The sequence below is a fragment of the Nocardia sp. NPDC004151 genome (genome assembly GCF_042874235.1).
Taxonomy (GTDB): domain Bacteria; phylum Actinomycetota; class Actinomycetes; order Mycobacteriales; family Mycobacteriaceae; genus Nocardia.
Genome location: NZ_JBIAMR010000023.1, coordinates 57,472 through 100,588 on the forward strand (window position 1 = coordinate 57,472; position 43,117 = coordinate 100,588).

At 65.4% G+C, this 43,117-nt stretch carries 35 protein-coding genes, 4 pseudogenes and 1 CRISPR repeat array; of the genes and pseudogenes, 24 read left to right on the forward strand and 15 right to left on the reverse strand.

The features are described from left to right. Both ACFYTS_RS34155 and ACFYTS_RS34160 read right to left on the reverse strand, forming a co-directional pair. Positions 1 to 2,124: beta strand repeat-containing protein (locus tag ACFYTS_RS34155; protein WP_387309428.1), on the reverse strand; the 2,124-nt coding region annotated here is incomplete at its 3' end. Positions 2,125 to 2,749: 625 nt separating this feature from the next. Further along, positions 2,750 to 2,893, reverse strand: coding sequence for an integrase core domain-containing protein (locus ACFYTS_RS34160; protein ID WP_387309456.1), 144 nt, complete (start codon positions 2,891 to 2,893; stop codon positions 2,750 to 2,752). Positions 2,894 to 3,410: 517 nt separating this feature from the next. Between ACFYTS_RS34160 and ACFYTS_RS34165 the strand changes: the two are divergent. After that, positions 3,411 to 3,593 (forward strand): annotated as a pseudogene (locus tag ACFYTS_RS34165) (DUF4158 domain-containing protein); the annotation flags it as partial. Positions 3,594 to 4,053: 460 nt separating this feature from the next. Here ACFYTS_RS34165 and ACFYTS_RS34170 read toward each other — a convergent pair. After that, complete coding sequence (locus ACFYTS_RS34170) at positions 4,054 to 5,211, reverse strand: serine hydrolase domain-containing protein (protein ID WP_387309429.1); 1,158 nt, start codon at positions 5,209 to 5,211, stop codon at positions 4,054 to 4,056. A 373-nt stretch (positions 5,212 to 5,584) separates the two neighbouring features. On the opposite strand from ACFYTS_RS34170, the gene ACFYTS_RS34175 reads away from it, so the two are divergent. Further along, positions 5,585 to 6,241, forward strand: a complete 657-nt coding sequence (locus ACFYTS_RS34175; protein ID WP_387309430.1) for a GNAT family N-acetyltransferase — start codon at positions 5,585 to 5,587, stop codon at positions 6,239 to 6,241. Between the two features lie 380 nt (positions 6,242 to 6,621). Here ACFYTS_RS34175 and ACFYTS_RS34180 read toward each other — a convergent pair whose 3' ends face one another. Next, positions 6,622 to 7,908, reverse strand: a complete 1,287-nt coding sequence (locus tag ACFYTS_RS34180; RefSeq protein WP_387309431.1) for a YncE family protein — start codon at positions 7,906 to 7,908, stop codon at positions 6,622 to 6,624. A gap of 401 nt (positions 7,909 to 8,309) precedes the next feature. Between ACFYTS_RS34180 and ACFYTS_RS34185 the strand changes: the two genes are divergently transcribed. Together ACFYTS_RS34185 and ACFYTS_RS34190 are read left to right on the forward strand one after the other, a co-directional pair. Continuing rightward, positions 8,310 to 9,164: a hypothetical protein gene (locus ACFYTS_RS34185; RefSeq protein ID WP_387309432.1), complete on the forward strand. Its 855-nt coding sequence runs from the start codon at positions 8,310 to 8,312 to the stop codon at positions 9,162 to 9,164. 1,232 nt (positions 9,165 to 10,396) lie between these two features. Then, on the forward strand, positions 10,397 to 11,011 hold the full coding sequence (locus ACFYTS_RS34190) for an MspA family porin (RefSeq protein ID WP_387309457.1): 615 nt from the start codon (positions 10,397 to 10,399) through the stop codon (positions 11,009 to 11,011). 389 nt (positions 11,012 to 11,400) lie between these two features. Here the strand turns inward: ACFYTS_RS34190 and ACFYTS_RS34195 are convergent, their stop codons facing one another. Genes ACFYTS_RS34195 through ACFYTS_RS34205 form a run of 3 tightly spaced genes read right to left on the reverse strand, consistent with a single transcriptional unit; the run spans position 11,401 to position 14,293 of the window. Next, positions 11,401 to 12,672 (reverse strand): cytochrome P450, encoded by a 1,272-nt coding sequence (locus tag ACFYTS_RS34195; protein ID WP_357278108.1) that lies wholly within the window; start codon positions 12,670 to 12,672, stop codon positions 11,401 to 11,403. 14 nt (positions 12,673 to 12,686) lie between these two features. Then, a complete protein-coding gene (locus ACFYTS_RS34200) occupies positions 12,687 to 14,078 on the reverse strand; it encodes an NAD(P)/FAD-dependent oxidoreductase (RefSeq protein ID WP_387309433.1) in 1,392 nt (463 codons plus the stop codon). Next, positions 14,075 to 14,293, reverse strand: coding sequence for a ferredoxin (locus tag ACFYTS_RS34205; protein WP_387309434.1), 219 nt, complete (start codon positions 14,291 to 14,293; stop codon positions 14,075 to 14,077). The genes ACFYTS_RS34200 and ACFYTS_RS34205 overlap by 4 nt, the downstream gene beginning before the upstream one ends. 1,252 nt (positions 14,294 to 15,545) lie before the next feature. Between ACFYTS_RS34205 and ACFYTS_RS34210 the strand changes: the two genes are divergently transcribed. Both ACFYTS_RS34210 and ACFYTS_RS34215 read left to right on the forward strand, forming a co-directional pair. Beyond that, a complete protein-coding gene (locus ACFYTS_RS34210; RefSeq protein ID WP_387309435.1) occupies positions 15,546 to 15,773 on the forward strand; it encodes a hypothetical protein in 228 nt (75 codons plus the stop codon). A 191-nt stretch (positions 15,774 to 15,964) separates the two neighbouring features. Then, on the forward strand, positions 15,965 to 16,540 hold the full coding sequence (locus ACFYTS_RS34215; protein WP_387309458.1) for a tyrosine-type recombinase/integrase: 576 nt from the start codon (positions 15,965 to 15,967) through the stop codon (positions 16,538 to 16,540). A 563-nt stretch (positions 16,541 to 17,103) separates the two neighbouring features. On the opposite strand, the pseudogene ACFYTS_RS34220 reads toward ACFYTS_RS34215, so the two are convergent. After that, positions 17,104 to 17,319 (reverse strand): annotated as a pseudogene (locus ACFYTS_RS34220) (integrase core domain-containing protein); the annotation flags it as partial. 276 nt (positions 17,320 to 17,595) lie between these two features. Between ACFYTS_RS34220 and ACFYTS_RS34225 the strand changes: the two are divergent. Beyond that, positions 17,596 to 17,877, forward strand: coding sequence for a SelT/SelW/SelH family protein (locus tag ACFYTS_RS34225; protein ID WP_387309459.1), 282 nt, complete (start codon positions 17,596 to 17,598; stop codon positions 17,875 to 17,877). On the opposite strand, the gene ACFYTS_RS34230 is transcribed toward ACFYTS_RS34225, so the two are convergent. From ACFYTS_RS34230 to ACFYTS_RS34240, 3 genes are all read right to left on the reverse strand, one after another. After that, entirely contained in the window at positions 17,874 to 19,163 is a 1,290-nt protein-coding gene (locus tag ACFYTS_RS34230) for an FAD-dependent monooxygenase (RefSeq protein WP_387309436.1), read from the reverse strand. The genes ACFYTS_RS34225 and ACFYTS_RS34230 overlap by 4 nt on opposite strands. A gap of 30 nt (positions 19,164 to 19,193) precedes the next feature. Continuing rightward, positions 19,194 to 19,574, reverse strand: coding sequence for a hypothetical protein (locus ACFYTS_RS34235; RefSeq protein ID WP_387309437.1), 381 nt, complete (start codon positions 19,572 to 19,574; stop codon positions 19,194 to 19,196). 415 nt (positions 19,575 to 19,989) lie between these two features. Beyond that, positions 19,990 to 20,901 (reverse strand): TolB family protein, encoded by a 912-nt coding sequence (locus tag ACFYTS_RS34240; RefSeq protein ID WP_387309438.1) that lies wholly within the window; start codon positions 20,899 to 20,901, stop codon positions 19,990 to 19,992. Between the two features lie 738 nt (positions 20,902 to 21,639). Between ACFYTS_RS34240 and ACFYTS_RS34245 the strand changes: the two are divergent. Continuing rightward, positions 21,640 to 22,143: pseudogene (locus ACFYTS_RS34245) on the forward strand (phosphotransferase); the annotation flags it as partial. Positions 22,144 to 22,375: 232 nt separating this feature from the next. Here ACFYTS_RS34245 and ACFYTS_RS34250 read toward each other — a convergent pair. Beyond that, positions 22,376 to 22,747 (reverse strand): tyrosine-type recombinase/integrase, encoded by a 372-nt coding sequence (locus tag ACFYTS_RS34250; protein ID WP_387309460.1) that lies wholly within the window; start codon positions 22,745 to 22,747, stop codon positions 22,376 to 22,378. 674 nt (positions 22,748 to 23,421) lie between these two features. Here ACFYTS_RS34250 and ACFYTS_RS34255 point away from each other — a divergent pair. The 8 genes from ACFYTS_RS34255 to ACFYTS_RS34290 all read left to right on the forward strand — a co-directional run bounded on the left by ACFYTS_RS34255 (position 23,422) and on the right by ACFYTS_RS34290 (position 31,037). After that, entirely contained in the window at positions 23,422 to 23,805 is a 384-nt protein-coding gene (locus tag ACFYTS_RS34255) for a hypothetical protein (protein WP_357278052.1), read from the forward strand. Positions 23,806 to 24,395: 590 nt separating this feature from the next. Next, positions 24,396 to 24,788: a tyrosine-type recombinase/integrase gene (locus tag ACFYTS_RS34260; RefSeq protein ID WP_387309439.1), complete on the forward strand. Its 393-nt coding sequence runs from the start codon at positions 24,396 to 24,398 to the stop codon at positions 24,786 to 24,788. Positions 24,789 to 25,121: 333 nt separating this feature from the next. Then, positions 25,122 to 26,058: direct repeats of the CRISPR family, unit length 24 nt; unit sequence TGCTCCCCGCGCGTGCGGGGATGA. 45 nt (positions 26,059 to 26,103) lie between these two features. Beyond that, a complete protein-coding gene (locus ACFYTS_RS34265; protein ID WP_387309440.1) occupies positions 26,104 to 26,340 on the forward strand; it encodes a hypothetical protein in 237 nt (78 codons plus the stop codon). Between the two features lie 215 nt (positions 26,341 to 26,555). Then, positions 26,556 to 27,095: a helix-turn-helix domain-containing protein gene (locus tag ACFYTS_RS34270; RefSeq protein ID WP_387309441.1), complete on the forward strand. Its 540-nt coding sequence runs from the start codon at positions 26,556 to 26,558 to the stop codon at positions 27,093 to 27,095. 1,071 nt (positions 27,096 to 28,166) lie between these two features. Then, positions 28,167 to 28,358, forward strand: a complete 192-nt coding sequence (locus tag ACFYTS_RS34275; RefSeq protein ID WP_387309442.1) for a hypothetical protein — start codon at positions 28,167 to 28,169, stop codon at positions 28,356 to 28,358. 709 nt (positions 28,359 to 29,067) lie between these two features. Beyond that, positions 29,068 to 29,751 carry a hypothetical protein gene (locus tag ACFYTS_RS34280; RefSeq protein ID WP_387309443.1) on the forward strand — a complete coding sequence of 228 codons (684 nt, stop codon included), beginning with the start codon at positions 29,068 to 29,070 and terminating at the stop codon, positions 29,749 to 29,751. A gap of 534 nt (positions 29,752 to 30,285) precedes the next feature. Beyond that, entirely contained in the window at positions 30,286 to 30,687 is a 402-nt protein-coding gene (locus ACFYTS_RS34285; protein WP_387309444.1) for a MerR family transcriptional regulator, read from the forward strand. Further along, a complete protein-coding gene (locus tag ACFYTS_RS34290; RefSeq protein WP_387309445.1) occupies positions 30,684 to 31,037 on the forward strand; it encodes a hypothetical protein in 354 nt (117 codons plus the stop codon). The genes ACFYTS_RS34285 and ACFYTS_RS34290 overlap by 4 nt, the downstream gene beginning before the upstream one ends. Here the strand turns inward: ACFYTS_RS34290 and ACFYTS_RS34295 are convergent. Beyond that, a complete protein-coding gene (locus tag ACFYTS_RS34295; protein ID WP_387309446.1) occupies positions 31,012 to 31,353 on the reverse strand; it encodes a hypothetical protein in 342 nt (113 codons plus the stop codon). The genes ACFYTS_RS34290 and ACFYTS_RS34295 overlap by 26 nt on opposite strands. 429 nt (positions 31,354 to 31,782) lie before the next feature. Between ACFYTS_RS34295 and ACFYTS_RS34300 the strand changes: the two genes are divergently transcribed. Together ACFYTS_RS34300 and ACFYTS_RS34305 are read left to right on the forward strand one after the other, a co-directional pair. Further along, complete coding sequence (locus ACFYTS_RS34300; RefSeq protein WP_387309447.1) at positions 31,783 to 32,040, forward strand: hypothetical protein; 258 nt, start codon at positions 31,783 to 31,785, stop codon at positions 32,038 to 32,040. Positions 32,041 to 32,284: 244 nt separating this feature from the next. After that, positions 32,285 to 32,506 (forward strand): hypothetical protein, encoded by a 222-nt coding sequence (locus tag ACFYTS_RS34305; RefSeq protein ID WP_387309448.1) that lies wholly within the window; start codon positions 32,285 to 32,287, stop codon positions 32,504 to 32,506. A gap of 159 nt (positions 32,507 to 32,665) precedes the next feature. Here the strand turns inward: ACFYTS_RS34305 and ACFYTS_RS34310 are convergent, their stop codons facing one another. Continuing rightward, complete coding sequence (locus ACFYTS_RS34310) at positions 32,666 to 33,199, reverse strand: dihydrofolate reductase family protein (RefSeq protein WP_387309449.1); 534 nt, start codon at positions 33,197 to 33,199, stop codon at positions 32,666 to 32,668. A gap of 1 nt (position 33,200) precedes the next feature. Then, the gene (locus ACFYTS_RS34315; RefSeq protein ID WP_387309450.1) at positions 33,201 to 34,124 is read right to left on the reverse strand and encodes a helix-turn-helix domain-containing protein; all 924 of its coding nucleotides are present in this window, start codon (positions 34,122 to 34,124) and stop codon (positions 33,201 to 33,203) included. Between the two features lie 1,028 nt (positions 34,125 to 35,152). Between ACFYTS_RS34315 and ACFYTS_RS34320 the strand changes: the two genes are divergently transcribed. The 6 genes and pseudogenes from ACFYTS_RS34320 to ACFYTS_RS34345 all read left to right on the forward strand — a co-directional run. Beyond that, positions 35,153 to 35,353 carry a hypothetical protein gene (locus ACFYTS_RS34320; RefSeq protein ID WP_387309451.1) on the forward strand — a complete coding sequence of 67 codons (201 nt, stop codon included), beginning with the start codon at positions 35,153 to 35,155 and terminating at the stop codon, positions 35,351 to 35,353. A gap of 177 nt (positions 35,354 to 35,530) precedes the next feature. Then, the gene (locus ACFYTS_RS34325) at positions 35,531 to 35,701 is read left to right on the forward strand and encodes a hypothetical protein (RefSeq protein ID WP_387309452.1); all 171 of its coding nucleotides are present in this window, start codon (positions 35,531 to 35,533) and stop codon (positions 35,699 to 35,701) included. 872 nt (positions 35,702 to 36,573) lie between these two features. Next, positions 36,574 to 37,944 carry a S1 family peptidase gene (locus ACFYTS_RS34330; RefSeq protein WP_387309453.1) on the forward strand — a complete coding sequence of 457 codons (1,371 nt, stop codon included), beginning with the start codon at positions 36,574 to 36,576 and terminating at the stop codon, positions 37,942 to 37,944. An 867-nt stretch (positions 37,945 to 38,811) separates the two neighbouring features. Further along, entirely contained in the window at positions 38,812 to 42,099 is a 3,288-nt protein-coding gene (locus ACFYTS_RS34335) for a protein kinase (protein WP_387309454.1), read from the forward strand. 220 nt (positions 42,100 to 42,319) lie between these two features. Next, positions 42,320 to 42,628: a transposase gene (locus tag ACFYTS_RS34340; RefSeq protein ID WP_387309455.1), complete on the forward strand. Its 309-nt coding sequence runs from the start codon at positions 42,320 to 42,322 to the stop codon at positions 42,626 to 42,628. Beyond that, a pseudogene (locus ACFYTS_RS34345) lies at positions 42,625 to 43,117 on the forward strand (hypothetical protein); the annotation flags it as partial. The gene ACFYTS_RS34340 and the pseudogene ACFYTS_RS34345, both read left to right, overlap by 4 nt.

Consider the following 43,117-nt stretch of genomic DNA (forward strand, 5'->3'; position numbering starts at 1 on the left):
GGAATCAACGGTGAACGAGGTCGCTGGTGTCCCACCGAAACTCACCGCCGTCGCGCCGGTCAGGTTCGTGCCGGTCAGCACGACCGTCGTCCCGCCGGCCACCGAACCGGCACTCGGCACCACCGTGGTCAGCGTGGGTACCGCGACGTAGGTATAGGAGACGCCGTTGCTGGTTCCGCCCGCGGTGGTGACGGTGACTTGCACCGTCCCGACCGCGTGGGCGGGGGCGACCGCGGTGATCTGGGTGGCGGAGTTGACGGTGAACGAGGTCGCTGGTGTGCCACCGAAACTCACCGCAGTCGCGCCGGTCAGGTTCGTCCCGGTGAGCACGACGGTGGTTCCGCCCGTCACCGAACCGAGGTTCGGTATCACCGTGGTCAGTGTGGGTACCGCGACGTAGGTGTAGGAGACGCCGTTGCTGGTTCCGCCCGCGGTGGTGACGGTGACCTGCACCGTCCCGACCGCGTGGGCGGGGGCGACCGCGGTGATCTGGGTGGCGGAATCAACGGTGAACGAAGTCGCCGGTGTGCCACCGAAACTCACCGCAGTCGCACCGGTCAGGTTCGTCCCGGTGAGCACGACCGTGGTTCCGCCCGTCACCGAACCGGCACTCGGCACCACCGTGGTCAATGTGGGTACCGCGACGTAGGTGTAGGCGACACCGTTGCTGGTTCCGCCCGCGGTGGTGACGGTGACCTGCACCGTCCCGACCGCGTGGGCCGGGGCGACCGCGGTGATCTGGGTAGCGGAATCAACGGTGAACGAAGTCGCCGGTGTCCCACCGAAACTCACCGCCGTCGCACCGGTCAGAGCGGTGCCGGTCAGCACAACCGTCGTCCCGCCCGTCACCGAACCGGCACTCGGCACCACCGTGGTCAACGTCGGTACCGCGACGTAGGTGTAGGCGACACCGTTACTGGTTCCGCCCGCGGTCGTGACGGTGACCTGCACCGTCCCCGCCGAACCCGCGGGGGCGACGGCGGTGATCTGGGTGGCGGAGTTGACGGTGAACGAGGTCGCTGGTGTCCCACCGAAACTCACCGCAGTCGCGCCGATCAGGTTCGTCCCGGTGAGCACGACGGTGGTTCCGCCCGTCACCGAACCGAGGTTCGGTACCACCGTGGTCAGCGTGGGTACCGCGACATAGGTGTAGGAGACACCGTTACTGGTACCGCCCGCGGTCGTGACGGTGACCTGCACCGTCCCGACCGCGTGGGCGGGGGCGACCGCGGTGATCTGGGTAGCGGAGTTGACGGTGAACGAGGTCGCTGGTGTCCCACCGAAACTCACCGAGGTCGCGCCGGTCAGGTTCGTCCCGGTGAGCACGACGGTGGTTCCGCCCGTCACCGATCCTGAAACGGGGGCGATACTGGTCAGGGTCGGCACCGCGGCATAGGTGTAGGAGACACCGTTACTGGCTCCGCCCGACCCGGTGACAGTCACCTGCACCGTCCCGGCCGTATGGGCGGGGGCGATGGCGGTGATCTGGGTGGCGGAGTTCACGGTGAATATCGTTGCGGTCGAACCGAATCGGACGGTCAACAGGCCGATGAACCCGGTACCCGTGATCGTCACGTTGTTCCCGCCCGCAGTCGGTCCGGCGGTCGGGGAGATGGAGGTGATGGTCGGAACCACGACGTAGACGTAGACAACCGGATTGCTGGTGCCGCCCGGTCCGGTGACGGTGACAGACACGATCCCGGTGCCCGCGGGGGTGACGGCGGTGATCTGGGTATTGGAGTTGACGGTGAACGAGGTCGCCGGTGCCCCACCGAAACTCACCGAAGTAACGCCGGTGAGACCCGACCCCGTGAGTGTCACTGTCGTCCCGCCCGCGGTCGTTCCTTGGCTGGGACTGATGCTGATCAACGCGGGCACCGCGAGATAGGTGTAGGACACCCCGTTGCTGGTGCCCGCCGAAGTGGTGACGGTGACCTGGACGGTACCGACCGAGCCGGCGGGGGCGATCGCGGTGATCTGCGTCGGAGAATCCAGGGTGAAAGTCGTTGCGGTAGTGCCGAACCGCACAGTGGTCGGCCCGGTGAACCCGGTACCGGTGATCGTGACGCTGGTTCCCCCTGTCACGGGCCCGGACGTCGGAGAGAGAGACGTGATGGTAGGCATGATGGTCGCCTCCTTAATACTTGTGGCAATTCCTCCGTTGGACCCGAGCGTGGTTTGCCCGAGTTCCCCTGGCGGCCCGCTACTTCCAGTATCAACACACCGCCGACCGACCTGAAGAGTTCGCTTTAATTCGTTATCGGATTCGCACACCGGTCGGTATCTCAAGGATTCCGGTCGGTATTCAACCACTGCCCGTTCCTACGCCCGAGCGCCTCACTATGATGGTTCGGTACGGCATTCCGCATGACAGTGACTCGATCACGCAGCCAATTAGGAGGTATCTGTGACCTTCCGTGCCTGGGCACTCTCAATTCGTGCCACCGGAACGGTATTCGGAACGCTTCAGCACAGAAACTCAGTACTATGCGGGGCTGGTGATCTGATCGTGTAGCGTGGCGGGGATCCAGTTGCGGTTATCCCGTTGGCCGGTCCCGATAACGGGACCATCCGGTTTTTGAGTCCGGGTTGTTTCCGATCCAGTTTCATGTGATTGGGCAGGCCACGGGGTGATAGGCGTGGCCGCAGCGGGCTGCGTACTCGGCCGAGGTCAGGCAGCCCCGCGCCGAGTGGCGGTGCCGCAGATCATTTTCGGTCTTGAAGTCGCCGATGACCGCTCGGGCTTCGATCAGGCTCGTCCGGTGACTACGGTTGAGGCATCGCGCAGCCGCCGGTCGAACGATTCGATATAGCCGTTGTTCCACGGCCTTTCCGGTCGAATGGAGGAGATTCCGACTCGGCCGCCGCAGCACTGTTGCAGCGCTTGGGAAATCGATGTCCATGCGCAGCCAGCGTGACTTTCGTGTCACTGGTCCAACTGCCGCCAATTGCAGCGGATACGAACACGCGACTGTCCCCCCACCGGCCGTGATTTGGGGGGGCGAAGGTGCTCGGGGGTAGTAATTGGTAAGGGCTCGTATTCAAGTGTTCTGAATTGGTCTGGTGGATGAGCGCGAAAACCGCTGAGAGCAACGGGCGCCGCAACTTGCCGCGCCCGTCCATCCTGTCGAGGGTGCCCCTTCAGAAGAAGTAGCTGCCGGATTGCCCCGCAGCTGCATTAGGGCGTCGAACGGAGTCGATGCCCGCCGTGTGTCCACGGGCGCCGGCGGTGGCGGGCCCGGAACCACCGCACCGAGCTTGGCGAAGTCCCGGTCGTAACCGGACGAAAAACAACGACAATGGCTTGACCAGCTGAGATGGCGCAACCCTCGTTTGTCCTGCGGTGCACCGTGATTGGTGCTTGGCTTGGCTGCCGATGAGGTTGGTCGGCGTGCTGGAGGTCGGGTTTCGTGGCGATGAAGGTGTTCGCGGCCGAGGAGTTGGCGCGGCTGCGTGAGTTCCCGGATATCAGCCGTGAGGAGTTGTTCCGGCACTGCACTCTCACTCCGGCTGACATCGCCTTTCTGACACCTGGTCGCGGGCGCGGCCCGGCGGAGCGGCTGGGTTTGTCGGTGGCGTTGTGCGCGCTGCCGCGGAGCTTCGGGCGCATGGGGGCGCCCCCGTGCCGGCCTCACCACTACACGGGCGTGTGCGACGGCGACGATCTCACCCAACGCCATGATCATCACCGGGGAATACCGCACATACCGAATAGCGGCACTCCACCGAGGGAGCATCTCACCGGGCACCTGAACCAGGTCCTGGCCGGGACCCGGTCCTGACACCAGCCTTAAGTAGCCGCGTACCGCGCTGACCGAACCGGCCAGGTCTCACGGAGGCCGGATACCGAGTTCGAGCCGCATCGGTGGCGGCACTGGTCGTCGATGTCGATGCCCCTGAGCCCGTGAGGTCCAGATCCGCGAACTGCATCGCGCGTAGATCACCAGCGGCACCCCGCGGGTGATCGAGCTGCGGTAGCTCGCACCAAGGTGATTCGGCTGCCGGGATCGTGCGGCTCGTCACGGTGCCGGACGAATCCACATGCCGGCCGGATCAGGCGATAGCACAGCCGACGGCGGCGGCCGCTGCGGAGAACTGATCGGTGGTCTGCGAGGTGTTGACGCTCAGCGTCGCCGCGGTCCCGTGCGGCGTGGCGATGGCCAGGGTGCTGAATCCGGGGATACCGCCGGCATGCCCCCAGACGTCCTTCATGTCCTTGCCGTCCTGTCCACAGGGCAGGCGCAGCCGGATCAGGCCGAGCCCGTAATTCATTTCTCCGGACTGCTCCATCGCGACGGTCTGCTGCATCTGCGTGAGTTGTGCTGCGGGAAGCAGCTTTCCGGCGACCAGGGCAAGGAAGAACCGGTTCAGATCGGCGCCGGTGGAGATGAGGGCGCCGGCGGCGCCCGCCCACGCCGCCTCGGTGTCGGTGGCATCGACCCAGTTGACGTCGACCTTGCGATAGCCCAGCGGATGCGGATCCCGGATGGTGGTGTCGCCGGCCGCGGGGAAGTAGGTGTCGCGCAGCGCGAGGGGTTCGAGGATGCGACTGCCGATCTCGACGGCGAGGGTTCGCCCGGTGAGCTTCTCGATCATCATGCCCAGCAGCACGTAATTGGTGTTCGTGTACTCGAACCGCGCCCCCGGCTCGAACTGTGGTGGCATGCTCATCGCGATCCCCACCAGATCCGCCGGTGCGAGATCCCGATACGCCTTGCCGTCACTGGTCTGATCGAGCTGCTGCGGCAACTTGTTCGAGGGATCCTCGGGCGCGAAGTCCGCCAGTCCGCTCATGTGCTGCAGCAGCTGCCGCACACTGATGCGGTCGCCGTCATTGCCGTTGCCCCGCACCACGCCCGGTAGATAGCGTGAGATAGGCGCATCGAGGTCAACCTTGTTCTCGGCGGCGAGCTGCAACACCACTGTGGCCACGAAAGTCTTGGTGACACTGCCGATCCGGAAATGTGCGCCCTCCGTGTAGGGCACTCCGGTGGCCACGTCTCCCGCCCCCGCGGTCACGACCTGCCGCCCGCCGGGACCTTCGAGAACCACTTGTGCCCCGGGCATCCCGGAACGCACCGCCGCTGTCACCGCATCGGACACCTGCTCGACCGCCGGCGACCGACCCACGGTTTCCCCCGCCCCACTCCCGCACCCGGCCACCACCACCGCCGCGACCACCAAGCCACACCGGAACCCATTCGCACCCATGCGTCCACTCTAAGGACGACCCTTCTCCCACCCATCCGGTAAAACCCGGAATCCTGTACTCGGGGTGTGAGGTCCAGGTCCGCGAAAAGTCACGCCAAGCCCCCGGGGCCGTCTTGCGGCTGGTGACTCGTTCCTCAACGACCGGTGCCGCCCTGGGATCTTCGATGAACTCTGTTGTGGCACATGGGTATAGCGGAGCCGATCCTCATCGTTGAGCGATGGGCACGCCGAGCGGGGACTGGTAACGACCCGTATTCAACCGGTCTGTATTCCCCTGATCGCCTCTCTTGGTCGCGACCGGTTTTCCTGGCGGGGTCCGCCGCTGGCGAAACCCCGTGGCCCCGAATGTCGTCCGGCGGCGATGATGGCGGGCATGAGCCTGATGGAGTACTGGCCCTTGGCCGGATTGCGGGTGCGGACACCGCGTCTGGAACTGAGAATGCCTGGTTTGGAGGACCTGGGCGCGCTTGCTGGGCTGGCCGTAGCGGGAGTACATGATCCGGCGGTGCAGCCGTTCACTGCGGAGTGGACCGATGCGGAACCGGACGAACGTGCGCAGCGGGTACTGCGGTGGCACTGGCGATGCTGGGCCGACTGGCAGGTCGATGCGTGGGCACTGAATCTCGTCGTGCTCCGAGAGGGGGAGTTGGTTGGAACCCAAACGATCAGTGCGAAGGACTTCGCGGTCTGCTGCGAGGTGAACACCGGATCCTGGCTCGGCCGAACCCATCACGGGCAAGGCATTGGAACCGAGATGCGAGCCGCGGTGCTGGAGTTGGCCTTCGCTCATCTCGGGGCCGAGTCGGCGGTATCGGGCGCGTTCGTAGACAACCTGGGCTCACACGGAGTCTCACGCAAACTCGGATACGAGCCCGACGGGCTCGAGGTGCATGCAGTGCGGGGAAAACCGGCGGTGATACGCCGGTTGCGGCTGACCCGTGAAAGATGGGAAGCGCATCGGAGCATGCCGGTGGAAGTGACCGGGCTAGCGGAGTGCCTGCCACTATTCGGAGCCCGAATCAAACCGTGACGGCGACGAGCAAACCACTTTGACCTGCCGGTTCGGTGTCAGAACTGGCAAGGACCCGTATTCAACTCATCGGTAGTCCTCGCCTCGCTGGGATTGACTGGGCGGGTATCGGGGCTGCGGCGGATGCCACGCGAGCACCTGCTGGCGGTGCTGGTCGCGACCGTGTTCACGCTGCGGGCCGGCGCCGCCGATGACGTGCTCGAGTTGTTCGACCAGGTGATGGTCAACGACCACTCGCCGCTGCCGAGCCATTCTCAGGGCATTGCAGCCGATTTCGCGCCGTCGCCGCGCGGGAAGCGAGGAGCCCTGCCCGGTACTCCTGTGCCCCGCCGCCCTGACCGATCTGCCGAATTTCGCTCAGGGCGGCGGATAACGACGAGCTACGAGCCGCTGGATCCGCTGCCGCTGGACGGGAATCCGCTTCCGCTCGAGGTGGATCCACCGGACGGGGCTTTCCAGCCGGTGGGCAGATCGCCGATCCGAACGCGCTGCGGATGGTCGCCCACCGGAATGGAGACGATCTTGGATCCGGTGGCGAAGTCGATGGCTGTCACCTGGTCGGCGGCGCTTTCGGAGATGACGCACGCCTTGCCGTCACCGCTGACGGTGGCCCAGTAGGGCTTGGACGCCGGGACGAGCTGCCCCGGGCTCAGGTCGGTGAGATCGACGATCGTGGCGTAATCGTCCATGGTGCCGGCGATGCACAGTCGTTTGCCGGTGGGGTCCATGGACATTCCGTGGTGCCGTGAGTCATTGACCCAGGTGCGCCGATCCGGGTTGGTGGCGGGGTTTTTGGGCAGTTCCTTGGCGCGCAGGATGCGATCGGAGGCCACGTCGTATTCGAGGAATCCATTGAAGAACGACACCTGGAAGTACAGCTTGCTCTCGTCGGGACTGAAGGCCACCGGGCGCACCGCGTCCGAAAGATCGTTGCGGCCGAACGCGTTCAGGCGATCACGCATATCGATGACCCTGATCGGCTGATAGGTGGCGGCATCGACAATGGTGATCTTCCGATCGCCCTTGCTGGAATCCTGTTCCGGGGAGTCCTGATCGGAGTTCACCTCACCGATCGCCATGTTCCACAGTTTTCCGTCCGAGGTGAAGACGTTCTCGTGTGGTTTGTCGCCGGTGCCGAACCGGCCGAGCTCGGCCCCGGTCCGAATATTGAGCACGTGCACGGTATTGCTGGTCGAGGCGGACACCGCGACCCGGTTGCCGTCCGGTGATACCGCCATATGGTCGGCCCGGAACCCGGAGACGGGAAACCGCCACTTCACCTTGCCGGTCGCGGTGTCGATCGAGGCCACGTCGGCGAAACTCGGCCGCGACACGACGATCGCGGACCCGTCCGGGGTGGTGTACATATCGTCGATGTACTGGTCGTGGCCTTCGCCGACGGTCTGACGAATGCCGAGGAAGAACGCGAGTCGCACCGGATTGAGGTAGATCTCCCGGAGACGGTCGTCCTTGTCCGGAATCAGGTTGATCCGGCCGATCTTGGCGAAATCGCCGGTCGAGCCGATGACGTCGGCGACCCCTTCCCAATTGTTTCCGACCAGCATCACCTCCCGCAGCCCCGGCTCCGCGACCGCCTGACCGGCCCCGAAAGCCGACGTGCCGACGAGCATGGCCGCGGCCGCCGCCGATGCGGTACCGTGCCACACCCTTGCGAGTCGACGGGCTGGGCGTGAGACATGCATGAGTTCCTCCGAGCAAGCAATTGAAATGAATAAGTTTCAAATTGGTTACCGGATCGTAGGTACTGGCCGACCGAACCACAAGGTGGTGCCCGTGCCGGACCCTATGTTCCGTGCTGGGCGGAAGAGATTGAAGCGCTTGGCAATCCGGGACCGAGTGACAGCGATCCGGGGTTGCCGGGGTTCTGGTAGCATCCGCCGAAAGTCGGGCGGATATCAGCGCGGTCACCATAGGTTCTGGTCAGCGGAACGAATTTGAGTGGCCGTCGCGTCGCCTCGCTGTGCACCGGAAGTGCGGTGCCTTACCGGCCTCACGCCTGTCCGATTCTTCAAAGACGCCACGCTCACCGCCGCCTAGCCTCCGGTTCATGAGTATCGACCTGGAAGCTGCCCGACAGTTCATCGAATCCGGCGCCCGTGTTCTGGAACGCCACCGGCTCGCCGTCCTTCTCGACAACGGGCCTGTCGAGCCCGTGCTGACCGCGCTCGCGGCGTATCAGAACCGTGACGGTGGGTTCGGCCATGCCCTCGAGCCCGACGTGCGGTGCCCTGGCAGCCAACCGGCCGCGGCAGTGGTGGCCCTCGACGTCCTCGCCGACATCAACGCCACCCGCGCCCCCATGGTGACCGAGATCGCCGACTGGATCGCCACCATCGCCCACCCCGACGGCGGTATCCCCACCGTGCTGCCCTCGGCAGACGGCCACCCCCGCACACCCTGGATGACACCGAGCCCGGAAGCGGGCTTCCTCACCTACGCCCTCGCGGCCGGATTGTGGCGACTCGGCGCACAGCATTCGTGGCTCGACACCGCGACGACCTGGTGCTGGAACCAGATCGAGGCGATCGACGAACCGGTCGGCTACACCGTCAAATTCGCCTTGCAGTTTCTCGACGCAGTCCCCGACCCCACCCGCGCCGCCGCGGCCATCGAGCTGCTACGTCCGGCGATCCGCGAGGACGGCACGGTGCCCGTCGAAGGCGGAATCGAGAACGAGCACATCAAACCTCTCGACCTTTCGCCCCGACCCGACACACCGAGCCGGGCCCTGTTCGACGACTCCACGATGACCGCCGAACTGCAGCGACTCGAACACGAACAACTCGATGACGGCGGCTGGGACTTCGACTTCCTGCACTACTTTTCCGGCCAGACCGTGGAATGGCGCGGCCTGACCACCCTGGCCGCCATCCGAACCCTGCGCGAGCACCGACGGATCTGACCCGCACGGAAAAAGCTGATTCGACATCTGCAACATCGAGGACCACGACGCCCGAGGACGTCGTCAGCCGTTGCTTTCCGAACGTCCACCGGGCACGCCTGCTCGGTCCTGACTATCGAAGCCGATGCCGCCCGACTGTCGAGTTCGGTAGGGCGGGAAGTACATCGGTGGGTGCATCCAGCGCGAGGTGCAGGCGGGTGCAGAAGGCGTCGATGCTGTCGTAGCGAGTGAGAACCTCTTCGAGTAGCCGGTGACCGGCTGTCGCTTCGATCGTGTAGCTCACTTCTGTCCCCTCTCGGAAGTGCTGCCGCGGGTCTGGACTGGCGTTGTCCGGCATTCTGCACGCTGTCCTCGCCCCCGGGGCAGCTTCTCCGCAGCTATCTATGACTTTTTGTGCCGATAGCACTCTCGATTCGTGTCAGCAGGCGAGGAATCGACCTGCTCGGATCTCGGCGGCCAGTACCGTCCGACGAAGGGCGGGATGGTCGGGACACATGGTGGCCGCTCGGGTTCGGTTACTCCGCCGCGACCGTTTCGCCTCGCCCGCCGGGTGGATCGCTCAGACTCCCGATCCACCCGGCCCCGCCCCGCCATCACCGGTGAAAGACCGGCACGGGAGTTCGCCTGCCCGGGCTTGTTCGCCGACAGGCATCCTGCGCGAGCCAGCCCGGGTAGAGATTCACCAAGAGGTTGCCGAGTCTCGGGCTTCTGGCACGAAAGGTCATACCTCTCAGCACTGTTGCGCCGTCCTTCCCATCTACAGTGGTCGTTGTCTCCGGGTGCTGGGGGTTCGCCCGGAGATGATGGGTAGGTGTCTCGACTCTGCCGGTCCCAAGCGCACATCCCAGCGTTCGGCGATCGAGACCCCTACTCCCGGCCCAGATTCCTCGCGTGCAGGCGACACCACTCGGCGCACTCCCCATTTTGGTGCGAATCGGGGACCTGGACGCCGATCGGATTCCTGCACCGGAACCGGGCGGTCGATCGTTCTCGAACGCAAGCATGGTCTCGGTGAACCAAGACAGGAGGCGGCTTCGGTGTCGATCCCCGTCGGTGTCGATGCGGTGTGGTGGACACGCCTTGCTGTGACACCGCCTGGACGGTGGCGCGGTCTAGGCTTGCCAAGCGGTATCCCTCCGTGTGGGTTTGCCCCATGTGTTGTCGAGTTGCCCATCGTCGCGAACCGGAAGGCTCCAGGCATGCGACGTTCGTTCACTGGCGCCGTGGTCGCTATGGTCGCGGCGAATCTGGCCGGGGTGGGTTTGTGGGCCGGTGGCGCCGGTCTCGGTCGCGCTCAGCCGCCCGGCGCGGATGCCTCCGGTGGGGGAGTCCATGTGACGGCGTCGGTCGACAGCATCGAGGCGAGCCCGCCCGGTGACCGGACACCGAACGTCCTCATGACGTTCTCGCATGCCGCGCAGATATCCGGCGCTTACTCGGTCAGCGTGGACGGCGGCCCGATCACCTCGGGTGAGGCGGTCGCGGGATTCATCCTCGGCTGCGGGATCAGTGTGGACGGCGGCTTCGACGCCGATCTCGGCGCCTATCAACAGCTGGGCGCGAGTACTCCCGGTCAGGTCATCAGTCCCGCTGTCATCGGGAATCTGGGTGTGGCCGAAGGCGTGTTCGCGAACTTGGGACCCGGCCAGGTCACTGTCGCGAGAACGGAGACGGCCCGCCTGGGTGCCACCACGACGTTCCCGCTTCACATCGCGTTCGACAATGCCGCGCTCAATATCGCCCAATGCGCCTCGCCGGTGGCGGCCGTCCCGTTCGTCACCACCACGGTGAGCACCGCTGAGAGGCTGGTGCAGACCACCGCCTACGGTGACCAGTTCACCTTCTGAAGCGGTGGCCCGGTTGGAGTTGTAATCCTTGCGCGCCGCAAAGTGTCTCGTTGAAGGGTGTGGGGCCCAGTGGCGCGAAGGGGCGCGCTAGGCCAGACCGGGCGGTTTTGGGTCCCTGATTCGGCTGATCGGTGAGCGTCGTTGCCCTGAGCTCATGGCAAGGCTGTCGCGGTTGACGAACGGATTCTCGAACACCGCCACCGTTGAACCCGAAGCGCTCGAAGCCGGGATCGTCAGCGTTCGGCCGAGGATCGTTTTGCCGGACCAGGTTGCCTAGCCGGAAGCGCCTGTGCCCCAACCATATCCAGTGCCGCTCGTCGATTTTCGAAGTCCCCCTTTCTGATTTCGAAGGATTCGGCGAGTGCGGATGCTTCGATGGTGTGTGCTGCTCAGTCGGTGATGTGGTCGAAGTCGATGAGCAGGTGTTGGGGGCCGCGGAAGATTTGGCTTCGCCGATAGGGTGGCGGGTCGGCGAGCAGGCGGGGTGTGGCGACGCGGCGTAGGAAGGTTTCCAGCGCCAGGTTGACTTCCAGTCGTGCGAGCGGACCGCCGAGGCAGGTGTGGATGCCGCTGCCCCAGCCGAAGTGTTCGTTGTCGGGGCGGTGCAGGTCGAAGCGGTTCGGGTTGGCGAAGCGGTGCGGGTCGCGGTTGGCGGCGGCGTAGACCAGGTGTACCGCGGCCCCCTCCGGGATGACGGTGCCGGCGATGTCGATATCGGCGGTGGCGCTGCGGCTGGGGAAGAACTGCACCGCCGCCTGCAGCCGCTGAACCTCCTCGATCGCGCGCGGGAGCAACTCCGGTCGGCTGCGGACCTGGTCGTAGGACCCGGGGTTGCGCAGCAGCGTCATCACACAGTTGGCGATGGTGTTGACCGTCGAGTCATGACCGGCGACCAACAGCAGCACCGCATTGGACAACACCTGTTCGGCCGGCATCGGACCATCGGGGCCGTCGTCGTGAATCAGTTTGGACAGCAATCCCGGCCCGGGCTCGCGTTGGAGTTGCTCGATCAAGCCGGCCAGATAGCGCATGAGTGCGTCACGGCTTGCGCGGGACGCCTCGGCGCGTGCCCTACCCTGCTCGGTGCCCGCGTCCGGGCCCAGATCCATGCCGGCCAACATGTCGTGGATCCAGGCATGGAACCGGGGTTCGTCGGCGAGCGGGACACCGAGGATCTTGCAGACCACCATCACCGGCACCGGGTAGGCGTAATCGTCGACCACGTCCATCCCGGTTTTGCCGCCGGCCTTGATGCGGTCGAGCAGCTGGTTGCACAATCGCGCGATGTCGGGCTCCATACCGGGGATGACATCAGGTGAATGCGGTGGGCCGAAATGGCGCATGACCTGTCGGCGCGCCCGATCGTGCTCGGGGGGATCGGAGACGATGATGCTCGGCCGGCGACCATAGGCCTGCATGTCCTCGGCGCCGGGCTCAGAGCTCGTGCCCGCGGCCAGGGCAGCACCCACCGGGCTGCGGCTGATATCGGAGCTGATGCGGGGGTCGTGCGCCAGCGTCAGCAGTTCCTGGTAGCCGGTCACCACATACAGGTTGTCGGCCACTCGCGCGACGGGGGTCTGGCGCAGTTGGTCGAAGAACGGATACGGGTCGGCGCGATGTTCGTACTTCATCGCCTCTGCCCAGGCGCTCGCTGCAGTCATGCTGGCTCCCTTGGTCAGTGGAACTCGGCGGTCCGTGAGGTGGGGTCGTGACCGGTCAGCACCACGTCGGGAATCTCGGTCGGCACCCGCGGGTCGGGAAAGCGGGCAGGCATCGGTGCCGGATCGGGCGCTCGGTCATAGCCCGGCGGCGGTGGAGGGAACGGCGCGGAGCGCTCGATCATCGCCGCGTAGTACGGAAGCCACTTGCCATGATTAAACGTCACCGCCCCGACGATGCGGCCGCGGCGGCCGTAAGCCGCGGCGAAGCGATAGTCCTCGGGAGACCCCTGGGTGAACACGATCTCATCGCCGAACGAGCACACCCCCACACCCTTGATATTGACCCCGAATTGGCCCGACCAGAACGACGGCAGCGGCAGATGCGGTCGCCGCTCGGTCTCCAGACTGATCATGTTGTTCGCGGCGACCTGCGCCCCGAACACGGCGTTGTCCCAGTGTTCCATCGAGATGAACTGATACTCGTACAGCACGTGTGGCTGGCGCGCGACATCCCCGGCCACGAAAATGTTGTCGGTCACCACCCCGTTGACGTCGAACGCGCGACAGCCCGCATCGCAACCGACTCCCCAGAAACCGGCGGCCAGCCCGGCACCCGCCAGCCACTCGACGTTGCGGATCGACCCCAACGACGCCACCACTACATCGACATCGAGCGTGGTCCCATCAGAGAGCCGGGCGCGGCGTACATGCCCGCCGGCATCGCCGTCGAGGGATTCCACCGATACGCCGGTGCGCAGGTCGACTCCCGCGCCGCGCTGCATCCGGGCGGCGATGTCGCCGATCACCCCGCCCAGCGGCCCGACCAGCGGCCCGCCTCCGCGCTCGGCGACGGTCACCGGCAACCCCAGCTCGCGGCACACCGACGCCATCTCCGAGCCGACAAACCCCGAGCCGACGACGAGAACCCGCTTCGGGCTCGAATGCAGTGCCGCCTGTAGCCGGGCCGCGTCATCGCAGGTGCGCACCGTGAACACCCCCCGCAGGGCGGCCTCGGCCGGGTTGAACCACGGCCGTGCCCGAACGCCGGTGGCGATGAGCAGCCGGTCGTAGGGCACCGCATCTCCGGTGGCCAGCAAAACCTGTTTGTTCACCCGGTCCAAACCGGTCGCGGCCACACCAAGCCGCCACTGCGCGTCGATGTCCCGCATGCGGGGAAGCTTGGTGTGATCGGCGCGAACCCAGCCCTCGAGGACCTGCTTGGACAACGGCGGGCGGTCATACGGTTCGCGCGCCTCGTCACCGATGAGGGTCAAAGGGCCACAGAAGCCCTTGTCCCGCAACGCCTCCGCGGCACGGAGCCCCGCAAGCGATGCCCCCACGATCACGATCCGACCCTCCGCGCGAAACATCCTGACCAGGTCCGCGGCTAGCGACGCGGTGCTCATGCCGCAGGCTCCGGCCCGTCGGGCGTATAGGTCTCCACGACGATCGCCTGCACCGGGCACGCCGCCGCCGCCCGCAACACGCGCTGGCGCTGCGCGTCATCAGGGTTGGGGTCATACGCCAGCGCCTCCTCACCCAGCATTTCGAGCACATCCGGTGCCAGCGGAACGCACTGCGCGTACCCCTGACACCGATTCAGATCAACCACGATGCGCATACCGTCAGCTCCTCATCCGAACCATGTCCCGATGTGGTCACAACCTGCTGAACCCGCTGCGGGCCGGAGACGCGCGTACGCCCGCAAAGGTCGGACGTGAACTCCCAGAAGACGATCACGCCCCGAAGTACCAGTGCCGGGCGGGCGCCTCATAGAGGATTCGTAGCACCCGATACCGACGGTCCAGTCATGCGCCGGCCGACAACCGACGCCATCTTCAGTCTCCCCCCGCAAGGCACGGACACCACCGCCGGATCCCGGTATCCCGGTTCACTCCGGGAAGAGCCGAGATCCGAGCACGGCGTGTGCCTCCCGAAAGGTGCGGACTGCGGCAATGCTGACACCATCACCGGCCGAGCCACGGGCACGCCGCTGCTCGCAGCGCCTTCGGCGACGTGGCCGTGACGGGAGGAGGCGTTCGGGTTCGTCAGGCGATCGTTTCCGAACAGCTTGACCAACCGCAGGTGGCGGCACGCAATGACATTCCTGTGGCGTAGATGGTCGGTGACCGGTAGCTCTACTCGTTGTGTGAACGGCGGCAGCGTCGTTCGCCAGGGGAGTCCGGTAACGACTTCGCCAGCGGGTGGCCACGATCGGGGCCCAGGGGTTATGCCGGCCGGGTTGTTGGTGTGTGCTGAGATGTCGGCGCAGCACGCGACCCGGGTGTCCGACCCGATACGAGGGTCACGCCCCTCGTGCACTGACGGACGCTGGGGCGAGGCCCTTGTCCATCCCGAGCCGGGATGTGGCCATGGCGACTGAGACCAGAAGAGCTTCGACCGCACGCCGCTGGCGGGCGGTGCGCGACTGCGTGCGCAGGCTGCTCACTGCGCCGGACGACATCAGCCGCTGGAACTCCGATCGCGCGGGACGTCCGGTTCCCGACCGGCGCATACGCCGCAAAAGGGGCTAGCGATATCCCTCTTTCGCGCAACGTGTTTGGCGGAGTCGAGGCATGGGAAGCCTGTCGGCGGGCATTCGATCACGAGACCGAACGCGCCAGGCCTGTCTGCGGGGTCTGGAGCGTTGTTCGTGCTCGGATGGTCTTGGACCGCCCTGCCCGGGCGGCCTCCCGGCTCCGGCTGCAACCGGCTCCGGTGCTGTACACGGCAGTCCCCATCGGTGGGTGCGACACCCACATCACCAGAAGCCCTGCGCCCGCCGATGGCACAGCATCACCTCTTCATCACCTCTTCGCGGCCGTCCTCGACTTTGCCGGCCGCGTCCGCATCATCGGCGAGAAAGGGACCGCATGCCAGAGGCCGTGGACAGTGCGAGCGCGGTGCAGCTGCTGAGACAGATCCTGGACCGCTACGGCAGCCTGGAAGCGTTCTTGAGCCAGCTGTACCGCGAACTCGACCAACCCACCGAGGAGATCCCGCGCCTGAACCTCGACCTGCCGGCGTGGATGGAGCCGCTCACCGCAACCGCACCCGACCGCGATGAAGGTCGGGGTCGGCATGCTTGGCGTTCATGCTGACAACGCCGGCCTACTCGCAGATGTCGAACTCAGCTGCCAGACAGCCTTTTCGTTGAACCCTGACCATGGGGCACCTCCGCATGCCATCGGCCAACCCCGTGGAATTCGGGGTGGCGCGGGAGGCGGGCGGGGGTTCATGAACGGCAATAATTTGAGACCCTTTGGTCTGTTTCGTGGGTGCGCTGCTGGTCATGGCTGAAAGACAAAGGGACGAAGGGGAAACGGGCTCGCCGAATTCCGATCATCGAGGAGCTACGGCCGATTGCATTGACAGCGATCACTCGGGCACGCGCGCGAGTCGACGCAGATCCCGCAATGAAGAACGTAGACACGGCCATTCGGGAGGGGGAGTACCGTGTAACGCCCGGCTCCTCGTTGGACCCCGTGGTGGGCGAATCCGCTACACCGTTCCTCGACGCGCCACACACGAGGACGAAGTTGTCGCCGAGCTTGGTTACGAGCACCTCCGGCGACATGCCCTCCGGCGCGCCGGGTTGACATGGTTCGCTAACGCGGGCGTGCTGCTGCACCTGCTTCGGGAAATCGCTGGGCACTCCGACCCGCGGGTCACCCAGCTATATCTGCACCCGTACAACGCGGCCTTTCCGCAGGCTGGCGATCTACTGTCGCTACACCTCGAAGCGCCAAAACGGCCACCAGTTGGCCACCATCTCCGGGGCGTCAAATGCAAAGAAATTCCCTTCCGACCAGGTCGGAAGGGAATTTTCTTGGTCGGGCTGGCAGGATTTGAACCTGCGACCACTTGATCCACAGGGGCGCAGTCAAGAGGTTTGCGCACGTCGCGCACCCAATCATCCGTTCGCTCGGTGTGCGTGACCAGCGGGTGTTCACCGGCGTGCACGCTGTGCGGTCCCCAGATGGTCCCCATGGATCTGCTATCGAAGGCCAGACGTCAAATCGTGGGTGCGGGATGGGGTCTGTGATGCGTACGCCAGGCCGAACGGCCAAGTCTCTTTGATGCGCCCGGCGGAATCGAACCTGCGATCTAGGGATTAGAACAGCGTACCGCTACTCGACGCTACGGTTTGTTGTCAAGAACAATCGAAAAAGCTTGTCCGCCTGTTGATTTGGCTGTCCAGACACCGTCTTTCGCAACCGAACACAATTGCGAAAGACGGTGTCGGGCCGTGAATTTGGTGGGTGATTGTTGGGGCCTGCTAGGAGCTAGTTGTCCTCTTGGGTTGCGAGGATCGTTTGGCCGGCCTAAAGGGTGGAGCCTCTCCCTCAGTACGGATGGGGCTCTGAAGACGGTTTGCAATCCGATGATCTGAGGGGCTGGAATGTTCTCGGACAGTGAGGGTTTGATTTCTCAGGCTGTTTTGTTCCGTGCGAACCAGGCGGACTCTACTTCGTTCGGCGTGCGGTAGTCAATCGCGGAGTGGAGTCGAATCTGGTTGTACCGTAACTCGATATAGGCGGTGATGTCACGGCGGGCGTGTTCGCGGGTCCGATAGTGGGTGCGGTGGACGCGTTCGTTTTTCAGGGTGGCGTTGAACGACTCGGCCCAGGCATTGTCGAAACAGGTTCGGGACTGCCCCGAGTTCGGTTGACTCGCTGACCTGCCAAGGAATCAACCAAACCGGGGGCAGTCCCCAGCGCATCCGGGGGCATCGACGTTTCGGGCGTCGATCGGTGCGCGACACCGCCCGGCGGATGCCGACGCGCGGGAACACGATCCGCCGCACAGGGGGCAGCCGGCGGCGGCCACCACCGCCACCAGCAACCAGAACCGACCGCGCCAGGGTGCGCGCACCGGCCCGCCGGTAAGGCCCGGTACATCGCCCACGCCGCCCGCGCCGGAATCGGCTACCACCTCGACCGCAACACCCCCACGACGCTCCGCGCGAGCTGGATGGCTCAGGAGTTGCTCACCACCTTCGCCACCGACCTGTCCGAGGTCGCCCTCATTCCCGGCGAGGGCGGCGTCTTCCGCATCACCGTCGACGGTGACCAGATCTGGGAACGTAAGGCCGACGGCGGTTTTCCCGATATCGCCATCCTCGAGCAGCGTGTCCGCGACCGGGTGGCGCCCGGCCGCTCGCTCGGCCACGCGGACAAGAAGGACACCGAACCGGCGAGCTAGCGGCTCGAGCGGGGCGCCATCGCGAGCTCCCCACGGCGGGCAGCCCGCCGCCACCGCTGTCCGGAGTCGATGACACGCCTGATCTTGCGCACACTGGGTACCTGCGTGAGCAGGTGCAGCTGATACCGCCACGGCATTTGCCGCCCGTGCCGGACCGACATCGCATAGGCGAACTGCACGGCGCCGCGATCGAGATACCGGTCGGCGTGTTCGAACCAGACCATGCTGGTACGGGCGGCGGCCTGTATCGGGCGCAGTGCAGCGCGCCGCTGCGCATCGTAATTCTTCAGTGCGTCGGCGACCTCGGCATGCTCGTACAGGTTCTGTGCGAGCACGACAGCGTCGACGATTGCCAACCGGGTGCCTGAGCCGATGGTGAAGTGCGTCGTGTGCGCCGCATCGCCGAGCAGCACCACGTTGTCGTGATACCAGGTCTTGTTGGTCACCTCGGGAAATCGGCTCCACCTTGCGAATTCGCCTCGTGTCTTGCTGATCAACGAGTGACCGTCGAGAGGGCGGCCGAATATGTTCTCCAGAACCCGCACGTTCTGCAGATCGTCCAGGGAATCGAATCCCAGTCCATGCCAAGTCCGCGGTTGGCATTCGACGATGCAGGTGCTGATTCTCCCGGCAATCGACGGGTAGGCGTGAAACCAGATCCAACCGGCCGAGGTGTGTTCGAAGGCGAAGGTGAATCGGGTGAAGACCTTGTCCGTGCCGAGCCAGATATATCGATTCTCGCCGAGTGTGACCGACGTGCCGAAACGATGATCACCCAGCTGTCGTATCCGGCTGTTCGCGCCGTCGGAGGCGACGATGAGATCGAAATCGTCGAAGCCGGACAGATCATCCACGTTTCGCCCGTGCTGGACATCGACGCCCAGGTCCCTCGCCCGTCGCGAAAGCACGTCGAGCAAGGCCGCGCGCCCCATGCTGAACCCGTAGCCCCCGAAATGCGCGGTCTCGTTGTCGCACACATGGATTGCCTGTTCACGCCATACGACCGACCCGGCACGCACCGCCTGGGCGCTGTCGGGGTCATTCCGATACAGAATGTCGAGCAGGTCGTCCCAATACACGACGCCCCAGCCATAGGTGGATCCGGGAGGATCGCGGTCGATCACCGTGATGTCATGGGCCGGGTCGCGGCGCTTCATCGAAATAGCGAAGTACAACCCGGCCGGCCCGCCACCGACACACACGATCTTCATCTCGTCACCGGCTCCAGCCGAGTTGGTCGAACCTGGCTTCACATGGGTGGTACTCGATGCGACCGAGCCCGGCACGCTGTGCGTGTCCGGGCTCGATCACCAGCGCTAGAAGCTGCCCCAGCCACCGGGTAGCCACCAGCCGGGATTCCATCCCCAGCCGTTGCCGCCACCCCAACCCCAGCCGCCGCCACCCCAACCCCAGCCGCCATCGCCCCAGCCGGGGCCGTTTCCCCAGCCGTGGCCGCCGCCCCAACCGTGGCCGCCGCCCCAACCGTGGCCGCCGCCCCAGCCGGGGCCGTTTCCCCAGCCGTGGCCGCCGCCCCAACCAGGGCTGTCGACTTGCTGGGTTACAGACGTTGGCGTGGTTGCTTGCGCGGTAGGCGCTTTTGCCGCGGCTGCGGCGACCGGAATCGCGGCGAGTGCGGCTATACCGGCGGCAGCCGCCAGCCGGGTGAACCTTGTGCGTGAACTCTTTCTCTCGGTCATGATAGGGCTCCAGAAATGCTGTCCCGACCTGCTGGAAGTCTACGCGGTTTCGCCGAACTCTAGAAGACATAGCATTGGCCCATATATAATGCCCGCCGCGTCCCGCTGGCCGCCGGCTCAGCTGCTACAGCCGCCCCCACAGCAGCCGCCACCGCTCGACGGGGCCGGCGCGGGTGCGGGGGCGGTGCCGCCGCGAGTCACGGTCCCGAAGGTGGAGGGATGTCGGCGCCTTCCACAACCCGCCGCGGGTCAAGGTGTGCAGCGAGCAGGGGCCGATCATCATCCGGGGATTCGGGGAGTGGGGGCCGGTGTTCGAGCGAGATTTCACCGCGGCCATCCGCGGGATCGCGCCCGCGGCGGACATCGATCTGGAGTGGGGCTATCTATCCGGACGAACGTTGAGCTGACCCGGCGATCACGAAGGACCGATTCCTCCCATGCTGGGAGATTGCGCCACTAGGTTCGGATCGGTGAGACGGTGCGGGTTGCTGCCGTCCACATTCATCTCCCAGACTTCGGCGTTCGACTGGGTCCGGCTCATACGTGTGTAGAGGATTCTCCTGCCATCAGGCGAGAGGGACAGGCCGCCGACCCCATCGGTGGTGAGGGCCCGGATATCGGTGCCGTCGCGTTTCATCGTGTAGATCTCGGACTGGTCCCTGCCACCTCGATTGCTGGTGAATACGATGTCAGCGCCGTCGGCGGCAAATTTCGGACCGGAGTTGTAGAACTGGTCCCGCAGCAGTTCCCGCTGGCCGGTGCCGTCGCCCGCCATGAGCCAAATGATCCCCGCCCTGACGAAAACGATCGCCGAACCATCGCGCGCAAACGAGGGGGAGTTGGCCGACACCAGATCGGGGCCCACCGTGGCAGGGTCCGGGATATCGGTGAGTCGCCGAAGATTTTCGCCGGTACTGTCCACCAGGTAGATGGCGCCGCCGCGGGCGAAAGCGATGGTGTGCCCGTCGGGCGCGAACGTCGGGCCGTATCCGCCGTCCGCGACTCTCGTGATATTGCCGCCATCCGGATCCATCGTGGAGATCCCGGCGCCAGCCACGACGATCCTCGAACCATCCAGTGCGAAACTCGGGTCCGAGCCCGTGGCAATGCGAGTGACCCCACTACCGTCCGGATTCATCACGAACACTGACTGCCAGCCATCCGCAAACGCGATCTTCAGCGGCCCCGGCACCCCGGCGGCACCCCGCACCGTCGGCGCCGAATCCTCCACCCGCCCCGTGGATTCCGTGGCACACCCGCCCACGAACCCCGTCACGACAACGGCGCCCACCACGATCCACCGCTTCCGACCCAGTGCCTCGACCATCTCATCCGATCTATCCGCAGTTCCGCGCACACCACCGAACCACCTCATTGTGGCTGTGCCGCAACGAACGTTAGACGCAAACGACCCAGGTGCCATGCCCCCAGCTTCTCGGGGGCTGCGGATGCTGCTGAACGTCCAGATACAGCACGCACATGGAGGCTCCAGACCCGATTCATCGATCGCGCCGAGGGCGGACCGCACACGCGGCGCACCCTCGACGGGCAGCACGAGTTGGCGGGCCAGGTCGCGCTGATCGTGCCCGCGCAGCAGGCTCAGATCGAGGCCGAGGAGATCGCCACGCAGCAGCGGAAGCTGATCGTCGGCGCGGGACCGGCTGGCGCGGACGTTTCCGTTCCCGCCCCCGCGCCCGCCGCGGCGTCCCTACACCCCCGGCGAACTGCGCACCCTGGCCGAGATCCGCCAGGCGTGGAATTGTCGGCCACCGTCAGTGCCGGAATCGCCGAGAACCCTGCCCCCGTCCGGCAGCAACGAACTGGGGCAGTCGCGCGATCGCCGGCGACCCGACCCCGCTCCGACATCGCGCCCCTGGTCCCTGACTCGAGTTGAAATCGGTTTGCTCAGCGGGATCGGACTGCGCGACGCTGCACGATATGGACATGCACGCCGACCCCACTGGCCGTCTCGCTCGAAGCGGTGCGCGAACTGGTGGATGAACAATTCCCCTCATGGCGTGGTCTATCGATCAGCGGGGCCACCATGACAGGCACCGTGAACGCCATGTACCGCATCGGTGACCAGTTGGCGGCGCGGTTCCCGCTGCAGCCCGCAGACATCGACTCGACCCGGCGACAACTGCACGCCGAGGCGGCAGTTGCCCGGCAGCTGCTGGGCAGCACCCGGTTCCGCACACCCGAACCGGTGGCAGTGGGCGAGCCCGGGGCAGGCTACCCGCGGCCCTGGTCGGTGCACACCTGGATACCCGGAACCGCGGCCACCGACGAGGACCCCGGCCAGTCCGTCGCGTTCGCACACGATTTGGCCGAGTTCATCAGCGGTGTCCGCGAGATCGACACGCACGGGTAGACATTCAACGGCCAAGGACGCGGCGGCCAGTTGTGCTCCCACGACGCATGGATGCAGACCTGTTTGCAGCGCAGCGAGCATCTTCTCGACGTCGCGGTGCGCCGGATCTGGGAGGCGATGCGGGAACTGCCACGCGGCACGGCAGCCGACGTCATGAATCACGGCGACTTGATTGCCGGTAACGTGCTGGCGTCGCATGGTCGCCTGGCCGGGGTGATCGATGTCGGGGGAGCGGGACCCGCCGACCCCGCCCTGGACCGCGGGCTCCAGGACAAGGGGACGAAAGGTAAACGCGCCCGGTCGGTTCCGATCATCGAGCAGCTTCGTCCTTTGGTGGAGAGCCGGATTGCGGCCACCGGCAAGAAACCCGATGCCCGGCTATTTCCTTATCGGGTACCAACATTTGACTGGGGGTCAAGTGGTCGCAGGTTCAAATTCTGTCAGCCCGACCAAGAAAAATCCCCTCCGACTTCGGTCGGAGGGGATTTTCTATTATTTGACCAATCGGAGCTGGGGACCGATTCGGCGCTCGGAGGTGGATCGACAGCAGGTTGCCGTCATTCTGGAGGGCCTTCATATCTGGGTGTAGATACCGCTGGGTGATTCGCGGGTCGGTGTGGCCTGCGATCTGTTGGAGTCGATGGACAGGCACCCCGGCGTCGGCGAACCATGTGAGGCCCGTATGCCGCAGGCTGTGCCTCCGCAGGTGTTCGTAGCCCAACGTGGCGACCACTTCATCCCAGCGTGTTGCGCGCCGTAACACGGTGACCTGGATCCGCCCACCGCGCGGGCCGGCGAACATTCGGTGCACGCAATACTCGTTGTTCTGGCGTGCGCATCGAGCATACCCGCTGGCTGCGGGTGGTGTGGGTAGATCGGGTGGTCCGCACTCGGTCCACGAGGATCGTTGAAATCGGGGGCGCTGGTCCAGGATTGGTCCACAGAACCGGGGCGGAATCGATGCAATCGAATCTGCGGCGTGGGGTGATTCCCGAGTGCATTTTCCGGTGCGAATCGGAGGCTCTGGTTCGTGTCTGCCTTGGTGTGATGTCGAGCGAATCGAGGGGGCGTACCGTTTGCGCAGCAAACGGGTAGGTCGGGTCGGAGTTGGGTGCCGCGTTGTCTTTGCTTGCGCCGCAGTCCCGGTGGGCTGGGTTTCCGGTGGCGTCGCGGCCGATGAGACGCCGGGTTCGGTGATGGTGTAGGTGGCGGTGGTCGTGGTGCCCTGCGGGGTCTGCGCGCTGGTAGAGGTGACGTTGACGAACACGTCGACCTTTGATCTTGCGGTTGTCGGTTCGGTGTGCGTGCCCCCTTAACTCAGGGCGCAGCGGCGGTATCACCGAGTCACTTGCGAACGATAGTGTTCGTTGACCGGGGTTTCCGGGTGAAGGATGGAGTGGCTACGTGAGTGGAGGAAGCATGCTGGGCCGTAGAATTGCCTGGGGCGCACAGTGTTTGGTGGCATCAGGTGCGGCTGTGGCTTTGAGTGCCGCGCCGGCCTCGGCGGCCGAGGTGATCGACCTGGGAATCGGGTTCAGCAACGGAACCCTCTTCGTCGGCGGAACCTACGCTTTGAGCGCGACGGCTACCGGCGGCGCCATGGGATCGGTGGCGATGTTGCCTTTCGTTCCCGGCGGTGTGGTGTTCGAGGACAACGGAGCCTGTGTCGGTTCGGCCAAGCCGTCGTACTCGAGTCTCGCGTCCGTGAACTGGACCCCGAGTGTTGTCGGTGAGCACACTCTCACCGCCACCTACGAGGGCAGCCGAAAGACCATTGTCGTCAACGTGGTGCCGCTCGCGGACGGTACGACGAGCGTGCCCGCGAAGCCGGGCAACTGCGCGGGTACCGGTAGCGCGTAGCTCCGAGCGCGCTAGGACTCTGATCGGTTCCCGCTCCCCGACGGGTGCGGGGAGCGGGAACCGTGCCCGAACGATCCATTGCACGACAGCGCGGTCGATCATGCCGCTGGTGATGATCGGTGGCGGCAGGTGCCCCAATGTCGGTACGACGCGTTTGCGCCAGCCGGACAGGTAGGGATCCTTGGTTTTTCCTTCGAGTCCGGCCAGTGCGAGGTCCATGTTGTCGGTCCCGTACTGCTGCAGGCTCGTGCACGCGAGCACTGGGTCGATATCGCGTGCGGCGAGCCGTTTGAGCCTGTCGATCCAATTCTGGGCTTCGGTTTCGAACACTTCCGATTTCGACAGCCGTGCGTGGGTATGCGGATCAGGCCAGCGGATGCGAGCACGGAAAGGGTTGCCGGCGCCGACGCGGTGCAGGGTTTCGATATCGGTGGTGAGTTTGATCCCGATCGGTATCGGTACTGCATCAGTCATTTCGCCTCACCCCTCACGGTGAGACCGGCTACTCCGTGGACGGAACGATATGGCGGGCGGCTAGATACACCTCGAGATCGTGCTCGGGGTATTTCGCAACGCGTTCGGAGATCTGGATGAAACCCGGTCCCTCCAATGGCTGGCCGCGCCGCCACCGACGCAGGGTGGAGGCGTCGACGCCGAGGCTGCGCGATGCCACACATTGGGATGATGTGGTGGCGCGGTTGGGGTTCGAGCATCTCCGGCGGCACGATCTGAAGAACACCGGGCTGACCTGGTTCGCGGATGCCGGAGTGCCGCTGCATCGGCTTCAACGAATCGCCGGGCACACCGATCCTCGGATAACCCAGCGATATCTGCATCCGAACATCAGGGCTCTGCAGGGCGACGGCGAGCTGTTGGCACGCTACCTGGCGCACGGGGGTCCCCAGATACCCGAGCTACTGGCCTGGGACCGGACTATCCGCGTGCCGAACCGAGTGGCCCCAAATCTGCGGGTGATCGAATAACGGAAAATCCCCTCCGACCGAAGTCGGAGGGGATTTTTCTTGGTCGGGCTGACAGGATTTGAACCTGCGACCACTTGACCCCCAGCTATCGTCGGGACGCGTTTGCGCACGTCACAAGCAGTAAAGCGGCGATCCTCTGCTGCCGGATGTGCTGATCGTCCATAGTCGTGAACAACGTGTGGCCCCAGATCGGCCCCAAGGAGGTGTCCAGGCTTGGGTCTACCTCGTGATGTACCTCATGTGGGTGGTGCTGTGGCTGGCTCTTAGTGCGCGCCAGTGTCAGCGCCATCGGCGGTGTGGTGAGCGGTTGCCGGAGCCACGAGCTCAGGGGGCTCATCCCCGCGCACGCGGGGAGCACTCAGAGGTGACCCTCCAGGTTGCTTTCCTCCCGGGCTCATCCCCGCGCATGCGGGGAGCACCTGTCGGCCGGGGTGAGCCAGCCGTTGCGGCAGGGCTCATCCCCGCGCATGCGGGGAGCACTTACATATTGCCAGTTCAGTGATGGTTCGGTGGGGCTCATCCCCGCGCATGCGGGGAGCACAGGCCGCCGGATGCCGTGCGCAGGGGCAGCGGGGGCTCATCCCCGCGCATGCGGGGAGCACCGAGCCCGATAGCGAGGCTCGCAGCACGAGGGGCTCATCCCCGCGCATGCGGGGATGAGCCCTTCACGGTGATGTCCTGGCGGACACCGATCTTGTGCTCCCCGCGCGTGCGGGGATGAGCCCAGCAGCGGCTTGGAGAACACGGTGCCGATGAAGTGCTCCCCGCGCGTGCGGGGATGAGCCCGCAGTCCCAGTGGCCAAATACATTGAGCCACGGTGCTCCCCGCGCGTGCGGGGATGAGCCCCTCGATGTCGCACACCTGGTTCGACCACAGGTGTGCTCCCCGCGCGTGCGGGGATGAGCCCTACGCGGCCGTTTGGACCGCCTAGAGCGGGTAGTGCTCCCCGCGCGTGCGGGGATGAGCCCTAAAGGCTTCCACTATCACGAGAAGTGGGCAGGTGCTCCCCGCGCGTGCGGGGATGAGCCCGATCTGCACCTGCCGATCGTCGGCGCCGATGAGTGCTCCCCGCGCGTGCGGGGATGAGCCCAACGCGCAGGCCATCATCGGCGTCGGATCCTCGTGCTCCCCGCGCGTGCGGGGATGAGCCCCGCCGGTGGAGGTCTGGGCTTTCACCGCGGCAGTGCTCCCCGCGCGTGCGGGGATGAGCCCGGGTTGTTCGTGTTCGTGTCGATCTCGACGTCGTGCGCCCCGCGTGCGTGGGAATGAGCCCGGCGAACCGTGCCGGCTGCGCATGAGGAAGTTGCGCTCCCCGTGCGTGCGGGGATCCACCGCAGGGTCGAAATCCAGCGAGTCATCGCTCGTGCTCTGGTTGTGTGGAAATCTCAGGCGATCCACATGGGCGAGGAGCACGTCGATCAGCCGGTTGCAGGTGTTGCAGCGATCTTCACGCATATGTCTTATGTTGCGCGGCAGCCGATTTCAATGCGCACTGGTTTCGGAATGAATGCACACTGGATGCGCAATGAATGCACACAAGCGTTGCGATGAAAGTGCGATACGAAATCGCTGTGACCTGTGTGTTTGGTGGTGGTCCGTCTGCTGCCCGATCCGCACTATCTCCCGCTTCGCTGAAGATAGTGCGGATCGGGCAGCAGACAAACCACCACCAAACAGTTGAGAGCAGAGGGATCAAGGAAGAGAGAAGAAAGATCAAGGACCACAAGGGGGAGAGACCACAAGGGAGGGGACCACAAGGGGAGGGCTTGGCATGGAACGGTGCGTTGGGAGGGCTGGGCGCGTCGGGAGTCGGGACCACAAGGGGGAGCGTTGCGTACGCGGTATCACGTCGAGCACGGGGAACTACTCGTGCTGGACCACAACGAGAGGGTCGCAAGCGCGGCATCGGATTCCAGTCCCTGCACGAAGCCCTCGACACCACCACCCCCGGCGGGCGCCTTGTCTTCCACGTGTTCGCCGCGCTCGCGGAATTCATCCGCGAGCTGATCGTGCGAGGGCACCAACGAGGCCTGGCCGCCGCGCGGGCCCGCGGGCAACGCCTGGGCCGCCCGCCGGCCATGAACGCCGAGCAGATCCGCCAGGCCCGTGCGATGCTCGCCCGCCCTGACGAGTCGGTGTCCTGCATCGCCCGGCTCCTGGGCGTCTCCCGCTCCACGCTGTACAAGTACGTGCCCGAGCTGACCCAGGGTGGCCCAAGCCACCTCGCTGCCGGGGAGGACCGCCCGATACCCGACGTCGCCGTGTATGACGAGCTGCTGCCGTCCCGCCGGAAGGGCGAGCTTTAGCGGCCGAAACCCTCTGTCCAATCCCACTCGATCTCAGGGGCTTCGGGGACGATCTCGGGCGCTTCGGGGGTCGAGGGCCGGGGGCTGGTGATCGTCGGATGTTCGAATTCCCAGCGTGCCATTTTCAGCAGTGCGTTGGCCTCGCGGCTGCGCAGGGAGAGCTCCTGGCGGTGAGCGTCGTCGGGAACCCCGCGGACCGCGTCATCGAGTCGCTGGATTTGAGCCTCCAGTCGCGCAAGCGCTTTCGCTCCCGGCCCGGAACCCCGCCCACCTGCCGGGGGCACCGTCGAGCGGTCCCACGCCCGACGGCGCATGTCGAACCCGAAAACTGGCGTCTACCGGTACACACCGACACTGCTCACCCGAGGACTACCTCACCACCCGAGCTGCTGATCGCGGTCGCGATGCTGCGCGAGCTGAACGCGACCGGGCGGCGCAAGGTCTTTGCGAATCGGAATCCGTCCGGGCACCGGCGGGCACATGGCTCACCCCGAAGAAGCCGGATGACTTTACACTCGGGCAGTCGTGGTAGCCGCCTGCTGATAATCCTGACCGGCTGGCCGGCCTCCCCACGACCTCCCGCCGTCTTCATGATCGGGGCGGGCACTGATCGGTCTGGGCCGTTGAGCAGGCGCAGCCGGCCGCCATCCGAATGAAGACTTTTAGCCCCTACCGGATTCTGGCCGATCGCGGTTAGCCTGGAAAAGCGTCCTTGCTCAACACCGCGAAAAGGACGTCGCTTCGGTCCGAAACGCCGGTACCGGAGCCGCCAGGTCAGCGCGGTTGTGACAGGGCCTGGCGCCGGACCTTCCCACACAGGGGCTGGTTCGGCAATATCGCCGCGTGGCTGTCGCTCGCCATGCAGGACCATGAAACTGGGTCGGGGTCGGGAACGAACGAAGCGCGTCATGGGCCGCTTCCGAGAGCGTCGAGGCGACAGCAGCCAAACCTGTCTGCTGCCACAGACTTCGCCACTCGATCATCAGCGCGGCGGCCCTGCGGCAATCATCCCAGGTTGCCCGGCTGTACTGGACGCGCATCAGACCAGTCACTCGATATCGAGGAACGAATATGTCCAGCAAAATGATCAAGTTCGTGGCCGCAACCGCTCTTGCCTTGCCGCTGGGTGCTATCGCAGCTCCAGCAGCCTCGGCCAGCTCCACTGCAACGGTAACCGCGAGTTCGGCATCGACCGCGGTTACGCCCGTCGATGGCTCAATTGCTATCTGCTTCCCCCTGGGCAGTGTGGTCTTCTGCATCTGAGACAACGAGCTGACGTCTCTGCATGGTTTGGGAAGGAGCTGCCAAGGTACTGGCGTGGTCGGCGAGCATGACTTCACCCTCGGGCAGCGTGTCAGCCGCCTACTGAGAACTCCGGTCGGCCGGCCGGGCGCCTCGCCGCTACAGCGGGGCCCTTGGCCGGCTTCCCCTCACCGAAGATGGACCGCTACCCGCGGTTCCGGAATCGCCGAAAAGTAGTGCCTGGTCAGCTGCCGGTGTCCCAGGCTTATGCGTCCCCAAGATCCGTCCCATCCAGCCGCCCAGTGCGCCTCTGGCCCACGGCTCTGAGAGCAGGGTGTTCGGTATGACCGCCGACGATGTGCCTGCACGCATGTCCTGATTGCGGTGTCCGAAGGATGGGTGCGGGCAGGCGTATCGGCCCCGAGAGCGCTGGAGCTGGCAGGTATTCGGTTCCCCGCCTGGCCGGCGACGGTGACGACGCCGGGCGTGGTCCTGACGTGCCGACCTATCCCGCGCGCTCGGTCGTGGCCCGGTCCGCGGCGTAGAGGTCGCGAGCATCGGCAACGATCGCGGTGCCGCGCTCGCCGATGGCGCAGACACCCCGGTGGGGTATTGCGACGGTTCTCTCGGGCGTGTGGCTCTGTGGCTCCGTGTTGCAGCGACGAACAGCGTGCCGACCAGGGACGTTGGTCCCTTGCCCGATAACGCAGGCTCTTTCCATGCTTGGGCTATGGCAAAGACACGCACGCTGACAGGTGTGGCCGGGGCAGTCGCCACGCTGGCAGCGGTCTACGCAACCCAGGTGCGTCCCCGTCTGATGCGCTGGGGAGCAACCGACGAGGAAGTCGCCGGACCGTATCCCGGTGCTGACCTGATCCCCGACGGCAGACGGGGAGCGACGATGGCCGTCACGATCGCCGCATCACCGGATCAGGTGTGGCCGTGGCTGATCCAGCTGGGCGGGGACCGCGGGGGCTGGTACTCCTGGGACCACCTCGACAACGCCGGGCGTCCGAGCGCCCGAGACGTCCACCAGGAGTGGCAAGAGCGCCGGCTGGGCGAATATGTGAAGTACCGGACCCGTCGGCGCGGCCTGGTGGACGCCTGGCAGGTCGCGATGCTCGAGCCGAACCGGTTCTTGGGACTGCACGGACTTAGCGACCTGCGAGGCCGCGTCCTTGATCCACAACAGCCACGTCCAGCGGCCTACACCGAAGGGCTCTGGGGCTTCCTGTTGAACGAGTTGCCCGATCACCGCACGCGTCTGGTCATCGGCGGTTACGAAACCTTCCGCCCGCGGTGGCTCGGCCTCGTCGCCGCCTGGTTCTCCCCTCTCGTCATCTGGATTATGCAGGCGAGGATGTTGGTCGTGCTCCAGCAAAACGTCGAAGGAGCAGCCGTCAGCGCAATGTAATCGGTCGCTGTCAGCGGAACCGACCACCCGTAGCCGACACCAGAATCGGCTGGCACGTAACCAAGTGGCACGCCAAACCGGTCGGGTTCGTTCTCTGCCGCAGCCGCGACCATCGACACGACCGACGCCAGTTCTTCCACAACACATGTGGTGATCTGCCACAGTGTTCACGAAAGCCGCTGAGCTGCAGCAATATTCTTAGATCCAGGCATCAGCTCTCCGAGACCCCCAGAGAACCCGGTGCTCGTCGACCTCAGCGTCGCGGTCCCCACGAGCGGGCCGTTCCGTCGGGACGCGGTGTCGCTGCGTATCAAGGCCGCTGCGCTCGACCTGTCTCGGACCGTGCCGGGCCTGCTCTATGCGTGGGCGCAGTGCACTTCTCTGCACTTGGCAAGCAGCTCCACAGAATCGGCCACTGCTTCGTGAAGGTCCAGCTCGGCCGGTGAGCAAGGCACTGTAATGCCTGAGACCACACCGATGTTCGTGCCGATGAACCCTTGACCTTGTACCTGGGTACAGGGTTGAGAATGGGGTATGCGATCCGGTGAGCTGGCCGCGCTGGCGGGTGTGAACGCGCAGACGCTGCGCTACTACGAGCGTCGCGGCTTGCTGACACCGCCTCCCCGGTCGCCGTCGGGGTATCGCAGCTATCCCGACGACGCGGTCACGACCGTGCGATTCGTCAAACGCGCCCAAGACCTCGGGTTCAGCCTCGACGAGATCGAGGAACTGCTCCATCTCGCCGCGGGCGGACCCGACGACTGCGACTCGGCGCGAACCCTCGCCCCGGAGCGGGTGACGCAGCTGGCCGACCGGATCGCGGATCTGCAACGCATGCAGCGGTCACTGACCGAGCTGATCTCCACCTGCGAGCGTCCCCGCGCCCAGCGCAGCTGCCCGATCCTGACCTCGCTCCACGAAGGAGAACACCCGTGAAGCTGGAGATCCTCCAGGTCCCCGACTGCCCGAACGTCGCCGTGCTCGAGGACCGCATCCACCAGGCCCTCGACGGAACCACCGTCGAGATCACTCACCGCGTGGTGACCGACCAGGAGCAAGCCGCCGCCGGCGGAATGACGGGATCACCGACCCTGCTGATCGACGGCAGCGATCCGTTCGCCGTGCCTGGTGCGACACCGAGCTGTCGTGTCGGCTGTACCGCACCGAGCACGGCCTCGAAGGCGCTCCACCGTGTCGGCGCTACGGGCCGCATTGGGCCTGACCAACAACAGCGAACCGACCAGCGCGGCCGACACTGGCTCATGCTGCCCGCCGGTCCGGGGTGACGATCCCGCGGTCGAGGCGTTGAGTTCGTGGCGCGCCGACGCACGCCCCGGCGACCGCGGGCCCGATCGCGACGTGAGCGAGCAGGCCCGGCAGGTCGATGCCCAGATGCTCGGTGACCTCACCCAGCGCGTTGTCCAGCGCCGCCCGCACGGACCCCGGCCGCGGGTGCAGCCGCACAACGGTGCCCGCCCAGCGGATTTCGACGCGGCAGACCTGCTCACCGCGGGCGCACCCGGCGACCGGCCGGGGTGCACCGATGACAACGTAGGCCTCACTACCGCAGCGGCTGACCCGGCCGCTGATGAACACCTTCACGCGAGCACTTCCCCTTCGAGCGACCATTTCCGCCGTGACGATCCCCTTGCTGCTCAGGCCGGGTGGATAGGGAGGAGCCCTGCGGGCTGATCCACCCGGCCCGAGCACGATGCGCCGCTCGGAGTGGGCGGAGCGGGGCATCGATTCCGGAGTCGTCCACGGTTGACCCCGGCCGGGGTGGTCCGACGTGAGAATGCGGCGCGATAACCGTGCCTGGATTCCCGCCGCGCTCCACGATCGACTCACCCGCACCGCACCGTATCGAGATCCTGGGCTGGAGCGGCCCGAATGCCGCGTTGGTGGCACGAATCGGGAGTGTCCAGGCACGGGTGGTCACCGACATCTCGAAATTAGCTAAGTGATCGAGATTGTCGTGCAGAATGCCGGTCAGAACCGGCCCGACGGTCGGTGAACCTTCATGGGGTGGACATGACCGATCTGATGGGATCGACCGCGCACGAACTGCTCGCGCAGGTCCTCGCGCGCTACGGCAGCATCGACGTCTTCCTCGCCCGTCTGCACGCTCTGCTGGACACACCCACCGTTGTGCTCCCCGCCGCACTGGCGCCACCCTCGGCCGGTGGCCGGCACCGGCTCGCCGAGCCCACAGGCCGAGTGCCGATGACCACCCCAGCCCCACCTCGCCTACTTGGCCGAAATCTGTCAGGAAACCCCATCACCGGCTGAAGTGCTCCGCCTCGCAGGTGGGTGTTCGCACTCGGAAGACGATCGTTTTCCGAACGCTGCGGCTACTCGCAGATGTCGAACGCCACGGCCAGGCCGACCACTTCGAGGACCCGGTCCAATCCCATGGAATTCGGGGCTCTCGGGTGCGCGGAATCCGCCAGATGTTTTGAAATGGAAGTGATTAACTCGTCTGGCGGTGGGGCCGAGTGGTTCGGCCCCGCGCTCGATCGAAGGGTTCTCCTGCATGCGCACTCTCCTTGCGGCAGTTGGCATTGCCACGGCGCTGGCCGTTGGAGCCGGACAGGCGGTGGCCGCGCCGCTGTCCGCCGTCGACGCTCCAGCCGTCCCGGTCGCGCAGACCGGCTCTTCCAGCGGGTCGGCCAGGTTCCCGTGGGACGTCATCGCCTTCCTGTCGTGCATGCTCTCGCCTACCGGTTGTACCGCCGGAGGAGGCGATATCTCGTAGCGCCGCTGCGACACCCCTCCTGACCGCAGGCGGCGGGAACCGGCTGTCGATTTGATGGATGGGGGACGATAGCGAGATGGCGATCGACTCGACGTCGACGAGCTCCGCGGCAGTGAGCACGTCTGTTTTCATCGGGTGCGCGGTCGGCGTGGTAGGGCGTCAGCGCGCGACCGAGTAACGCACGCAGGCGAATTCGCCGTTGTGGGCGACTTCCGTGGCCTTCAGTTCGAGACGGCGGGGAAGCAGGGGTGCGCCCGCGCCCAGCGTGACGGGGGCGATGGAGACGATGATTTCGTCCAGCAGCCCCTGATCGGCGAATTGGCCGACCAACTCGCCGCCGCCCATCAGCCAGAGGTCTTTGCCATCAGCGGCCACGGCCATCTCCTTGTGCGCGACCTCCACCGGCTTCGAGGTCAACCGGACGTCGCGGCCGTCGTCGAAGGCCGGGAACTCGCGATGGGTGAACACCCAGGTCGGCATGTTGTAAGGCCAGGGCTCGGTGGAATTCTCATTGATCCATTGATAGGTGCTGGCGCCCATGGCGATCGCGCCCGCACCAGCCGCGAACCGGTTCAGTCCCAGCGGGCCGTCCCAGTCGACCTGCCGAGACAGCAGCCAATCCAGGTTGTGGTCGGGGGTCGCCAGGAATCCGTCCAAGCTGGTAGCGGTGTGGTAGACGGTCTTGAAGGTCATGTCATCCTCTCTGGTGTAGCCATTCGATGGGATCGCCGTCTCCGATTTCGGTTCCGGCGATGGATAACTCGGTTCGCAGCCAATGCCGTACGAGATACCTGCGGTGGGTGGAGTAGCTGAGGATGTGGGCGATCACGCTGCCGATGACGAAGCTCTGCGGCGGCTCGCACAGTGCATCGATCAGGGTGTCGTCCCAGCCGCCACGCTGGGTGAGATCGCGGATGGTATCCAGCCACCGAACCGCTACGCGCTCGTGGCGTTTCACCAATTCCGGGAGGGCGTCGTCGGCGGCCGTCGGGATATCCTCGCCGTCGATCGCGGCCAGCCACACCTCCTTCGACTCGATGAGATGGGCGAGCACGGTGGCAATGGATTCCTCGGGCCCCCGGAACGATTCCACCAGCAGGCCCGGAATTCGCACCTGCCGGTACTGCGATTCGTCGAGTTGCGCTGCCATGCCGAAGAGTTCGCGGGTGTCCTCGATATCGTGATGGATCAGCAGGGTCGTGGGATCCAGCACGGCCTGTTCTTTCGGCGCGCTCGTCACCCACAGCGACATGGGCGGGTGAAAGTGGATGCCATTGCTCGTGGGCAACCACCGTCGGCGCTCGTCCGCGGGAGTCAGGCTCGGCGGATGCCCGAACGCGGCGCTGAACGCGCGGCTGAAACCCTCCACCGAGTCGTACCCGGCCGCGAACGCAACGTCGGTCACCGACTTACCCGTCGACAGCTCCCACACCGCCCGCTCCAGCAGCACCCGCCGCTTCAGCGCCACCGGCGGCTCGCCGGTACCACGCGAGAACTGCCGGGTGAAATGGAACGGCGAAACGAAGGCATCAGCCGCCATCGCACCGAGCGTGGTGTTGTTCTCGTCCAGCACCGCGTCGAGCAGTTCGCGTAGTCGATCTCGTCCGGTCTTGGCCACACGACGAGTCTGCCAACGCGGCCCCGAAACCCGCTTGACCGATCTTGCTCAGCCTCCGACTCCACCTCGGCGTACGGGTTCAGGCCGTACCGCTCAGCGCACCCCTTTCGGTGCGAATCGGGGACCTGGCCGCCGATCGGGCGCAGTGAAATCCCGCTGCGGGCTTGTGGGTCACCCAGGCCGAGCATGACGCCTGGCGCGCGTCCTGAGCACCTGCTGAAGGCGTTCGTGGGCTTGGACTGCCCGAGTCCGGCACGGAGAAGCAGTTCGCCGTGCCGGACCGGGTTCGCTGACATCCCGGAATCCCAGAGAATGACGCCGGTTTTGTCGCGTTCTGTGGGGTGGTTGGGTACCTGGCGCAACAGGTACCGCCGAGGAGGCGTCACGTCCGGTTCAGGTTGTACTGCCACGGGCCTGCGCCATCCGTCCTGGCGCGGACTGCGGTTCGACCGGGCACCGGAGGACATCACCATTCCTGCCATCGTTCGCCGATTCCGCCGGGCCTTTGCCTGCGGTTGTTGGACTTGTTCTGCTGCGCCGGCGGTGCCGCGAAGGGCTACCACGATGCCGGATTCGAGGTTGTCGGAGTGGATCTCGTCGGGCAGCCTCGATACCCGTTCGAGTTTCACCGGGGGGACGCGCTGGAATTCCTCGCCGCTCACGGCCACGAGTTCGACGCCATCCATGCCAGCCCACCGTGTCAGGCATCGTGCACTCTCACCGCCGGCACCAACCAAGGGGCGCGAGTATCCGCAGCTGATCCCCGACACTCGGGAAGCGTTGGCGCAGATGGGGATACCGACGGTCATCGAGAACGTCCAGGGCGCGAAGCTGCGCCGCGACGTCACTTTGTGTGGGGAAGTGTTCGGGCTCGGCGTGATTCGCCACCGCTACTTCGAATTGTCCGGGTGGTCGATGCCCCAGCCCGACCACGTCCCGCACCGCGGGCGGGTCGCCGGGTACCGGCACGGTCGCCACTACGACGGCCCGTATGTGGCCGTGTACGGCAACGGGGAGGGAAAGGCAGTGTGGCGCAGTGGCAGACCGCGATGGGTATCGACTGGACCGACGACCGTGCCGAGCTCGCCGAAGCTATCCCGCCCGTCTACACAGAGCACCTCGGCCGCTGGCTGATCGAGACCTTGACCGGCTGCCCGAGCGGGGTGGCGACGCTCGCGGACGGCGTAGAACGCGAGCTGGACGGTTGTCAGCTCATGCTATTCGCGTGAGTGCGGGATTGAAGCGTATTCCTCAACCCCGCCGATTGAGGCGTACGCATCAATCCTTGCCCCGGGGGGGGCTCTAGAGCATCTCACAGAACTTGTCGGCGGTCACAGTTACCGTTGTGCCGGTGCGTTTTTCGTGAGTTTCGGGGCAGGGCTGCTGAGCAGTGTTTCGCATCGGAGATGACGGCCGGGCTCGGACGCTACGACGAGTTCATCGACATCTCCGGGGCGGAGAACTTCCAAGCCTGGCACAACACCCCGAGCCTGCTTGGTCTGACTCGGATCGGCCAACTGTCGCTGAGTGCTCAGATGACGCGTTCATCAACCGATGTCGATTCCGCTGGCGGATGAACGGGTTTCCGAACACCGCGGCTTCTGGAAACGCGGCAGGATCCGGCGCGGTGTTTGGGGTTCGGCATCGTTTTCCGAACACGCGAAAGGCCCACAGAAGCGCTCTGCGGGCCTTCGTTGCGATCGGACTGGGTGGCTGTTCGTCTCAGGCGGCGAGGGCGGCGGTGATCCTGCGGATCATCGGCCCCTTGCTGGGCCGGACGAATCAATCTCGCACCTGATGCGGAGGCCGCAGTCGACACGGGAGTGTCAACCGTTTTCTCGCCTGACGTGTAGCCGCGATCGTGCGTGTCACCAGACCGCTCGCCGCGCCGAGCATCGGCCGAATGTCACTGTAAAGAACAACAATCGATGGTTGTGGGTGGATCCGAAAATATGATTTCTCTTGGAATCCGGTCCTGGCTAATGTCTCCGACGTGAGTGTGCCTCCCGCTCGCAATCAACACCTGACCGAAGGAGACGGAAATGGGTTCCCTGGGCAATCTTGGACTGGATGTCCTTGTCGCGGAGCTGAAGAAGCTGTTGAGCACCGGCTCGTCCGGTACGCACAAGGCAAACTGACCGCGGCCGCGGGGTGGTTCCGACTTGACACTCCCCAGGTCGGCACTACCCCGCTGAGCTGTGGAAGTTATAGGTCGCGGCAACTGCAAAGACCTTATTGTGAACAATCCCGAAACAACGAATTCTCGTGTGTTTCGTGGGTTTCTGCATTTATCGGCGTAAGCGCAAGGGCTCGCAGTCGAATGCAACTCTGAACGGCGCGAGGGAAATCGCCTTCCCGCCTTGCGTCGCGATCCCTGATGCCCTGGTCATGTCCTCATATCTCGATCCGAAAGACCCTGATGCGTAGTATTCATGCCCGTCGTGCCGCGATGATCGGTTCCACGGCGCTGCTTCTGATCGCGCCCGGCGCGTCCCTGCTCCACGCGGAGCCCGCCGCACCGGCACCCGTGCTGCCCGCGGACCTGGTGGCCGCGATCCAGCGCGATCTCGGGCTCACCCCGACTCAGTACCTCGACAGGGCGGAGGCCGGGCAGAAGCTGGTGACGTTCGCCGACTCGATCCGCGAAACCTTCCCTGTGTCCTTCGCGGGCGCCTGGATCGATACGGCCGGCACGCCGCTGATCGGTCTGGCCGACGGACCGGACAAGGCCGCCGCCCGCACCGCTGTCGAGGCCGCCGGCTACCAGGTGAAGGACCAGCCGCGCAGCGAGCGCACGCTGCTCGACCAGCTCGGCCAGGCGAACAGCTGGATCCAGCAGCTGCCCGCGGCGATGTCCCGCCTGGTCAACGGTGCTGTTATCGACCCGGTCAACAACGACATCGCGTTGCAGGTCCAGAACGTCGACGAGGCACAGGGGCTGCAGCTGCCCGACTTCCTGCAGTTCGTGCGCACGGTGCTGGGGCCGGCATTCGGCTCGTCCGACCCGACCTCGCCCACCACGACACCACCGACCACCAAGCCACCGACCACGACCCCGCCGACCACGACGCCGCCGACGACCCCGCCGACCACGACCCCGCCGACGACGACCAAGCCGCCGACCACGACGCCGCCGCCGACCACGACGCCGCCCACGACGACGCCGCCGATCAAGCCGCCGGCCGCTGACGCCGTACTTGGTGGTGACCGTTACAACATCGGCGACGGGGCGAGTGGACGGTACTGCTCCTTCGGTTTCAATGCGACCGACCGTGACGGCAATGTGCTGAACATCAGTGCCGGACACTGTGACCAGAAGCCCGACCCGAGTGGCAGCGGCACGGACGTGAGGGTCAGTTCGACCGACGGCCGCAATCTCGTCGGCTCCTTCGATAAGTCGGTCGTCAACGGCAACGACGACTACGCGGTGATCCGGATCAACGACGACGCCGCCGGGCGTTTCAAGAACAACTTCATCACTACCTACGGCGGAGACCCGTTGCCGATCACCGGCACCGCGGCCCCCGTGGTCGGGGCACCGGTGTGCCATTCCGGCGCGACCACCAGCTTCAGCTGCGGCGTCGTCACCGGCGTCAACCAGTACATCAACACCGGCAAAGCCATCACGAAGGACGCCTTCGCCACGAACATGTGCGGGATGCAGGGTGACAGCGGTGGACCCATCATGACCGGTAACAAGGCGCTGGGCATCGCGGTCGGCATCTCCGACTATGAATGCGGCAGCTCCCCGAAGATGTGGGGGGCGCCGATCAACTCGATCCTCGCGGACAACCCCGGCCTCAAGGTTCGCACCAAATAGGTTGTGTCCTGAAGTGAGTTGATGGGGTGGCACCGCACAGCGATGCCACCCCATCAACTGTGTTCAGCGAAAGCTGTCGCCGCGCCGGGCGATGTCTGCGGTGGGGTTCGCGGCCATCGCATCCGACGAGAGCTTCTTGACCAGAAGCCCAGCAAGCGAAGCGGCCGGCGCGCTTCCCGATCATCGGCGAACCACACCACTGATCACATCATCGGCAGTAGCGGATGTTCTGCGGTGCACCCGGTTCCGGGCGTCAGCGCCACCTGAGGGTGGGACAACACCGCCATCTACCGCTGCGAGTCACACTTTTCGGCGCAGGTCGGAGTGCGGTGCTGGGGTGTACCCCAAGCGACACCGGCCGGGCGCGGACAGGGTCCGGTTTTGCGCGCGGGTCCAGGTCCACGACGGGAAGGCAGATTCGGGAGCATGCGGCACGCGCGGCGTGGACATCGTGCCCATACGAAACTGATTGCATACCCGATCGCGATGACCACGGTGAAGAAGCCACCGCCAGCCATGCGAGGCCGATCCCCAGACCAGCGAGCCGCCCCACCGCATCTTTGCGCGCTCAGTTCACCCCATAAGTGTCCCGCGCTGCTGGCCAGCGCCATCGCAGCGGGGCGCCGCTGGACGCTGCTGGCCATGCTCGCCCACGCCCTCCTCACCGTCCTCGCCACCGACCAACACCCCACCGAACCAGCAGCCGATGACCTGATCGCCCTCACCCGCAACGAGATTCGACATCTACCCGCCGACTGATCGGCCAGCACTGCGAGACACTCCGAGGTCACGCTCCCGTCGGCAATAAGATTCGTCATTATCAGCGGGGGATATTCTGACTGACATGCCGCGGTTGCGAAGCAACAGATGAGTGACAGTGACCCACCCGAGACTCAGCGTGATGTCGGTGTCGACGTCATCACGGAATTGAGCGCGGCCGGATTCGAGGACGCCGAGGAGATCGGCCGGGGTGGGTTCGGTGTGGTGTACCGGTGCAGTCAGATCGCCGCTGGCCGCATGGTGGCAGTCAAGGTTCTCACCGGCGAACTTCCGGAGAATCGGAAGCGTTTCCTGCGCGAGCAACGCGCGATGGGCCGACTCACTGGACATCCGAATATCGCCAGCATGCTCGAGATCGGGGAGACCGCAACCGGGCGTCCGTACCTGGTGATGCCCTATTACTCCCGCGGCTCGCTAGATGCACGCATCCGGCGAGGCGGTCCCCTCCCTATCACCGAGGTCCTCCATCTCGGAGTGAAGACTGCGGGGGCGCTGGAGACGGCCCATCGGATGGGTGTTCTGCATCGTGATGTCAAACCGGCCAACATCCTGCTGACCGATTACGGCGAGCCGGCGCTGACGGACTTCGGGATCGCCCACTTCGCTGGCGGATACGAGACGACGTCCGGCGCGATCACCGGCTCGCCCGCCTTCACCGCACCCGAAGTTCTCGAGGGCGGGGCCCAGACTCCCGCCGCGGATGTGTACGGGCTGGGCGCCACATTGTTTTCTGCACTCACCGCCGGGCACGCCGTATTCGAACGCCGCAGCGGCGAACAAATGGTGACCCAATTCGTGCGGATCACCACCCACCCGATCCCGGACCTACGTGTATCCGGCATCCCCGAGGACGTGAGCGCGACCATCGAGGCGGCGATGGCTCATGACCCGCACGACCGCCCCACGGCTGCAGAGTTGGGTGAGCAGCTGCGGCAGATACAGCGAGACCACGGTTTTTCGGTCGACGAGATGGCGCTGCCTGTTGAGTTCGATGTAGCACAGGAACCTGCCACCACTTCAGAAGATGCGGTGCCACACACAGCTACACATTTCCGAGGCGAGGGCTTGCGGGCGGGGACGGGAAATCTCCCCTTGGAGCTGACCAGCTTCGTCGATCGGAAGACCCCGCAGTCCGAAGTCAGGAACCTGTTGTCCAGCTCGCATCTGGTGACGCTGACCGGGATCGGCGGCGTAGGCAAGTCACGGCTCGCCTTACGAGTCGCTCACAACCTGCAGCGGAAATTCGAGAATGGGACCTGGCTGATCGAGTTGGGCGACCTGCGTGACAAGGAATCGCTGCCGAACGTCATGGCTGCCATCTTCGGTCTGTCCGACCACGGCGGTGGATCGACACTCGACACGGTGATCGAGTTACTGGCCCCCTTTGATCTGCTCCTGGTCTTGGACAACTGCGAACATATGGTCGAGGCGGTCGCACAGCTCGCCGCATCGCTTCTGCGAGACTGCCCGGACGTGCGGATCCTGGCCACCAGTCGTGAGGCCCTCGATATCGAGGGGGAGGTGGCATATCCGCTGGCGCCGCTGGATATACCCGATCGGGCCGCCAATCCATCGTTGCGGACGGTGGCGCGCTACGACGCGGTGACACTCTTCGCGGAACGGGCAGCCGCGGTGGTGCCCGAGTTCGAGATGAGCGACGACAACAGGTTGCACGCCGCCAGGGTCTGTGCACGGCTGGACGGCCTGCCGCTGGCGATAGAACTGGCCGCGGCGCGCATGCGGACGATGTCCATCGAACAGATCCTGACCCGGCTGAACGACCGCTACGCTCTCCTCACTCGGGGCAGCCGCAGCGCACCCAGGCGGCAGCAGACGATGCAGTACTGCATGGACTGGAGCTATGACCTGTGCTCACCGGACGAACAGCGACTGTGGGGTCGATTGTCGGTGTTCACCGGCGGATTCGAACTCGACGCGGTCCTGAAAGTGTGTTCCGCCGACATAACCGAGCCGGATTTTCACGATGCGTTGTCGGGCCTGGTGGACAAATCGATCCTCATCCGGAAGGAAGTGGCCGGCTCGGTGCGGTTCCAGATGCTCGAGACGGTCCGCGAATTCGGTCAGGAGAAGGCCGAGGAGTCCGGGGAGTATCCGCTTCTGCGCCGGCAGCATCTGGAATGGTGCGAGCAACTGGTGCAGGCGGCCGATGTCGACTGGATAGGGCCGCACCAGCTGGACTGGGTCGAACGGCTCGAGCGCGAGCTACCGAACATTTCGAAGGCACTGGAGTTCAGCCTCACCGAGTCCGAGGACAGCGGGCTGCGGATCGTCACCGCCCTGTACGTGTTCTGGATGTTGCGAGGCCGGATCAGCGAGGGTCGCAGGTGGTACGAACGGGTTCTCGCCCGCCCATCCGCAGGCCGGACGGTGGATCGGGCCAAGGCGCTCTTCGCCGCCAGCTTGATGGCGGCCCTTCAGGATGACCTGCAGACTGCTGCCGACCACGTAACGGAACTGACCGACCTGACCGAGCAGACAACCGACCCGATGGTTCCGGCGCTGCTCACGCACACCCAGGCAAATTATGTGCTCACCGGTGGCGAAGGTGATCCGTCCCGGACGGTTGCCGATCTGGAATGCGCCCTGCGCACCTACACGCTCTGCGGTGACCTCAAAATGCAGCTGGACGCTCGGATCTCGCTGGGATGGACCTACGCACTACTTGGCGATACCTTAGGAGCCCTCGACTGCCTGGAGAAGGCACTCGACCTCACCGAATCCGCCGGTGAAACGATCTATCGGTCGCATGCACAGTGGACAGCGGGATTCGCCGCGTGGCGCGGCGGTCAGCCCGACCGTGCCACACGCGCGCTCACGGATGGAATTCGATTGGCTCACATGGCCGCCGACCCGCTCGTCGCCACAGGCTGCCTCGCGACGCTGGCCTGGATCGCCGCCGAGCAGCTCGATGCTCAGCGTGCGGCTGTCCTCTTGGGCACGGCGGATGCCTTGGGACGACTGGTCGGCAGCTCCACCGTTCTTCGCACACTGCTCCCATTTCGTGACGAATGCGAGCAGCGCAGCCGCCGAGCACTCGGTGCACGCGCATTCGAGGCGGCCCGACGAGAGGGCGCCTCGATGAGTCTCGACGCCGCAGTCGCTTTCGCACTCGGCGAGCGCCCCCGAGCCACCGCGTCGGCCGATCATTCGCTCGAGAGCCTCACCGCGCGCGAACGCCAGGTCGCCGACCTCGTCGCCGAAGGCCTCACCAGCAAGGCAATCGCCGATCGCATGGTCGTTTCGCCGCGGACCGTGCAGGGGCATATCCAACATATCCTCACCAAACTCGGCTTCACCTCGCGCGCGCAGATCGCGGCGTGGGCCGCAGCCCAGACCCATGACACGGCCGAGTAGTCGAATGCTCGGAGGTATCAGCTTCGTGGTGAACAGCTTCACACCGCGGACGATCCCCTGAGAGCGGACCCTGTACGGCGATTCGTGGAATGACCAGTTGCCGCGTGTGCGCCGACGAAGTGGCCGCTCGGCAAAAATAGGTACAAAAATAGGGGGCTGCTGCAGGGATAGGTGTCAACCGAGATGGCTTGCCGAGAGGCGGGCCTGAGAGGATGTCGCAGTGCCCAAGCCGTATCCGAAAGAGTTCCGCGACGACGTCGTCAGGGTCGCCCGCAACCGTGAGGAGGGGGTCACGCTGGAGCAGGTCGCGGCCGATTTCGGGGTTCATCCGATGACGTTGTCGAAATGGATGCGCCAGGCCGATGTCGACGACGAGAACAAGCCCGCAACCACGCGCAGCGAGTCCGCCGAGCTGCGCGATGCCCGCCGTCGGATCCGTTTGCTCGAGCAGGAAAACGAGGTCCTGCGGCGCGCCGCGGCGTATCTGTCGCAGGCGCAGATACCGGGAAAAGGCTCTACCCGCTCGTGAAAGAGCTTGCTGCCGAAGGGATTCCCGTGGCGGTGACGTGCCGGGTGCTGCAGCTCGCTCGCCAGCCCTACTACCGGTGGCTGGCCGATCCGGTCACAGCCGGCGAACTCGCCGAGGCGTATCGGGCCGACGCGTTGTTCGATGCCCACCGCGACGACCCCGAATTCGGCTACCGGTTTCTCGCCGACGAGGCCCGCGAAGCCGGCGAGTTCATGGCCGAGCGGACCGCGTGGCGAATCTGTTCGACCAATCGATGGTGGAGCGTGTTCGGCAAGCCCCGGCGCGGTAAGAACGGCAAACCCGGGCCGCCGGTTCATGACGATCTGGTGCAGCGGAACTTCAGCAGCGATGCACCAAATCGTTTGTGGCTCAGCGATATCACCGAACATCACACCGCTTGGATTCCAGCAGTCGTCGCAACGCGCGTGGTTACGAGGCTTCCAGTAAAGCAGTCAGACGCTCGGCGGGCGTGTCCCAGCCCAGAGACTT

Coding starts and splice junctions, on each gene's coding strand:
- ACFYTS_RS34330 (WP_387309453.1), top strand. CDS start 36,574: ATGATCGGTTCCACGGCGCTGCTTCTGATCGCGCCCGGCGCGTCCCTG.
- ACFYTS_RS34235 (WP_387309437.1), bottom strand. CDS start 19,574: ATGACCGAGAGAAAGAGTTCACGCACAAGGTTCACCCGGCTGGCGGCT.
- ACFYTS_RS34335 (WP_387309454.1), top strand. CDS start 38,812: ATGAGTGACAGTGACCCACCCGAGACTCAGCGTGATGTCGGTGTCGAC.
- ACFYTS_RS34195 (WP_357278108.1), bottom strand. CDS start 12,672: ATGACTGCAGCGAGCGCCTGGGCAGAGGCGATGAAGTACGAACATCGC.
- ACFYTS_RS34275 (WP_387309442.1), top strand. CDS start 28,167: ATGTCCAGCAAAATGATCAAGTTCGTGGCCGCAACCGCTCTTGCCTTG.
- ACFYTS_RS34285 (WP_387309444.1), top strand. CDS start 30,286: ATGCGATCCGGTGAGCTGGCCGCGCTGGCGGGTGTGAACGCGCAGACG.
- ACFYTS_RS34185 (WP_387309432.1), top strand. CDS start 8,310: ATGAGTATCGACCTGGAAGCTGCCCGACAGTTCATCGAATCCGGCGCC.
- ACFYTS_RS34300 (WP_387309447.1), top strand. CDS start 31,783: ATGACCGATCTGATGGGATCGACCGCGCACGAACTGCTCGCGCAGGTC.
- ACFYTS_RS34325 (WP_387309452.1), top strand. CDS start 35,531: ATGACGGCCGGGCTCGGACGCTACGACGAGTTCATCGACATCTCCGGG.
- ACFYTS_RS34305 (WP_387309448.1), top strand. CDS start 32,285: ATGCGCACTCTCCTTGCGGCAGTTGGCATTGCCACGGCGCTGGCCGTT.
- ACFYTS_RS34280 (WP_387309443.1), top strand. CDS start 29,068: ATGGCAAAGACACGCACGCTGACAGGTGTGGCCGGGGCAGTCGCCACG.
- ACFYTS_RS34215 (WP_387309458.1), top strand. CDS start 15,965: ATGGCTGAAAGACAAAGGGACGAAGGGGAAACGGGCTCGCCGAATTCC.
- ACFYTS_RS34240 (WP_387309438.1), bottom strand. CDS start 20,901: ATGGTCGAGGCACTGGGTCGGAAGCGGTGGATCGTGGTGGGCGCCGTT.
- ACFYTS_RS34170 (WP_387309429.1), bottom strand. CDS start 5,211: ATGGGTGCGAATGGGTTCCGGTGTGGCTTGGTGGTCGCGGCGGTGGTG.
- ACFYTS_RS34200 (WP_387309433.1), bottom strand. CDS start 14,078: ATGAGCACCGCGTCGCTAGCCGCGGACCTGGTCAGGATGTTTCGCGCG.
- ACFYTS_RS34175 (WP_387309430.1), top strand. CDS start 5,585: ATGAGCCTGATGGAGTACTGGCCCTTGGCCGGATTGCGGGTGCGGACA.
- ACFYTS_RS34310 (WP_387309449.1), bottom strand. CDS start 33,199: ATGACCTTCAAGACCGTCTACCACACCGCTACCAGCTTGGACGGATTC.
- ACFYTS_RS34190 (WP_387309457.1), top strand. CDS start 10,397: ATGGTCGCGGCGAATCTGGCCGGGGTGGGTTTGTGGGCCGGTGGCGCC.
- ACFYTS_RS34205 (WP_387309434.1), bottom strand. CDS start 14,293: ATGCGCATCGTGGTTGATCTGAATCGGTGTCAGGGGTACGCGCAGTGC.
- ACFYTS_RS34210 (WP_387309435.1), top strand. CDS start 15,546: ATGCCAGAGGCCGTGGACAGTGCGAGCGCGGTGCAGCTGCTGAGACAG.
- ACFYTS_RS34250 (WP_387309460.1), bottom strand. CDS start 22,747: ATGTTCGCCGGCCCGCGCGGTGGGCGGATCCAGGTCACCGTGTTACGG.
- ACFYTS_RS34260 (WP_387309439.1), top strand. CDS start 24,396: ATGAAACCCGGTCCCTCCAATGGCTGGCCGCGCCGCCACCGACGCAGG.